The sequence below is a fragment of the Ruminococcus sp. genome (assembly GCF_017549005.1).
Taxonomy (GTDB): domain Bacteria; phylum Bacillota; class Clostridia; order Oscillospirales; family Ruminococcaceae; genus Ruminococcus.
Genome location: NZ_JAFYYT010000029.1, coordinates 1 through 57,671 on the forward strand (window position 1 = coordinate 1; position 57,671 = coordinate 57,671).

Consider the following 57,671-nt stretch of genomic DNA (forward strand, 5'->3'; position numbering starts at 1 on the left):
CGACAACAACAGAGCTGAAAATGCTATCAGACCTTTCACCGTAGGTCGTAAGAACTGGCTATTCAATAATACAGAGCGCGGTGCAAAATGCAGTGCCCTTTTGTACTCGATAATTTCAACAGCACAGGCTAACGGTATGGACGTTGAAAAGTATCTGACCGACCTGTTTTCAAATCCGGCAGGTACGATACTTCTGCCATGGAATAATTGATAAAGTTTATCCTCGCCATCGGCGAGGATATTTTTATATATTATGGGACGCGGTTTATTTGACGCTTACGGTTCATAAGCAATTTCATGGTTTTAACCGCTGAATCTGCGTATATAAAGAAGATGCGGCTTCCGGAAGTACTTTACATACTTCCAGGAAGCCGCTTTTTGTGTTTAAGTCAAATCAAGTTTCATCGCCATCATTTCCGAAGCGTTTTTGTGCTCCTGACACAGTTTTTTGATATTATGAAGACGCCGGTACATTAATCATCCTTCAAGAAATCGTGATCGACCTTTGCATTAGTATAAATCAGATAATCGTCTGCATAGCTGCCGGCAATCTCCCCCGAGCTCATGTTGCTTAGCTTCACTGAAAGGTTTACTTTATAATTAGCATATTCCGTAAAGCCTGCTCCGGTCTTGGCATTGAAACCTATGTTGATATAAATGTAGCCGTTTTCATCTACCCGGTATCCGGAAGAACCCGGTGTTTCTCCGGAAGCAACTACTTCCTTCGGAATAGTCAGGGTAAATGTATCAGCATTCGCGGGAACAGTAACAAGATCATTATAACTGCCACAAGTAATATGTAAGTTAGTCCCCGATGCTGTTATCGGTGTACTGGAATCATTTGTAGTCACTTCATAAGATCCGTTTCGTTGAACAGCTCCCCAATAATTACTAATAGGGGAAACATTCTGATAGCTTGCAGAAGTATATGGACCTCCTGCCGGCAAATCTGTCTTTTTCTGCAATGACAGCGTCAGGATAAGACTATCTGCGTCTTGAAGCGCACTTTCTATATTCTGAACATTATACTGGGCAGTTGTATCAACCGGCATATAAGTATTCATCGAATATTTACCGCTAACACCCAGTCTTGAATAGTTCTCACTTGGCGAACCGTCTTCATCATAGCAATCCAGTTCGGGTTCAGCATAATATTTCATGCTTGCCGTACTAAGTGACTGACGGTAATAAATATGCTTTATGGCAGCAGGCTCTTCCAAAGGTTCTGACATGTTCGAAAAAGCAATACTTGCCGAATCGTATGCCAGATTCGATGCTGCTCTTACGCTTACACCAGTATCACTTGCTACCTTTTGCGGAAACTCACTCACATAATCGTCAAAATCAAGTCTTATTCTCGAATAGATAGTCACTCCATCATTTTGCAGAATAGTCTGACCTCCATTAACCGTAACTACATTGATGTAGTTATCTTCAAGATTGATGTTCGCAGAACTGATACTATTAATACCGGTATCTGTCATATCCGCTTCATCACCTGGCGGAATGGCAGTTCCGATTCTGTACCAAGCCTGTATATCTGTTGCGTCATTTTCAGGATCAAGCCCGGAAATGTTATTTGTTATCAATCCGTTTTCTCCCTTTCTATCAAGGAATAGATTAAACGAATGATAAATGTTAGCATTCACAGATCTTAAAATAGTATTAACATTGGCATCTTTAGGAGTTATTATTGTCTTTGCATAAATATTCAGCGTGTGGTTACCATTATCAATTTCAAGATCATTCGGTAAAACAGTAAGTTCGGTTCTCTGATCAAACAGATTTCCAATATAGACCTGACGATTTATTGTAGTACTATTATCGCCATAATAACAGTTAACCTTTGCAGATTTCGTTACTGCATTATTCGTGCCGCTTGCATAGCTCGGAGCGTCAAAGTTTTCCGGTGTTCTGATATAGTAACCATACAAATTATTATCTTCTTCGTTTCCCGGTACAAACATACTGATATAGTAGTTCTCGTAAACATCTCCAGAAGAAAGTGTCAGATCATATTCACCTCCGCTTCCGACATATTCATAATATGTCGGAGTTCCGTTAGAAGATTTGGTATACGCATAATGAGTAGATCCGATGTTTGATGGTGTTCCTGCGTACAAGTTATATTTTCCGTTCCTACTGCCATTCGGTGTCGCAGTAATCTTCTGTGCAATGAGTTCATTAAATGTACTCACACTGAAATAATTATTGCTACTATCTTTGAACTTTCTAAGATCAAATGTAATTCGGTCATTGGCCACTGCAAAATCCGTACTGTTCAGCAATACCTGATACTTCTTGTCATGATCTCCATTAGGATCGACAAATATCATATACGTGTTATTTGGAAGCATGTTAGTTGCTTTATGCTCGGTTTTATCGATATAGAAATACTTATCATGATTCCAGTTCAGATTACCCGAATCAAGCAACGCAACAATGTCATCATGACTATAGGTATATCTTATGTATGTAGTAAACCACGTATTCAGATTATCAACATGTGTATCTCTTCCGGATGTAGCAAGCTTCGCACTGTAAGGATTTGTGCTTTCAGCTCCGGCAACATATGATACTGAATTTGTACCATTCATTACTGCCGCCGAGAAAGAAACCTCAATTTCCTTGATTGTATATACAGGGATATACAAATGATATGCAATTTTATCTGTATTAAACGGATCTTTAAACTGCACATCTACCAGCGTAAACGTATTTTCTCGTTTTGAATCAGCATTAGCACCGTTCAACGCAAAAGAACCTTTTGTATTTGCATTTGGTGGAGTCCATTCAATACCGGGAGTAATGCTGTCCGTAATGAACTTGCCGCCACTGTAACTGCAGTTTTTGACATCAATGGAATAATAATCACTTGAAGCGGTATAGTCCGTTGATGTATTAGTTACAAGCTGTATATAGCGGTTTATAAGATTTGTAGTTTCATCTGTTTCATTATTTGCGATTACAACTACAGCAAAATTCTCAACGCCGGATGGCAATTCACCACCTTTTTCAGTTTGATATGTCGAGATACGATCACCGTCATCAGCAGTAGTTCGCTTCATATAGTAATCAATTTTGTTATTACCATATATTTCGCCTGCATCATCATTGAGTGCATTAAATGTTGTATAGCGCCTTGAATAATTCTCTGCATTTTGATCTGTCAAAATCATATCTTCATATATCTTTAGTGCCATAGTGCTTTCGGCAGTCTTTCCGCTGTATTCAGCAGTACTCGATGCAGAAGCAGCTAAAGCTGCACCATCACCTGAAATGATCTCATCTGTACCCATTTTAGCCTGTGGATTGATGTTTACAAACGGATATTTTGGCATATCAACATTGTTTGCAGCATTATATCCGGAAACAGCAATTGTATAGGTCGTAGTCGTTTCAGTATCAGCCGAAGCATCAGCTACAACTTTATAAATCTTGCCTTCACTTTCAGAGATAGACCATGTTGTTGAGTTTTCCGATACGCCGTCTTCAACCGCAACGGCATCTCCCGTCACAGCGCTGCCATAACGATATTCAATTGTTTGAGTTTTAGTGTTCTTTTCATCGCCACTGATCGTTACTGTTACAATAGTACGAGTTATTATTTTATTAGTCGTATCTATTGAGTAGCTTTCAGTAACAGAGTTTGCATCACCCTCCTGTTTTTCAGCGGTCACTTCTGTTGAAGTTCCATTACAAGCACCTGTGTAGTCGGCGAAAACGAAGGAGGCATTTGAGAAATTAGTTCTGTTTCCAACGTTTTTGGTAAAGCCATTGCCATAAATTGCTATGCCTGAAAACTGGATAGATGTCGCATTATCACTTGTATCAACAAAACCTATCCATGCTCCCATTTTATCGCCGGAATTGGTTAGAATATTATCAAGTTTAATATTATATCCTAACAGCTGATTAGCGGATTTTTTTATAATCTGCCCGATGATACCTCCTGCATAATTTCCTGATGCTCCAATCGTGCAATTTTCAATTGAACTGTCATGAAGATAACAAGTTACACTGTTTGTTGCCGAACTTGCATAGCCAATAAAACCGCCAACATAACTCTGTTTATTACTTTTAGCAGTGATGTCGTAGTTTGAGATCTTGCAGTCTTTTATCAATACATTATGGGTAACCTTGTTGTTGACTATATTCGTATAAGGATAGAGTCTGCCAATGAAGCCTCCTGCGTAGCCTGAATTATTATCTTTAGTAAAAAGATTGTTAGCATAGATAGTATTGTGTTTAGATGGTGATCCAATCATTTTACAATTATCCAATGTAATTGAATATGTTGTCCAGTTTGAATCCCATTTACCACCATAGAAACCACCGGCAAAACTGCCATTAATATTAATTCTTTCGACTGTACAATTTTTAAAAAATGCAACACCGGTTGTTCCACCACTTGCCTGTGATTGCATTGCACCTACAAGCCCACCTACAAATCGAATATTATCATTTCCAATGGTGATATCACATCCTTCTGAAGGCATGACCTTCATATCATAGATCTTACAACCATTGCCTGCAAAGCCAACAAGACCTCCTGCAGCAGTATAATAATTCAATGAAGTTTCGGCAAATTTGAACGACTTAATTTTTACTGTAGAATAATCATTTAAATCATTATTATCCGCCAATGAAGAAGTGCCATAAATATGCACTGCTCCTTCTTGAATTTTACCAACAAAACAACCAATAGCATTTCTTGCTTTTTCATTGCTCTCAATATTTCTTGCAGATGTCATTTCAACAGAAACATTATTTGCATTACATTGTTTTATTGTGAAATAATTGCTTGTACTGCTCAAGCCTGAAAAGCCAATAATTCCACCTACAAAATCTGCACCGCTTACAACAAGATTATCAAGATCAATGTAGGAAAATTCACCATAAACGCCGTCTCTTATCCAGCCACAAACGCCACCAGAAGAAAGCCATAAAATTCTAGAATTATCATTCGGGGTTTCAACATAATTTTGTTCTTGATTAGAAGTTGCATATGTGTTACTGTAAATCTCTGTATTTACTGAACCGGTTAGTGTGAATTCAGTTACTTTTGTTTTTAGAATAATGCTGTTAAAGAGAGCAAGTCCATTAGTTTGTGGAACCGTATAATCACCTTTAGCTGTATTACCTAAATAAGGTATATTATTGTTAGCTGAATCACTAAGAACTTGATTTACGCCCTTATGAAGGGTATCAAAATAATTATCGGCTTTGAACTTATTCAGGTAAATATCCTCATCAATAGTGCAGTTATCTCCGGTGAAAGTATCTACTTTCATACTGTATTTGTTATTCAAAACAGTTGTTTCATAATCATAAAAGCCCACACTTCCCAGTCCTCTGAAGCTATCCGGCAGTTGATAGGTATACTCGTCAAGCGGCGTAACAGTATCGGGTTCTCCCTCGGTCTCGCTTGGCGTTACAGTCCCGTAAGTGGTTTTGCCCGTCAGATTAATATCATAGTAGCCTTTAGTGCTTGTAACACATCGTGCAGGGTAATCTCCGCTTGTATCAGGAGCAGTATACCATCTGATTATGTACGGAACAGCAGTGTTAGCGGCAGTATCGGCACTTGCATAACCGTAATCCGTGTTAGATGTATCAATATTCGCCTTTCCAATATCGGAATAATCCGCAATATGGCTCATACCATACACTGTAGTATTTGTTCCATAGGACAATGAAGTTGTATAATTACCTTTGGCTGTTTGAGCTGTTCCGGCACACGACTGTGTGATAAGCGAGAGAATGAAGAACGCCTGAGAATTGGGTATATTTATCGTTCCGTCATTCGATGCTGAAGAAGGTGGTGTAACAGACAGCTTGTTCGTCTCATTCTTATTGATGTCAGTGATTGTATAATGTTTCGTGCCGTTCTTAAGTGTATGAATCAAATCAGCATTCGCACCATCAGCCGTAGAGAAGCGCACAGTTGTATCATCATCCTGATACTTGCCATCCTCATCAACTGAGAACTTCGTTGTTTCATTTACTGCATAACCATTGATAACACGACCGACTATCGGATTGACATAGATTGCTGCTTTTGCCGCAACCGTGTTCGAAGCCAGATTATTTGAAGTATTTGTTTTGTAATAGACTTTTAGTTTTGTACTATCTATGGCAGTATTTGCAGCTGTCATATTCTTGAAAATAAGGCCACCAAATACGATAACCCCCACATAACCGCCAACCGGAATAATTGTTCCAAATTTTTGTGAGCCGTCATTATCAGTCAATGTAATCGTCGTGGCATGAGCCACATTGCTGCTATCAGTATAGGAATACTTAACATAGCTGTTGTCAATGATATTATCTCCGCCCATGATCTCGCCGATAATACCACCATAATACTTGCAATTGGAAGCATAACCAAAGTTAGCATTATTGTATCCGGCTGTTGATTGTGTAAGTGCAATATTTCCTGCATTTACTATAATATTAACATCCTTAACAACACAACCATTTGATACATTTATAAGTGGAGACTTGCTATTGTTCGTAATAGAGTAAAGCGGAGTGCCATCTTGTTTCTTTTCACCAACAATTACACCTCTGAATGCCATGTTAGCATCAGTTTTGCCAAGTCCGACAAAACCAGTTGCAGAATCACCGGATAAGGTAATATTATCATCTATTTTATAATATGCGTTTGCAAGATAATACTGAACATTAACTACATCCCAATAAATGTTGCCATTCTCATAGCCAGTTCCGGCAGTATTAGGTGAGAATTCCAGATGATAACCGCTTCCGTTCTTGTCAGTACACCAGCGAGAACCGGTTGTGTTGTCTGAAATAGATGCATAATTTGATGTTCCTTTAGGAAGTTTGACTTTTGAAAGCTCATTTGTTGTACCATTTGAAATAAACCTTGACACAGCCACAAGCTGTTTGCCGTCGGTAATAATATATGGATCATTGTAAGTACCACAACCTGACGTCAAGCCCTCAGCCGATACATTAACCTTCAGTTCTCTGTAATAAAGAGCATTAGCCTGAGAGGCAACAAACGATTCTTTAACATAAGGAAGAAAACCCGTACTGAAGATATAGGGCGAGCCGCTCTGATATGTTTCCAGATCTGTATAGTAAGAACTACCGTCATATTTGTTTTCCAGAGAAACATTGTTTTCACGATATTCTGCAGAATCTGTAATTTCTTTACCATAAGTAACCCATCTTGTACCATTCGCACCATTACCCCAGTCTTCTGTTATCGTATAATAATACTTAAGCTTAGCATTATTATCAGTGCTGATAGATGCAAGAAGCGTAGAGTCAGTAAAGATCGAGCTTGAAGTACCATATGCGGTGTCCAGAGCAGTATTACCGTTTAACGTGCCGGCTTCTCTCGAATCGAGCTTGATCTTAGTAAATTCAATAGTAAGATTTGCTCCCGAAGCAGCACCAAGAAGGCTCTTCGCAACAGTAGTTCCTAAACCATAATTGTGAGAAGTGCTGATTCCTTCAAGCTTTATCGTAATGTCATCAGCAGAATCAATACTGTTTATTCTTGTAATATTGTTTACAAGGAGATAGCCGTCATCATATGCTGCATTTGCAGTAGTTTTAGCAACTATTCCGTCAAGGACCAATGTGCTTCCGTTAGATGAAACGATGCTACCGTTAGAAGTTCCGCTTATAAGAACACCCGAAACACCACTTAATTCAAGAAAACTTCCCTTTAAAGTATTGCTGCCGCTGATAGACAGAGTTTTTGTATTGGGAAGCGATAAAAACAGACCGGAATGCATAAGATAGTGCTGATTAGCTGAAGCTGGATCACGAGTATAATTATCTGTTACATTGTATGAACCAAAAAAAGCTTCGGCAGCATATGCCCCACTGTAATCCATTGTAAGCGTAAGGTTGTTTATAGTGTAATCCTCTCTTCCTTCGATAGGATAAAAAGAGAGACCTGTCATGTCAGCAGCACCTGTCAGTGTATTGTCGGAAATTGAACTTTCAAAAAGTTCTTCTATATTTTTTGCGGCATATTTTTTTACACTCCAGAGCAGAATATTCTGACCGGCATTTGTATTATCTAAAACATCCAGATTATAATAGTATCTAGTATGCTCGTTAGCATATGTTGTATCTCCCAACGCAGTTGATGATGCACTGGTGAGCTTGTTCTGATAAGTGCCGGTAACAGAAATCTTTGCTTCTCCGTAACCATCATCCGGATTTGCTGAAGAATCGTGTCTTCCACCGTTCATGTTGATTGAAACAACACCTGCGCCATGTGTGGTAGTATTTCCGCCTGAAGTTACGCTATATGTTCCTTTGGTAACATCAGGAGCAGAATACGCTGCCAACTCATCATAAATACCCAGAGAATTCGGCAGAGTGATTCCTGTTGAACCTGTTTTATCTGTAAGTGTATAACCAGCATTAAGAACGTTAAGATAAAGACCTTTATCCTTATCGTTCTCATAAGCCTTATTTACGAGCATGCCAAGAGAAGTGCCCGCGCCATTTGACATAGACATTTTTGTAATGGTAAGATTATTGACTGTCCATCTTCCGGTCGCTTCAAAGCACATTACACCAACATTAGCGGAAGAATTTGTTATCGTGCCATCTGTAACGGTCAAACCGTCAATAGTCGTATCGGTATCATGCCATACATAACCAAGGAAACCTCCGCCGTTTGTAGAAGCTTTATTGATGATAATGCAGTTATTGAAAGAAAGATGATCTATATTGATCTTTCTGCCCGAATAAGTTCCCGATGTGATATAACCGATCAATCCACCGCCATTAGCATTACCACCGGCAGAAAAACTGTTATCAACCATCCTATGCGATACAGTAAGTGTATCACTGTTGCCTTGTGCAATGTTAATTGTGAACTTCGGTGAAGTTACTCTTCCTATAGCTGCACCAAGATAATTATCGCTGCTAAAATAGCCGCTGATGTTAAAAGTGGTGCTGATAGTATTTGTACCTGTAATATCGATCGAACCATTATCTGTGTTATTGGAAACAACACCAATTAGTCCTCCGATATTCTTTGTACCGATAGAGGATGGTTCTTTATAATTTATCGTTTGGTTAGCAGTTATTCCATTCAATATGGTTTTGCCATTGGATTTTGCTGCAATACCGCCGATATTCATTTCGCTGCTCTTATTATGGACATCAATACTGCCACTGATAGTGAGTGAATTTACTGTGCCGGCATTTCCGCTTGTACCATTACCGATAACGGCAAACAGGCCATTGTATGGATGAGCATATATCTGACCTACACCCTCTGTGTTTGGGTTCACAGCTGTGCCACTGCCGGTAAAACCATACGCCTGACCTGTAGCAAACGTAACATTATGAGAATTACCATTTAAAGTTCCCGTAAATTCGCCTACAGAATCAGAACCATCACGCATAAAACCAGTGATACCTGTATTGGCAAAAGAGAGGTCATTCGTTAAGTCCAGAGTTGTCCCAAGCAAATATGCACGGGTATTATTTCCGCCGGTAAATTTCAGGCAGTCATAATCAGAGCCCTGATTAAGCTGAATGTTGAGTGCAGTTTTCACCAAATCAGTTTGAGTCCCCATTGAAGTCTGAGCAGCCTTTATTGTAACAGTATGATTGGCAGAATCCAGAGTAAGAACTCCATTTGCGCTATCTTCAATGTCGGCGATCCTTACAACTTCTCCCCACGTACCAAGATCATCAACGCTAGAGGCACTGCTCGAACGCCTGAACGACCAACCGGTTGCAGCTGTGGTAATCGCATTATTTCCGTCTCTGACTGACGAAACGCCATTTGTTCCATCACCGATTGCATAAATAAGCACATTATTATTCTTACCAACAAGCTGGCCGCCCTTCTTTGACTTAGCCCCTGACATATTCGTTACACCACTAAGGCGCAGCACACCATTCTTAAAGTTGCCGACTATACCGCCTCCTTTGAATCCGTCTTGATCAGTTGCTGTAACGGTAATATCTCCGAGGACTAAGAATACACCTCTTGTTTCTGACGTCTTACCAACTAAACCGCCGAAATAGCCTTCGCTATCTGCTCGAGCAGTTCCCGTTGCTGTAATGTTCATATCATCAGCATTAATATATGCAGCTCCGTCGGCATAACCTATCGCTCCGCCGAAAGAACCAAAAGACGCATTCGCTGTGGCTGTGATAGCAAGATCATCAAGCACAAGACTATTTACGATATTGTCTGTAATATACTTTCCGGCGATACCGCCAAAATAGCCTCCGCTTGCAGTGCTTCCGGAACAAACATTTACATTACCTGTATTTCCTGTATTCTTTATTGTCAGTTCTGCTGCTGTTACCGACGAGCCTTTATTATTTTCAAGCACACCGAAAACACCACCGCAATTATCAGCACTTACGGTAGCTGTGATACTGTAATCTTTCAAATCAAAGGCGGATGCAGCATTGGAATAACAACCATACAGACCGCCAGCACCGAAAGTACCTGTTACAGTTCCGCCGATTGCCAGAGGTGATGAAAGACCGTTTATTGTTGCTGAAGATGAAGTCACACCTACAAGACCTCCGGCATACCCGTTTCCGGACGTTACTGAAACACTTGAGAAAACAGGATAAGAACCCAGCGTCAACGAAGCATTTCCTTCCATTGTTCCGACAAGTGAGCCCGCATTTCCATTATCAGAATAAACAGCAGGACGGGATGCCGAGGTATCATTAACTGTAAGTCTCGAGCCTGTTTTCATGATGCCGCAAAGTTCACCGACGTCCTTTATATCATTCTCGCCTGATGAAGTGTTTGAAACTGCTGCCGTTGAGTTGTTATTAAATGAAAGTACAACATCAGCATCTGTCTCAATCTGCCCGATTACACCTGCAAAAGCATTTGTATTACCACTGGCAACAGTAATTTTCCAATTTGCAGCACGTGAACCATGATGCACAAAATCTGCAAGAAGAGGTGATGATGCACTGTTGTTTTTAGTGATTTCAAGAGTAATATCATTACCACTGTTATCAGTGATTTTTGCATTAGTGCTGACGTGGGTAAATATTGCTCTCGGAAGCGTAACATTACCCATACCATTCGAAGCAATAAATCTTACCGAGCCGGCAAACGGAACTCCTGCATTTCCAAGCCCCATGAAACCTAAGTCTCCGGCGACTTCAGGGAAAGTTATTGAAAGTGTGTCTTCCTTATGAGTATTACAGAAAGTTCCGCCTTCATTAACACTATAATAATAGCAATAATCTATGAATTTTCTTATACCGTCAGCGTCATTGCTGAAATCGATTGATGTACTTGAAAAAGCACCAACAAGATTTGTAGGTTCATATGACGGAGTCTCTTCCTCAGCTTTTACCGTCATAAAGGCCGAGAAACTGAACAACCCAAATAACCCATCCGAATACATGGAATTTATGACAAGCATAAATACTGTAATAAAGCTCAGCAGTTTCCGGAACAGCTTTCTATTACTTCTGAATATCTGGGATCTTTCAGGTTTTTTATTGTTCATATATCTCATGCTATCACCACACTTATTGTTTTATAATTCATTAACCCTATCCTGAGCTTTTTATCATTGCAGTTCACAGTGAATATAATTGGCCGCATCATTAGTTCCGGTATACGGGATATTCGCCTTCTTCTTGTACAGCTGCAGCTCATATCGGCTTTTACTGTTCGTAGAATTGACCACAATGGTTACCTTCTTCCAGCTATCATATGTTCCACCGCTTATGACAACAGGAATAGTGACATTATTGTAAAATGTCACTCCGGACAGACTGCTGTTGAAGAAAAAATCATCAATATCAAAATAAACAGGATTCCACATAATGTCCAGGTTGCCGCTTCCGCTTCCTGAAATAACATAATTGTAAAAATCATAATCTGTTGTTGCTGTATTTTGCTCAGCAAGAGTTCCGGACCATGCCGCTGTGACAACGACATTCTTTGAACCATAGAGATTTGTGCGAATCGTCCTAAGTCCGTTATCAGTAGGCACAGCCTCAACATGGACATAAAACCTGGGATTCGTTTCGTTAAAATCCCTTTCCGGAATAATCACCTTATATTTGTCGGTAGACACTGAGCCGCCGGGAAGGGTTTCATAATTTGACGAATTACCAAAAGCCACTTCAAACCCGTTTGATGCAGAAAACTCTGTCATTGCCGGAGTTGATATAATGCCTGTTGTATTATTATCCTGACTCTTGCCAATATAGTATCCGGTTGCTTCTGCTACAATTGCGTTATATTCATCTGCATCATTAAGAGCCGTCGCAAGATCACTGAATGACATTATAGTACCATTGTGCTTCACATAAAGCTGCGCTGTCAGCGTATACTGAATTTCCGATGGGTTTGGAGTTCCCGGTGAATTCACATCAAAATTGTTGACATTAACATTATACTCATGTGCCGGCATTCTTCTTTCATAAAGATCCGCATACATACAGTTGGAAGAGAACAATTCCCTTGGAGCTGATTTAGTTGTAACAACACGCTTTACCGAAGATACCTCAGTATAGATAGCATAGGTCACGAAAGTTCCAAGAATAGCCAATACGGCAACAAGCCAGACCGTTATCCAGTGCTTTTTCAGTTTTCTTAAAACATCTTTCATCCCCTGCTCCGCCTCCTTTCGGTAATTTCCGGTAATAATTCAACAATAGTTCTTATTATAATAAAATATCAAAATAAACTTCTGCAAAAGCTATTTCAGTTTCCTGACCATCTGCTTGCTGTCAGGTAAATCATATCTGTTTCTTTTTTATTGTCAGCCGTATTCCATTCTGAAAAGCCTTCTTTTTCTGCTGCAGTTTCGTCAAAACTAATCTCCAGAATATAATAATCGTGATCACTGGTTGAATCATATGTTATTCTTCCGCTCTGTTCATAAATCGGAACGGCATAGATTTCAGGATCATCATCATAATCATATGTATCGTTATAATAGCTGCCGCTTCCAAGCGCTATCTGTCTTCCATAATTGGATCTTGAATTCTGATCGGAATTCTTTGATGTTAGAGGGATCTGATTCTCCAAGGTGTAATAGAAAGTATATGTGCTTTCTCCCTGTACTTTCAGCGGTTCAGATATGTATGTTACATATTGTCCTCCCTGAACACTTGTATGTTCCTTAGCTCTGTAAATCTTATAAATGAACGGAATATTCGTGGTGTGTGCAAGCTGAATTTGGTAAGGGATCTTATAATCACCTGCACTTACGCTAAACACGACCCTATGCGGAGTTCCCGATTGAATACTTTCAATATCGATATCATTCAAGCTGAAATACTGAACGGCATCATAATGTCCCGCACGAATATCCAGATTATTCGGTTCTTCGATCTTTGTAAAGGCTTCAAGCTTTCCGCCAAGTGCAAACCACGCATAAACAGGCAGTGCGATCATCAGGATCAATGTGAATACAGAAGCGATTATCGCCTGCACTTTTTTAGCTGTACTCAGTTTGGAGAACATATTTTTCAGCCTTTTTAGCACATTGGACTCTTTTATATCTTTAGTTTCATTCTGCAGCTCGTTCATTATGGACCACCTCCCACGGCAGTTCCTTCAGTAACTGAAAGCTTTATCAACAGATAGTGCACACGCATTCCTATTTCATTATCTCCCTGATCGTACATATCGCCATAGGAGATATAGTGTTCTCCTATAGTTCCAACATCAACGGTATCGTCTGGACTTATTCCCTTAAGATAGTACTGAGGGAAGTGTTCGATATTATCGGTAATTGCAGTATAAGAATCGCAACCGTATGAATCATCATCATGACAAAACGGTATAGTGGTGACCCCCGAAGCACTGGCATTCACAAAAGTGCTCAAAGTATTCGGCCAGACCCAGTAGATATTAATAGGGGTAGCTGTATTCTTGCCTGTTACAGTTCTGGTCATGATCCTGTGCATATCTTCATCTGAACAGATCGGTGTCGAGTATGTTACTGTAGTAACACCATTTTCTGTGACCTCATCTCTGTGCTCAAAAAAAAGAATATGTCCGTTAAGGAGGTTTTGTGCTGTAGTGCCGTCACCGCCGTCCAGTTGAGAGAGCGGAGTCATTGCGAGTTCATCATCCGTATGATCTGTCGGAGTATTATTCACATCATTATATAATGCCTGATATCCGATTAATTCAAAATCAAATTTAAGATCAACGCTGTCCTTTTTCGGGATCACATTAAACGAAATAACGCCTTCAGTATTGGGATGAAGTCCCTCGTCACCGGGATGATCGTCATCAACATACTCGTTATAATTAATCAGATTATTGGTCGAAGTCATTTGCCAGTACAGAGCTTCTTCTTCGTGAACCGCAATATGATACGGGTTTTTAAAAATGCCGTCCCTGCTTCCGGAAAGCATTGTCACTTCAAAGTTCTGTCCGCCGACCTTCACCCCCATACCAGATCCCCCGACGTTCTTATTCATGGTAAACCATGCAACAGAGCTAAACACCCATACAATAAAGGCGAGTATCATAACGACGCCGATCTTGAAAAGGGAGTTGCGTCGTTTTCTGATTAGCTCATTATTAGGTGGGCTTTGACCGCTATTCAATTTTTTCAAACGCCTCACCTCCGTATGGCAATTCAGCTCAAAAAGTGGAACGCGCAAAGAGACCTCTTCGGACGGAGCCCGGAACAGAGTGATGCTCCGAGCAGTCCGAAGCTATGATGACGTACCTTTAACAGAACCGACTGTCTGTGCACAGGGTGAACTGAGGGCACATTACCACAAAAAGGAAACCGAAAGATTTTTGCGCGCAAATACTCAATGTAAAAATCTCACATCTTTTCAATATATATTATAACATAAGATGAAATGAATTTCAAGCATTTTCACTGAAAATTCGCAATTTATCCACAATAAACTATTAGTATTATCCACTATAAAAATAACATATAGGTATTAAAAAGTAATCCCCTCCCGAATGGGGAGGGGAAACTTCTTAGGAGGTTAACAACCTATGATGAAACTCTATCATGAATCTCTCATGCCATCGCCTTTTTGAGTTCATTATCATTTTAAGGTTTAAACCGTCCTATATTGGAGGAAGATTTATAGAGAGGGAGTGATTTTTATTAATTATGCGCCTGTATTCAGTAATTAGCAATTAGTGAGTAGTGATTAAGCACCACCGCCGCCGCCATTGCCTTGCTGCTGAGCAGCTGTTGTAACAACATCTATCGGATTAGCAACAGCAGTCTGTGTCGGAGTCTTTGTTGCATCCCAAGCATTTGAGCTAATCTCAGTAACAGCATTCAAACCAGTTACAGGCGGATTTGCACTAGGATCATCTGCATCTGTTCCGTTCACAAGTTTAAAATCTAGGTCAAGTTTCCACTGACCACTTTCTAATGCTGCATATGTAGCTGAATTACAAGTCGTATCTTCGCCTTCAAGCCATACTCTAACAAGAACCTTATAATATCCTGTTTCTCCAGCATTAATTGTATCAATCAAGCCAGAGCCAGTTGTAATAGTGCTCTTAGTTGAAGCAGTAGCTACTGCTCCGCCGGTAAAGTAATCTGCACCATTTAATGCTAATATCGCCTTTGCAGTTTCAGTCTGAGCAGCAGGATCAAGTTGACCAACAGCAGCTCCATCGCCTGAATTTCCAATACCAGCCTGTTCAGCTGTCAATTCCTTAGCAAAGAGAGCAACTCTCCAAGCCTTATCGCCTGTGCCTAAACCGCCATATGATAATGTCTCAGCAGTATTATCTCCAGCATAGTCAAGATCACATCTTGTCATTCTGATCTGCTGTCCAGCAGCTGTTCCCGTCGCCTTTAAGTAGAATACATAATCAACATATCCATATGCAGTGCCGAAATCTTCTGAATTTGGATCAACACCATAAGCACTATTAAATTTGCTATCAAAGAAGTATTTACCAGCTGCTGAGGCTGTTGCATTTGTATTTGTTGCTTCAACATATGGAACATAAGCTTCAGTTACAGTATCATGCGCTTTGCTACCGTTTTCAGCTGCATCTAATGTGTAGAAGAACTTGCCTGTCTGCGCTGTAACAGATGATACAGGCTCCAATAAAGCCTTGCGTCCTTCTATAAGGGTATCTGCCTTGTAAGAACCTTCCGCATTGTTTGAAGAAATCAAAAGGTTTGAGCTAACCTTTGTACGCATTGCAAGTCCATTTACCTGAACTTCCTTATTCATTGTGAACCACGCATAGGTGGAGGTTCCGAGCATTGAAGCAGAAACCGCAAGCATCATAGCAGCCGGTAAAAGCTTCTTAGCTGTATTACCTTTTTTCTTGTTATTAGTTTTCATCATAAGTCATTTTCCTTTCATAATAAATTTCCCGTGGAAATCGGCTCCGCGGCTGCCTCCAGTTTGTGTGTTTGCGTTATACTTTTTGTTTACAATCATATTATAACTTGTTTTAATGGAAATGTCAATATCATGGGGAAAAGTTCATATTTTCTCAAAACATTTCAGCGTTTTACACAAAGAGCAGTACTTCCAATGTACTTTTGCACCAAGCGGATAATTACTAACTGTATACAAAATTTCCGATATTCACAACAGTAAACATCGTTAAATAATATGTCCTACCACTTTGGTACGACCTTTCTTTTCCAAATCTTAATAATTCATAAATTTTCTCATTTTCTCATTGCAATTTTATTATTAATGTGTTATACTCTTATATGTAAACAGGGTTTTTACTCGATTTTTGCGATTTGACCCGTTTTTCGGGTAGTAAAGGGGTGTGGATATGCTGCACATAGATGAACAGTTTATTGTAGACAACTTTGATGACGCGCTTGCAAACGGTGCTATCCGTGCCTATTATCAGCCCGTTATCCGGACCTTGACCGAAAAAATATGCAGTGTCGAAGCTCTTGCGCGCTGGCAGGATCCCGTTATGGGTCTCCTCTCGCCTTTCCTATTTATTAATGTACTGGAAAAGTACCGCCTTATCCACAAGCTCGACCTGTATATCCTCGAAAACATATGCATTACTTATAATGAAATGAAAGAAAATGGGCTCCCGCTCCACCCGTTTTCAATAAATCTCTCCCGTCTTGATTTCGACGAGATAGATATGCTGAAAGCCATTTCCGATATCCTCAGGAAGTACAATGTTCCCTCAAAGGCTATACATATAGAGATAACCGAGAGCGTAATGCTTGATAACACAGCTTATTTCCGACGTATATTCGACAGTTTCCACGACGCAGGCTTTGCGATATTCATGGACGACTTCGGCAGCGGCTACTCCTCTTTAAATGTATTGAAGGACTACAGCTTCGACGTGCTGAAGATCGATATGCGTTTCCTCAGCGATATCGGCTCGCGCTCGAAGAAGATACTTGCTTCCGTAGTCAACATGGCAAAGGCTATCGGAATACATACTCTCGCCGAGGGCGTTGAAACAAAGGAGCAGAAGACCTTCCTGCGTAATATCGGCTGTGAAATGCTCCAGGGCTACTACTACGCCAAGCCTATGGACGGAGCTCTCTATGTGGAGTACCTCTCCGAGACAGGTTTCCAGGTCGAGGACCCCGACGAGCACCACTACTGGAACGAAGTCGGACAGATCAACTTTCTCAGTCCCGACCCGCTCAATGAAAACGACTATACCGAAGCCGAGAACGGTGATTACGGCTTTGTCCGTGAGAACTCCGCACCTCTCGCTCTTATCGAGCAGTCGGATCATCATGTGGAAATGCTCTACCGCAATCAGGCATATGAGACAAACCTGCAAAAGCTGGGCTTTGCTTCCTCAAAGGAAATGATAAAAGCCATAAACGAGACCGAAGCCGCCTATTATCCGAACATGGACGAACAAGTGAAGTCTTCGATCATAACAGGCAACGTAGTCAAGGAGGACCACTTCCTCAACGGTATATATTTCACATATTTTACCAAGTGCATAGCCCAGACCGACAGCAAGGTAATGCTCGCCGCAAGCATACAGACCTACGGCAGCGATGTGGATATGTCCACGAACGAGATGTTCGACACCTACAGCCGCGCTCTCATTGATACCTTTGACCATATAACCATTATGGACCCCGAAAGGAACCGCGTAACGGCACGAGTCTACTCAAAGCAGGGCTACTCCCCTGATTATTCCAATATGCCCCTTATCGAGTCCATAAACCGATTTGCCGCCGATGAAGTTGCGGAAGAGGAAAGACTCGCTTTCCTTGATTTCATTGATCCGCCGACTCTGCGCGACAGAATGGCAAAGATCAGCAGCAGGTACCTGCAGGGTACTTTCAGGGTAAAATGCGCTGACGGCACTTTCAAGCCCAAGGTCATACGTATAACCAAGCTTTACCTTGACCTTGACGTTAAGGGTTCACGGGAGCTGTTCATGCTGACAATGCAGAGTATTTCGGACAGCGGCAATTAAAATTAAAGTTTTTACACACTTAAAAAATAGCATAAGCATTAGCTTGTGCTATTTTTATTATACATGATATCATATTTTAATTATATACTTTTTAGCTGAAAATCGGTTTGAACAAACACTGAATTTAAGATAAGTTTAAGATTATTTTAAGCTTTGTTCATTATTATGTAAGTATCATATAGCGACAATCTCATTATCTGTATTATAGGAGGAATGATTAAAATGAGAAAGAAGCATTTACTGGCAGGTCTTCTGTCAGCACTTGTTCTCGGAACTGCTTCGGCTGCAACAGCTGCTGCCGCTGACGGTCTCTACGGCGACGCCAACTGCGACGGAAACGTAGATATGTCAGATGCAGTGCTTGTTATGCAGGCACTCGCCAATCCGGGAAAATACGGCGTCAACGGCACTGACGCAAAGCACATCACACAGAAGGGCATCGACCTTGCTGACGTTTGCGAAAACGGCAACGGTCTCACATCAAACGACGCCCTTTCTATCCAGAATTATCTTTTAGGCAACGTCAAGAATCTTCCCGAATCCTACAAGCAGGGTTCAGTTCAGACAACGACCACAGTTAATCCGGGACAGACCACAACGACTACCACAAAGCCGGTCAATACTGTTCCTCAGGAAGATGTCAACACAGTTATCCACCTCAAGGGTTCTTCTATCACTGTGGAAGGCAAATATGCAACCGCCAACGGTTCAAAGGTAACTATCTCCCACTCGGGTACATATACTATCGACGGTACTCTCAACGACGGTCAGATCTATGTTGAGGTTCCCGATGAAAAGGCTGATCCCGACACAGTCAAGCTCGTATTCAACGGCGTTAACATTACAGGCAAGAGCGCCCCTGCAGTTCTTATCAAGAACGCAGACAAGACCTCTATCACTGTAGCTGACGGAACAGAGAACATCATTTCCGACGGCACCAACGCTTATGCCGGCGACGAGCTCGAGAGCGCAGTTCTCGAAGCTAAGGACGACCTTACTATCAAGGGCGGCGACAACGGCACCGGAAAGCTCACTATCAATGCTAATATCCAGCCTGCTGTCGTTTGCAACAACGACCTCAAGCTCACAGGCGGCGTGCTCAGCATCAACACTCTCAATGAAAACAAGGAAGCTTCACCTGACGCTGTAAAGGGCAAGGGCTCAGTAACAGTAAAGGGCGGCACTATAGATATCACCTCAAAGGGCGACGGTATCAAGTCCTCAAAGGGCGAAGTCGTTATCGAGGGCGGCACACTTGTCATCAAGGCAAGCAAGGACGCTGTACAGGCTGAGACAGATATCACTATCTCAGGCGGCGATATCGCAGCATTCGGCGACAAGGGCCTCACAGCAGTGGGCAATGTGAATATCACAGGCGGCAATGTTCTCGTTACCGCAAAGGATAATCAGTGCGAAACTATCAAGTCCACAGAACAGGCAACAATGGTTCTCGACTTCACAAAGGAGTGGGCAAAGAACAATCCTATCGCTGTTACCGATTCTTCCAACAAGGTGATCCTTGAGCAGAATCCGCCCAAGAAGTACAAGTACGCTATCGTTTCTTCACCTGACATCGCTTCCGGCGACTTTAAGGTATTCGCAGGCGGTATCAAGATGAAGCACAGCAGCGGCAGCACCTTCAAGGCAGGCAAGCCAGCCAAGTTCACAGACGTAAACAACGATATGGAGAACGAGGAGCAGCTCTATGAGAGTCTCTTCAGTCAGACAGTCGTTCACAAGATCGACGTTCAGATGAACGAGAGCACATGGCAGAACATGATGAACAATGCCAGCAAGGAAGAGTGGACTCCCTGTGACGTTACTATCGACGGCGAGACAATAAAGAACGTTGCTATCAGAACCAAGGGCAACAGCTCACTCATGATGGCTCAGAACGGCAAGTACAGTCTCCGTCTCAAGCTCGACAAGTACGACAAGACCAACAACTACCACGGACTCACTGAGTTCTGTATGAACAATATGCTCTCAGACGCTTCATGTCTCAGAGATATCCTCTGCTACAACGCTATGTATGAAGTAGACGGCGTAGCTCCTCATGCAGCTCATACCGATATGTACCTCAACGGCAAGCTTTACAGCTTCTATCTCCTTGCAGAGCAGCCGGGCGACACACTTGCAGAGCGCTATGGCATCGACGATGATACAGTTCTCTACAAGGCTACCGAGAGAAACGGCGGCGGCGGCGGATTCGGCTTCGGCGGCGACGGCTACTGCTCGTTCACAGAGAAGATGCCTCTTGACAACTTCGATGTAAAGTTCGGTGCTGACGATAACTATGCACACATTCAGGATATAAAGACTGCTATAAACAAGCTTTCTTCCACAAACTACAAGTTCATCGAGGACGTTATCGACGTACCGAGCTTCCTCAAGGGCTTCGCAGTAAACTCTATTTTCTGCAACTACGACAGCTACAACGGCTCGCTTGCACATAACTACTATCTCATCTACACAGGCGGCAAGGCATACTTCGTAGGCTGGGACTACAACCTCGCAATGGGCAACTTCATGGGCGGTGCTGATTCAGTTAACTCTGATATCACAACAAGCCTCTACCAGGCAACTATCACAGACCGTCCTCTCGCAAAGCTCCTTCAGGTGCCGGAGTACTATGATATGTACGTAGGCTATGTAAAGGATATCCTTAACCTTTACAGCAATCCCGAGCAGTACATCAGCAACTATGCTAAGAATATCCGTTCACACGTTCAGGCTGATCCGAGATTTGAATTCACTCTTGACCAGTTTGACTCCAACACCTCAAGAAGCGCTAACGGCCTCCAGACAAGCGGCGGCGGTCAGCAGCAGGGTGGCTGGAACATGGGCGGCCAGCAGCAGGGCGGTCAGCAGCAAGGCGGCTGGGACATGGGTCAGCAGGGTGGCTGGAACATGGGCGGCTTCCAGATGAACTCCGATGAGCCTCAGGACGGCTACGTAACAGTTGTCGGCGATGACTGGGCATTCCAGGGCGGCTTCGGCGGCGGCGGAATGAACTGGGGCGGCGGAGGCGGCTTCGGCGGAGGCGGCGGCTTCGGCGGCTTTGGCGGCTTCGGCGGCGGCGGCGGAATGTTCGGCGGCGGAAATATCTCCGTTGTTGACTTCCTGGAAGCAAGATTCCAGATAATCCGCAGCGCACTTCGTATGTAAAAAACACATATCTCATAAATGGTCTCCTGTGGCAATTATTTGCTGCAGGAGACTTTTTTATATTGTCATTTTGCACATTATGCTATGCTTTTTTTGTTTGACAGCACAATATTTAAAGAATTATACACAACTTCTTCGTTTTGTCCACCTTTGTTTCATAATGTGAGTTTACAGATTGAATAATTTGAGTTATTATTACATTAAATAATATCAGAGACGCCATGTCCTCTCATGGCACTCAGCAGGGGGTACTAAAATGAATGTAACCAAAAAGATCAGGACTGCCCTTTCAGCAGTCGTAGCAGGAGCTATGCTTGTTTCTTCGGCAAGCTTATTCCCTGCACCCGGGCTCGAGGCAAATGCCGCAGGAGCTTGCACCATCAACACAAACAAGGAATATCAGACTATCCGCGGCTTCGGCGGAATGAACCATCCCGAGTGGCAGAGCTACAACGTTCAGAACGGAGCTCCCGGAGACATGACCGAAGCACAGGTACAGACTGCTTTCGGAAACGGCGAGAACGAGCTTGGTCTCACTATCCTGCGTATATTCGTAAGCGACGACAAGAACGCATGGAAGAACGCTATCCCGACTGCACAGAGAGCACAGAAGCTCGGTGCTACCGTATTTGCAACTCCGTGGAATCCGCCCGCTTCAATGCGCCAGAACGGTTCAGGCGGTCCGAGAGGCGGTCAGTACGTTCTCAAGAACGGTGCAGAAGCACAGTACGCTCAGCACCTCAACGACTTCATCAAATACTGCAACAGTCAGGGAGTTGAGCTCAACTCCATCTCGGTACAGAACGAGCCTGACTGGTCGGGCGAATGGACATACTGGGCTCCCGACCGCTGTGCCAACTTCCTCGCCAACTACGGAAAGACCGTAACAGCAGGCACGAACACAAAGATGATGTCGCCCGAGAGCTTCAGCTACAGCAAGGATTACTACAACGCTATCCTGAACAACTCAAAGGCTATGGCTAACTGTGATATGTTCGGTACTCACTTCTACGGCACACAGCGCAGCCAGATGGACTTCCCTGCCCTTGAAAACTGCGGCAAGGAAATATGGATGACCGAAGTATACGTGCCCAACAGCGATAACAACTCCGCAGACAGGTGGCCCGAAGCCGTTCAGGTATCGGAAAATATCCACAACGCTCTCGTTGTCGGAAATATGAACGCATATGTATGGTGGTATATCCGCCGTCAGTACAGTCCTATGTGGGATACGGGCAAGATATCCAAGAGAGGCTATGCTATGGCACAGTTCTCCAAGTGGGTACGTCCGGGCGACGTGCGTATCGACGCTACAGAGCAGCCCAACAGCAATATCCTCGTATCAGCTTACAAGCACAGCGATACTCAGGCAACTGTAGTTGCTATAAACAAGGGCAGCGGAGCTGTTTCACAGCAGTTCACCCTCAGCAACAGAACTGTCACAAACGTTGACAGCTACAGAACATCAGGAAGCGAGAATATCGCTAAGATCGGCGGTATCTCCGCAAGCGGCTCGTCGTTCACGGCACAGCTCCCCGCAAACAGTGTTACTACATTCGTTGTGGGACTTGAAAGCGACGGCAAGGGCTTCGAGGGCGGCAAGGATCCTGTTCCACCGGAGCCTATCGAGCCCGATGAGAACGGCTACTACTATCACGATACATTTGAAGACGACAGCAACGGCTGGGAAGGCAGAGGCGGTGCTACAGTTACTACAGGCGGCACAGCTTATAAGGGAAGCAAGGCTCTCACAGTTTCAGGCAGAACAAGCGCATGGCACGGAGCTCTAAAATCCCTGGATTCACTGACCTTCAAGGCAGGCGAGACCTACAGCTTCAGCGTTGCAGCCTCGGGTTCAGGCAACCTTATGCTCTCTCTCGAGTACAAGGACTCCGCAGGCGAGACAAAGTACGACCACATTGCAAGCGGCGAATCCTCAGGCGGATACGTACAGCTGGCAAATGCAAACTATAAGCTTCCCGAGGGTTCGGGATATATCCTCTACGTTGAGACAGAGGAAGGCACAGACGATTTCTCAATTGATGAGGCTATCGTTGCAAAGGCAGGCACCTCTGTTGACGGACCCGTTGTAACCACTACAACGACTACAACAACGACAACAACTACCACCACAACTACTACGACCGCGACTACAACCACAACCACAACAGCCACTACGACTACAACTGCCGAAACAACAACTGAACCGGCAACTACCACTGTTAAGGATCCGAAGGCAGCTCTTGAAGCAAAGGTATCCAAGTGGGGCGACGCAAACTGCGACGATGCTGTAGATATGGGCGACGCAGTAATCATTATGCAGTCCCTCGCTAATCCGAATAAATACCAGCTCTCAGACTCAGGCAAATTCAACGGCGATGTATACGAGGCAGGCGGCGGTATAACAACGAACGACGCTGTAACCATACAGAAGTTCCTGCTTGGCCTGATAAAGAGTTTCCCTGAAAGCTATGCTGAAAAAATAACCACTATCGGCTGAGAGGAAAAAATTTATTAGTTCAGCTTATTCCATTTCCACCAACATTCTATACTTTTAAGAAGCATCAGCTGCCTTTCGGAAGCTGATGTTTCTTTTGGCCGAACGGAGTCAAAAGTAAAACTATTTTAACAATTTACATTGTTTTAACTTTAGGTCTTGTTAAAAACCGCAACAATTGGATTGACAATAACGCATTTTTATGATATAATAACACAAAGTGCTTTAATCAGCGGCAGTCAGTGCAGAGGCCGCTGAAAGCAAATGATCTTTACGTCTAAAGCGGCGTAAAAACTATTGAAAGGAAGTATTGCAAATGAAAAAGTTTATTTCTGCAATCACATCACTTGGAATTGCTGCTTCAATGATAAGTGCAGTAGTTCCCGCAACAGCAGGTGCTGCTGACGCTTCCAAGGGCTTCGCTGTCAAGACATACGATATTGCAAAGCCATCGGCAGCTGACGGCAAATCCTCAGTAACTATCAAGAAGAGCGACATTCCTGCAGACGGTTATGTTCTTACCTCTGCTCTCTATTACAGCGAGGCTACCAACGGTTCTACCGACTCTCTCCTCGTTGGTCTTACAACAGATTCAAAGGATATCTCCTTCAAACTCTATAACCCCGAAAAGGACGGCTATACAACCGAAGAAAAGGAGTATACTTTACACGGAACTTCTTTCAAGACATCAAGCTATATCTCATTCGGCGGCTCATATGACGACCTCGACGGCTATATGTATGCAGGCAAGCATATATTCGGCGTTGACAAGTCCCAGACAGCAGCCGGTACGGATAACTACTACATAGGCCTCTCATGGACGAACAACGGTAAGGATTACAAGTGGGCTGGCGAAAAGTCCGATTCTTATCCTTTATATGTATTCGATACCGTTATCCCGCAGAGCATCGCTCCCGGCAAGTACAGTGTAAAGTTCTGTGAGTACAACACGGATACATCCGGTGAGAACTACAATCCTTGTCCGCTCGTTGAGGGTGAAAAGAAGAGATTCATGACCAAGGACGGTACTCTCAAGCTCGAGACAATGACTATCGAGGTCCTCGGTGACGGTGAGCAGCAGGCTACAACCACCAAGGCTCCCGAAAATACTACAACAACCACAACAACGGCAAAGCCTGTATCTCAGAACGGCGATATCAGCTTCACATTCGTTGACAAGAACGGCAAGAGCTCTATCGAAGCTAAGCCCGGCGACGAGATCACAGTCAATGCAAATATCACCGCAGGCGGCAACAAGGTCTCTGCTATGGACCTCCAGTTAAAGCTCGGCAGCGGTCTCAAGCTCACAAAGATCGGCGGTAAGTCAACTGCTCTTGACGGCGCTGCTGTTTCAACAAACGAAGACGATTGCCGTGCAAACTTCACATCTGTTGACGATCAGGGCGATCCTATCGTTCCTAAGGACGGAAAGGCTGCTCTTACATTCGTAGTAAAGGTCGCAGACAATGCAAGCGGCGATTACACAATCGACTTCTCAGAGTGCAAGGTATTCCAGGACAGCACAAACTTCAACTACAAGACCTCATCCACACCTCTTACTATCAAGGTAAGCGGTAACGGAAATACTCAGCAGCCTGTCGGAAATGCTGATATCAACTTCTCATTCGCTGACAAGGACGGCAAGACAGAGATTTCTGCTAAGCCCGGCGATGAGCTCACTATCTATGCTAACATTTCTACTGACAATAAGCCCGTTTCGGCTATGGACGTTCAGTTCAAGCTCGATTCAAGCCTCAAGCTCACACAGATCGGCGGAAAGTCTGTTGCTCTCGATAATGCAGCTGTTTCAACAAACGAGACCGAGCGCCGCGCTAACTTCACATCTGTTGACGAGGACGGCGAGCCTATCGTTCCTGCTAACAGCAAGGCTGCATTCATTATCAAGGTAAAGGTTGCTGATGACGCTTCAAACGGCAAGCACACCATCGGCTTCTCAGAGTGCAAGGTCTTCAAGGACAGCACAAACTTCAACTACACAACATCAACTGCTCCTATCACTGTAACAGTTACAGGCGGTAAGGACATAACATACAAGCTCGGCGACGTTAACAACGACGGCAATGTAAACGCAGTTGACGCTTCACAGGTACTCAAGTACTATGCTAAGCTCTCTACAGGCGGCGAAGGCGGCTTCACAGAGGCACAGAAGCTTGCAGCAAACGTTAACGGCGACTCTATCATCGACGCAGTTGACGCTGCAAAGATACTCAGCTACTATGCATATGTTTCTACTGTTAAGGAAGGAACTCCCAAGACAATGGAAGAGTTCATGGGCAAGTAATTGAGCCAACACGAAAAAATCATTATCTGAAAGACGGCGGTCTGTACTTTGTACAGGCTGCCGTTTTTTATTATCTGCAATTGCAGGCTCCGACAGCTCCGCAGATAATATATACTTATTTTAACAGGATAACAATTCCTTAAAACGTCGGTATATAGTAGTATAACGGAAATATCTGCCTTTCGGACGTCCGTATGATTGACTTTTTACGGAAAATGTTATATAATATATTTTGATATAATAAGCCGCGTAAAACGGCTGATTGGGGTGAAATTTTTTGAAGAAATACCTGGGGCAGATCATTTTTAACCTTATTATCGCAGGGGTAGGAGCCTTGCTCTTCGGCGGTACAGATATCCTGGACTCCGCAGGGCTCTCCATTATAGCTATAATAGTCATTGTCGGGCTTCTCAGCGCAGGAAACTATTACTTCGTGAAGCTTGCGGCTCTCGGAAAGAAAGCCTTCCAGCGCTCCTACGTCATTGACGAGCACACATTTGAAGCTCTCAATGAGCCTGAGGACTACATAAATGTCATGAAAGACCTGAAGGACTATCCCCTTTGCCGTCAGGAGGCTGCGAGAATGATAGAGCAGTGGGAGCTTTTCCGGAAAAAGTCGGAAACTCTCGATACAATAAGCTCCAGCGGCGGCGTCTATGAGCTGGTAAATCAGGATATCCAGTCCGTAATGCTCAATAATATGACTATGTTCATGAAGCGTACCGCTATAATGCAGTCAGCTTCAAGGAATGAAGAAATAACCACTCATAAGGGCTACCTTAGAATGCTTACGGAAAGAAACGATAAGATACTTAAGGACTATACCGATCTCCTCGTGGAAGTCTCACAGATGACCGACAATGAGAGAAGCAGTACCGAAATAAGGTCGCTCAAGCTTATAATAGATTCCATACACGAATACAAAAACCAGATCGAAAGTGAGGACATGAGATGAACAAAAGCAAAACTCCCGTTATTATTGCTATTATCGGTGCTATCATAACTGCGGCGATGATAATCGCAGTTATCAACAAAACCTCTTCGAGGAACAACAATCCGCCTGTTACAAATAACAATAGTAATAAGGTATCTATCAACGAGCCCGAAGACAAGCTTCAGAAATGCCTGAAAAAAATAAACATTATCAGCACAGAGAAGATAAAGGGCACTGTTGACTATTCGGATAATAGCTCTGCCAATCTCCCGAATATCGAGACAAAGTATCCCCTCACCATTGTCGGTGACGGCGATGTGGATATCGAGATATTCTCCACCTCTGAAAAGGCAGGCAAGAACAACAACGGCTGGCTCAACGAGACTGCGGAGGAGTTCAACAATCAGAGGAACCGCCTCTCAAACGGAATGATCGCTTCCGTAAGCGTAAGAAGTATTCCCTCGGGAGCTTCATCTGACTATATATCCAATAATGTATATCTCCCCCAGGCTTATACGCCTTCAAACGAGCTCTTCGGCAAGCTTGCAATGGAAGCGGGCGCCAAGCTTAAACTTGAGGCTGAGTCTCTCGTTGCAAATACGGCAGGTATTGCTATTTCGCGCACTGCCGCTTCAACTATAAATTCAAAATACGGCTCTGTGACCTATGAGAACGTTGTTGACGCTGTTGTGAACGGCGAGCTGCAGATGGGTTATACATACCCTTATACTTCGGCTACAGGTCTCAACTTCCTGGTAAATGCCCTCCAGCACTTCGACAGTGACAATATCCTCAGTGAAACGGCTGTTTCAAAGTTCCAGCAGCTCCAGAAGAGCATTCCTTTCGTATGCTACACTACAGACCAGATGGTAAACGCTATGCAGAGCGGCACGCTCCAGGCAGGCGTTGTGGAATATCAGGCTTACACAAACAGCCCCGTACTCAAGGGCGGCTATGACTTCGTACCTTTCGGCTACAAGCACAGCAATCCCCTTTACAGCGTCGGCGACCTTACACAGGAACAGCAGGAGGCTCTTGATCTTTTCCTGAACTATGCACTCAGCAGCGGTCCTCAGCAGCACGCAAGAGATTACGGCTTCGCTCCCGACAGCAGCTACAGCTATAACACCAGGGACATCAGCGGCGGCGATATAATCAGCGCTCAGCGCCTCTGGAAAGAGGAAAAGGACTCGGGTACTCCAACTATCGCTCTGTTTATCGCAGACGTTTCGGGAAGTATGATCGGCGATCCCCTCAACCGTCTCAAGGAGTCTCTGTTAGAAGCTTCAAAGAATATCAAGTCGGATAACTATGTCGGTCTCATCTCCTATAATGACGATGTAAAGCTCAATCTTCCCATAGCTCAGTTCGACCTCGAACAGCGCTCATACTTCGCAGGAGCTGTGGAGAAAATGAAGGCAGGCGGCAATACCGCTACCTATGATGCTCTTCTCGTTGGCATCAACATGATAAACGAGTACAAGGAGAGCATTCCGGGCGCCAAGACAATGATATTCGTCCTCAGTGACGGACAGTGCAACCGCGGCGTTGAGTATAATACCTCCGCAGGTATAGTTAGTCATTACGGAATACCAATATATACTATCGGATACAACGAGGAGATCAACTCCCTCAAGGACCTCTCCTCCATAAACGAAGCAGTTTATATCGACGCTGACAGCGACGACGTTGTATACGAGCTCGCTGCTCTCTTCAATGCACAGATGTAATTGCTTAAAGTGATAATATCAGACAGGGCTGCCTTTGGCAGCCCTTCATTCTGTCAAACCACCTATATTATTTAAGGAGACGCCCTCACTTGCGGAGCGCTTTGAGGGTATATGTGGTAATTTGCCCCACTCCCCACCAGAGGCGCTGTCTCTGGACTCCGCCAAAGGGTTGTAAACCCTTTGGAATCCCTTCCATGAGTAAATTGACTTTCTCTTTACAAAAAAGCACTTTCTATAAGAGGGCTGAAATGAGGAAGTATTAAACGCTTTTCCGTTTAATAAGAAAAAAATAATTTTCAGATTCCACTTTGTGCATAAAACCGCACCCATTCTCAGTACGCCTTTTGTCGTCTGTGAACATATGCCCGTCAGCAGACCTATACTCAAAACTCAGGACGTCGGGGATCCACGTCCCTGCATTAATATCCATGTTATCAGTTCCCGAAAAGCGCCACCACAGACATTGACAAGGGCGCTTTTTTTATGATATAATTGGAATAATTAATGAATACTGTTCAAAAAGGAGCGTTATCAAAGATGAATGTTAAAAAGCGTTTCAGTATCCTTTTCCCCGATCATGAAAATGTGACCTATAAACAGCTCACGGAAACCACCTGCCACGATCTCGGTCTTGACATTCTCTGCCGTGAGCTCACACTTGACAAAAGAGAACAGAACATAATCATGAACGTTATCTCAAATATGACCTCTGACGCGAAAACGGCTTTTTACAGGCAGAAAGTGTTTGCGGATATCCTAAGGCTCCCCGATCTCAGAAAAAAACTTTCCGACATCTTTGACAGGATAGAATATATCAGGACATTCAACTCAGGCAACCTCGAAATTGACGAAAAAATCGGTTTCTGGCTGCTTATGCACAGGCTCAACGAGCTCAGCGACTATATCAAATGTTTGGAGTCAATGAGAGAGTGCCTTTCCGACGCGGATATACAGTCTGAGGGGCTTACCGCTTTCAGGGACTACCTTGATATTCTCTATGATGAGGCTCACTTCAAGGCTATGAAAAAAGATATCGCCGAGCTGAAAGCCAGTACATCGAATATACAGAGCGTTACCCTCGGCGTAAACGTAAATTCAAGGTTTGAAGCAGTAAGTCTCGGCCTTGTGTCGGTCAACAGCAAGCCCTTCAAAAAGTCCAATATAGTAAGCAACTTTGCCGACGCTATATCCGATAAGGACAGGATTCAGGACAGCACCGACTGGGACGGCGATATGCACTATCATCATGTGGATAAGGATCACAGCAATGGGCCTGCCAAATTCATCGAAAATATCAGCGGTATGCTTACTATAACAAAGACTCCTTTTATGGACGGCAGGATAAGATCAACTATCGTACAGAACATAAATAACGATGATTCGGCAGGAGCTACCTTCTACCTTGACAAGGTAATGAACAAAATGATCGGCTCCGTCATAAAGAAGCTGAGAAGCGTTCTCACTGAATACGCAGATATCGCTATTGTGGATATCTCCAACGTTATCCCCGAATTCATGTACTATATCAGGTTCGCGGAGTTTATCGAAAAGCTCACTGAAAAGGGATTCGGGTTCTGTGAGGCACAGCTCTCGTACAAGAGCAATGTCTCTATGGACGCAAAGGAGCTCTACAACCTCAGGCTCGCCCTCAGTCTTGAAAACAGCAGCGAGATAGTATATAACGACCTCGGCTTCGACAACGAGCATAATCTTTATATCCTCACAGGAGCGAACCGCGGAGGTAAAACCACAGTAACACAGGCTGTCGGACTTCTCTATATCCTCGCGCAGGGCGGTATCTCCGTGCCTGCTTCTTCCTTTGCGTACAAGCCTGTGGACTGCATATACACCCACTTCCCTGCCGACGAGGATAAAACCCTTGATCTCGGCAGGCTTGGCGAGGAATGCGTGAGGTTCAAGGAGCTTTACTCCGAAGCTACAGGAAACAGCCTTGTTCTGCTGAACGAAACATTCTCAACGACCTCATTCGAGGAGGGCTTCTATATTGCCAAGGACTCCGTGAGAGCCCTTATGAAAAAGGGCATAAGGACTATCTACAACACCCATATGCACAAGCTTGCGGCAGACATCGGCGAACTCAACAGCGAAAGCGATGTATACAAGGCGGCTTCACTCATCGTCAAGAACGAGAAAGGCAAGCGCTCTTTCAAGGTGGAGATAGCTCCCCCGGAGGGACTGTCCTATGCTAAGGATATTGCCGAAAAATACGGTGTTACTTATGAAATGCTCACAGGAGAATGAGCTTCCCTGACAGTTTTCCATACAAAATAATGGCATTCCTTATATACACAAACAGGACGGAAATATTTCCGTCCTGTCTTTTTTATTCTATTCTCAAAACGCAATCTATAATTATTATTGCAGATCGCCCAGCTGAGTTGCTGCACCGATAAATAACGGTACGTTGTTCTTGTCAACTATCATGTACACGAACGGTCTGTCAAGATATATGTATACCTCTTTCTTCGGTTCCGGCATTATTTCACATCCGGCTGCCATTCCTACAGCTGTTACGGCTGCTGCCTTTGTGCCTGATTCTGTCAGCTCTATCTTTGTCTTATGAAGTACCGTGGAAATATACAGGGGATCGGCTCCCTCAACGGAAAGATCGTTTATCTTTGAGAAATCAGCTCCGCCGCTGAAAGCTGTGGGCATTCCCATTTCCTTGAGGAAATCGTTCAGCGTCTTTCCGTAATCGTACTCGAACTTCGGTATCATAGTGTAAAGGTCAATACTATCGGGGTCCTCACATTCGCTGAGACCTGCAAGGAGCTTCTCGGCGTCAAGATTCTTCACATATTCAACTATATCATTGTCACGGGGAAGTATTCCCACAAAGCTGTAATCGCCGCCTGCATAGGGCTTCTTGAAAGCGTCTGCGTCGCCGAGGTCGAAGTACTCGCGCTCCTGGCTGATAAGCTGCTTTATCGTGCGCTTATTGCCGTTAAGGTCTGTGAACTTGCCGTCGGGAGCCCAATCATACTGATTCTGCCATTCCGCCTCGAAATACAGGGTATTTATGAGCATCATGAGCATTTCTTCATTTTCTGTGGGTTCAAGGGAGTCCTTTTCGAGGAGAGTCGGTATCATGCCCTCGGTGTTCCTGCTTACCCAGCTGTTTATATCGGCAACTGTATCGTTGTTGAATGCAGCCTTGTACAGCTCGGCGTTATAGTACTCCTTATTCTTTTCAAGGAATTCATCATAGACCTTGAATGTTTCCTTGTCCTTGAACCATATGGAGTCCGCCATATATACCTTTTCCTTGTCCTTCTTAGGAAGATTCCTTATATAGCCCGCCATGTACTCGTTGAGCTGACCGACAGTAAGTCCGTTTCCGAGGACCTTCTCCATTTCATCGAGTGTCTTGCCGTCAGCTCCGTTTGCGGTCATAGTAAGAGCTGCCGATATGGAAACAGGCGAGATAAGCATATTCTCCTCTTTCTGTTTAGTAGGGTCAAATGCCTTTTTCAGCAGCTCTATGCCAAGATTCATCTCTGCAGCTGCAAATTTTTCATCTGCTGTCCTGCCCTCGGCTGCCTGTACGCTTACCTTGTCGTCAAGGCGGACGCTGCTCATCGGGGTGGAAGTATCAGTGTTTTCCGACTTCTTGTCAAGCTCATACAGCAGACCGTCAAGGCTGAAGGCTTCCTCATATATCATCTTGTACCAGGGCTTCAGCGGATTCCTGATGAACATATTTCCCATATGCCATACAGTTACAGTATCTCCGCCCTCATATTCAAGATCGATAGTCCAGCTTGTGCCATTATAATGATCGGGATTTTCGGAGAAATTGGTTATGAGGTGCAGCCCCGAGAGATAATCGGCTACAGCCTGAGCTTTCTCACCTTCAAATGTATACTTTCTCGTGCCCATCATGCCCGTTACAACAGCGCTTTTTATCTTGCCGTCTTTCAGTCCGAGGAGATCTGCCGCAGACTGTCCCTCGCTTATATCAAAGCCGAGAAGCTGTTTCTGTATGCTCTGCGCGTCGCCAACTGTCAGTCCGTCACCGTTGAAGTCGCCGTTTTCCTTGCCCTGAGCGGTAAGGTGGTTGTCGGCAGTACCGTTTTCGCCGTATTTATTGGGATTTGCAAGAGCCTGCATAATAAGCACGGCGTCTGCCATATCTACTGTGCCGTCACAGTTTACGTCGCCCTTTAGCACATCATGATCGGGAGACGTGCTCGTTCCAATCGTTTCATCTGTATCTGCACCGAGATAATCAAAATAGAAATAACAGAAATGTTTATTGAGCTGTACATAATTCATAGCAGCCGCCAGAAGCTCCGCTTCTTCATCTTCGTCCTTAACCTTTGGAATAATCGCAAACTGAGCACATTTATTACCGTTACACGTCATTGCCTGCTTATGCCTGATATCAAATAATTTCTCTGGAAGAGCAGCCTCTTCTTTTATTTTTTCATCGTCAAGGACTTCTCCGAACTGATCGCCCTCATAAAGCACATTTACAATTTCATTCTGTATAATATCATTTACCTTTCCAATCTCTCTATTTAATCTCTCTTTTGTCCATAATGTGCATTCTACACCGCTTGTCTTTTCTTTTTCATCAAGCAAGGCTTTCACTTCATCGGCTGACAGCTTGCTAAACTCGTCAAAGGTATACTCCTTTTCCGACTTTTCATCAGCTGTAGTCAGTGAAGCAGTTATATCCGTATCACTGTCTGCGTTGTCTGCATTTGCGAACGTCAATGCAGACGATGCTGCCGTCATCACTGCTGCCATTAATGCCGCAATGATCTTTTGTGATTTTCTCATAAGAACCATCCTTTCATAAATAAATTATTGCCGCGGGGGTATTGTTTTTATTATTTCGTAAATATCCATGCCGCTTCTGCAGTACAGATAATACTCTTCATTCTCCTGAAACCTTATTGCAACAGCGTCATCACCGACATAACCGCTGACAGCGTATACGTCTGCCGAACACTTCTTTTCCTCGCCTGCGATACGCTGACCGCTGAGCATTTCCGCGCTGTCTGTCCATGCTCCCACTACATCGGGCGAGATCATGTACAGGCTGTTGTAGACATAGTCACTGCCGTAAATGTATGCATATGGATAGCGCTCGTTTATCGGAAGCTGTAACCATTGCTGCTCCTCATAGCCGCTGTCGTCTCCGCCTGAACCGCCGCCACTCATGCCGCCTGTTCCGCCTCCGAAACCGCTGCCTCCGCCGCTGTAGCCGCCTGCACCGCCGTTCTGACCGCCGTTATTGCCGTCGCCTGTAAGGCCGCCGTTTCCGCCGTCATCACCGCCCGGAACTTCGTCTGTCCTTGTGGTGGTTACTTCCCGTGTAGTCACCGTATTGGCTGCCGTAGTTGCAGATGTCACGGTAGTTTTCAATGTAGTTTCAGCTGTAGTGCGCTCAGTAGCCGCTGCTGTCGTTACACGAGTTGAAGCCTTCTGCGTGGTATCTGCCGCTGTAGCCACATCAGTTTTTGCTGTAGTGACAGTGGTCGCCGATACAGTCGTTTTTGTGCCGCTCTTTTCGGCTGTGGTCACAGCTGTTGTGCGGGCCGTGGCTGCTCTTGTTGTGGTAATGGGCATAGCTGTGCCCTGTACGGAGGTCGTTTCCGCTTCTATGATATTATCAGGGACAGGAATCGTATCGGGACGGGTATGACCCTTCCATACGCCAAAACCGATAATAACAGCACCTATCACGCCTGCCGCCGCAGGTATCACCCTTTTGGCAACAGCTTTCCTGTGCTTTCTCTTTTTCTCGGTTTCATCGCGGACTTCAAGTACATATTTTGCCATTTCTTCATATGTTTTCATATTTGAAGCCCCCCTTTTCAAGTTCTGTCCTAAGTGCCTTCCTTGCATTATACAGGAGATTTTCTATCTGTTTTCTTGACCTTCCGATGATCTTTGCAGTTTCCTCATTGCTGAACTCCTCGAAATAGGTAAGGTACAGCACCTGCTGATACTCCTCCTTTAGCCTGCATATAGCATGGCGGAGGTTTATCTTCTGCTCGCTGACAAGATAGCTCTGTTCAAGGTCGGCTTCGTCCGCAAGTATACCGCAGTCGCTGAGAGGTACTCCCCTGTTTCTGCGGAGCTTTCTCACGTTGTCTATAGCGATATTCCTGCCGATAGTGTAAAGCCAGGTCTTGAATGAGCTTTTGCCGTTGAATCTCGGCTTCTTCACGGCGAGCCTGATAAAGGTATCCTGCACGCAGTCCTCGGCTGCGCTGATATCATCGGTATAACTACGCAGATACAGCATGAGACCGTCCCTGAACTCACGGACTATCTCGACCATACCGCTGTCATCGCCTGCAAGGAAACGGCGGTAGCTACTTTCACCGTTATCCATGTATGGACTCCTTTCGCGTCTGATCCTGCGCTCTTTACATATTAGACGTAACGAGAGCGGAAAAACACTAAGCTGATTTCAGGTTAAAATAAAAAATTATGTAAGAATGGTTCGTTCGCTAATATTAATCTAACATCTATACTGCGGATTGTCAATAGTTTTACGGAAATAAAAAAAGCTCCGCTCACCGAAGCAAGCAGAGCTCATATCGTTTTATTGTGCGCTATTTTCAAGAAGAGCCTTTTTCATCGCTGTCAGGTCAAATACGTCGAGCTTGTTATCCGCGCAGAGGTCTGCGGATCTCCAGTTTACAAGCTTCGCGCCGTCAGCTCCGAGGAGCCACCTTTGCAGGGCTACGATGTCGCAGATGTCGAAGATAGCGTCACCGTTCACATCGCCTCTGAACGCTGCATAAGACGTTGCGCCCATTCCCTCAAAATGAATGCCCTCACAGCATGATCTGAGCTGCACGTAATTAAGCATTGCGGTATAAAGCGTGACCGCCGTTTCCCTGTCGTCGGCATAAGGCTTTATGACACAATTGCAGTACTTTCTGTATATTGGACCTGTCTCCTCATTTCCTGTAAGGCAGGTCATTGAAACAGACGGTTGTATATCAAAAAGCTCGGGAGAAAGCTCGAGTGCAGAGTATATCTTGCCGATATCCCATATAACGTCGCCGTCTTCGATAAGCTCATGCATATCATCTGCACTGTAGACCTCTGTCACAAGCTCTTCTCCGTTTCCGGCGGTCATAAACGGCTTCGGGTCGAGCTGTACCTGATAGAAGCCGTTGCTGAGAACGGTCTCGGGCTTATAAATGTGATATCCCTTTTCCCATGTCATGCCCTTTGCTTCGTAAAGCGCCTCTATTTCAGCCGTTGTCATACTGCGGATATCCTCGAAAGTATAGTCCTTATCGGCATTTATTACAGATGTATCTGTCTCTGACAGCTGATCATCCTTTACGCTGTCAACGGAATAGACCTTTTTCATATACACCGTGATCTCATTCTGTTCCGGGGAGGTAAAGCAGAATGGGGTCTGCGACTTTTCTTCATCAATTACATAACAATAGTTCCTGTTTTCAACATATGAAAACGCCCAATGATATACGATACTTATATAATTATTCAATATAACGTCCTCAATGACAAATGGATTGTTTTCGTTTACATTCCATTCATCAAGAGAGACACATCCGCCGAAAAACGGGTCTGAAGGCATGATCATTGAAGAAGAATAGGCGTTGAATACAACATCCTTGCCTTTGGGATCGCTGAAAAGCTCATTTGTCTCCTCGTCGATAACTGTGACTTTGATATCTCCGTATTCGACCTTATCCTCTCTCGGGAGCTTATGTACATATACCGTTATATCGTTAACTTTCTCCTTGACCTGCCATAAAAATGCACTGGAATCTTTGGCATAGTCTATTGCATAATAATAATCGTCGTCCCTCATGTAGTATGTGTCGTTCACAATACTACCTGCAGTGTTTAACGGTACATTTTTCAATGTAAGCGGATTGCAGAGAGCAGCATCCCAATTAACGCGGAGGTCGGAAATACTGAACAGACTGTGCTCTGTGAAAAGCTCATTCGTATCTTCATCAATGACAGTGATGTTGACTGTCCCACAGTTGTCGTTCTGCTTTATTGGCTCTTTCTTCATGTATATTGTAATATTATATGTTTCTTCGCTTTTGTCGTAAAAGAACTGCGAATTTGTCGTCTTGTAATCTATACTGTACTTATATCCGTCATACTCCCTCGCTGCACAGTCTGAAACGACAACATAGCTTGCTTCCTTTAAAACGTTCTTTACGGTAAAGGGATTGCTCTCCAAGGTGTTCCAGCTCTCGTCACATGGAAGTATACTGAAACAGCAGTCCAGGTCAAAAAGCTCGTCCGTCTCCTCATCGATAACGGTAACTATCATGTCTCCGTACTCTCGTTGTATCCTCTTTGCCTCCGCACTTGGAACGCACATCATCGACAAAGCAAATACCGATGACATAATAAACGCCAGTATTCTTTTCCTCATAAAAACACTCCTTTTTATTGATTTCCCGTTCCCTTTCTGTATTTATCTCATTTATCTGCTTTCAGCTCAGGTTTTACACCCTGCATATATTAGACGTATGCAAGTCGGAAAAACACTAAGCTTTTCTGGTGTTAAACAATAAAAATATCACGCATGCCGTATGTCACTTTAAATATAGCAATATTTCGAGAAATTGTCAATATCAATGAATAATTTTCTTTTTTTGACATATATTATACCGAAAGGGTGATGATTTATGAAGATCAAATGGACCGACCTTATCATATGGGTAGTTGCAACCGAACTGGTGGGAGCTCTGTCGGCTCTTATCTCGGGTGGGAACTTCTCGGAGTTCTACAGCTCCCTTGAACAGCCGCCGTTTGCTCCGCCCGGGTGGCTTTTTCCCGTGATGTGGAGCATTCTCTACGCGCTCATGGGAGTTTCGGCTTATCTTATATGGGAGAGCGGCAATACGCGCAGAAAAGGAGCGATCATACTGTACGGAGCGCAGCTTTTTGCGAATTTCCTGTGGACTCCCGTATTTTTCGGATTGAAGTCCCTGAAAGGTGCGACAGTTGTGGTTGTCATCATGCTGATACTCATAACCGCCATGATAATATCGTTCCTGAGGATAAACAAGACTGCCGCATATCTCAACCTTCCATATCTGTTTTGGACTGCCTTCGCCACTTACCTCACAATTGGCGTGACAGTGCTGCAATAACAAAAAAACTGCCAATACTGTGATACTCATACAGGAGCTTTGTACTTTCTATTCAGGGAAAACCTTTTGGAAAAGATTTTCCACGATATAAAGCATCAGTTCCTATATATGCATCACAGTATCGGCATTTTTGCTGTTTTAAACTTTTTCTTCGCTTATAAGCTTATCGCTGTCCCATTTCTGGCGCTTTTTGCTGCCGTCGGTGCAGGTGAGTATCCCCTCGCCGCAGCGCAGGTCGTTCTGCCACTCGCCCTCAAAGACGTTGCCGTTTTTGAAATAATACACTCCATGTCCCTGCTTGAGACTGTTGGAATACTCTCCCTCGAATCTGTCACCGTTTTTGTAATAGAACACGCCGTGACCATTTTTGAGGTTGTCCTTCCACTCGCCGTTGTATTTGTTTCCGTTCTGTGAGGAGAATACTCCCCTGCCGCTTCTGACGTCGTTTTCAAAGCCGCCCTCGTACAGATCGCCGTTTGCCCATGTAAAGACTCCCTGTCCGTGCTTGACGCCCTCCTTGAAACCGCCTTCGTATTTATTGCCGTTGGTGTAGGAGAATACTCCCTTGCCGTGCATTTTTCCCGTAAAACCTACTTCCCCCTCATAGGTGCCGTTCTCAAACCTAAGCACCCTTTTAGCGTCGGGTGAGGGCTTTGGAGTTCCGCTCACAAGCTTCTCGCTCACCATTTTTCCGTTCTTGTATATGCGCTTGTATACGCAGTCGTCACGGTCTGACAGGGTAGCCTCTCCCTCGAGAAGTCCGTCTATCCACTCTCCCTCGATAACGCTGCCGTTTTCGCAAGTATACACGCCTTTCCCGTGATATCTGCCCCTGTTCCATGTACCCTTGAACTTTACTCTGCCGTTTTCGTAGTATTCCGTACCTGCGCCGCTTTTCCAGCCGTCTTTCCACTCGCCGTCGTATAATGTCTTTCCTGTCTGGCTGAACTCCTGTCCTTTTCCGTGAAATCTGTCGTCCTTGAAGTCGCCTGCATACGTAAGGGACTTGCTTGTATCGTCGCCGCCCTGCAGCATATCATAGTAGCCCTTAGCGTATTTTTTTCCAAAGCCGCAAAGCTTTCCATTCTGCCATTCGCCGTCATATTCGATCTCAAGACTGTTTATGAAAACTCCGTGACCGTGGGGTTTCCTGGACGAGTCAACGTGCCCCGAATAAAAACCAGTACCCAGCGTTTTGCTCTCAAAATGAATATTGTTCGCGATCCCTTTGCTGACCTTTAAGAAATCCATCATGCTCATAAATATTTCTCCTTATCGTAGCTTTAAGGTTTAAGTGGAGAATCTGACGAGATAAATTATCAAAAACATTATGCAATTAATACATATTTCATCTGTTATATTGTACCATATTAATTCAACAAAGTCAATAATCCATTTATGCATTCAGGTGTAATTCCGCTTTGTCAGTCCGAGTTTTCGCGGAAAAAACTTTTACAGCTGATATATATTTTACAGTTTTGACAAAAATGACCCCCGAACAAATCGAGGGTCTCAGCGTAAAATCATTATTCACTTATTTAATGGCATTCAATTACAACGACCGCAGGCTGTGTTGCAACAGGTTCACCGTCAGTCGTTACAGGTGAAGTTTTCGTGTCATAGCTTGATATATTATCAAGCGACAACGCCTTGAGTTCAGCCTCAGTTACATTAATTACAAGTTCATCTGCCGCCTCATCATACTCATAGCTGATGTTCTGCTCCTTCAGCTTCTGAACGGAGATCTGCTTCATATCATGATAGTACGCTTTTATCGCTTCTGACAGGTTCTCCTGCGGAGCATAATCGAACTTTGCGATATCTTCTTCAACTTTTTTACGAAGGAACTTACCGTCCACGATATACTTTGCAAGGAAATCCCCGCCGTAAAACGCAACTCTCTCCTCATACAGCGACTTAGCCCATATCTCGCCGTTTCCGTCGCCTGTTGTGTAAAGAGCTTCACCGTATTTCAGCTTCTCGCCCTCCTTGTCCAGCTGTATAAGCTTGTCAAAGAGGTGAGAGTTCTCGTCTCTCTCGTCTGCATATTTCTGTATGGTCATGCCCTTGTATTCATAATCGTAATCAAGCTTAAAGCCAGGAACAACACTGAAAACCGTATTCGGATCAGTATTATTCTTCAAAAGCTCGTACAGCTCATAGGTCACAGCGACTCCGTCCACACTTGATAACCCAGCCACCTGAGACTGCAATTCCTGACGGAGTTTCTCCTCATCAAAGGGAACATACTTCTTATTCCAGTTGACTGTCTGTCCCTTGTATTCGGACTTTGGAACAGCTATCTGCGCGAAGCATACCGAGAACATATCGTCCTCTCCGTGTTTTCTTACATAGTCCTCTATGCAGATATCTATCGTACTGTCAGAAAAAGTGATATCTCCTATTCCGTAAAGCGGTCTGTCTGAGCCTGCTCCTTGCGGAATGGTATTGAGAAGAAGAATGTTTTCGCCGAAATAGCTTTCATCATATTTGGAAAGATATTTTGATACAATGTGCTCATAGTACAGCGGTTCGAGGTATGCTTTAAGCTCGGCGGTATTTGTAACTACGGCTTTTAATATCTCAGCATTCCATGTTACATTCCTATAATCATCAGACGCAGGATACCATACAAGCTCTTTGCCGTACTTGGCATCAACGGTCTCTTTTATGCCGAGGAGCTTTTTCTGTATAGCCTGCGCGTCGCCAACGGTAAGTCCGTCGCCGTCCGTGTCGGCATTTGCCCTGCCCTGAGCTGTAAGATGAAGCTGCTCTGTGCCGTTTTCACCGAATCTGTTCGGGCTTGCAAGAGCCTGCATTATAAGCACTGCATCCGCCATATTTACCGTTCCGTCGCAGTTTGCGTCGCCTTTAACTGTTGAAGCAGCCGTGGCTGAAACATCATTTGCCATAGCTGCACCCGGAATACAAGCAGCTCCCATACAGCAAGTTACAGCCGTTAGCATTGCGATAAACCTCTTGTTTTTCATAAGATCACTCCTTTACTTTTTTGATTCTTTAAAAGGCAGTTTCCTTGTAAACGGTATCTGTTCTCCTTTTTTTATTGCGACAACTATATCATCGGATTCAAGTATTGTATAGAACTTTACTGTCGGATTGTCATGGAAAATGCCTTCAAAATCTGTACCATAACCGAGAAATTCATCAAGAGTATATTCATTTTTCCCGTCATCCCCACTGTCATCAGTTCCAATATAGTAGTAAGTAACTCCGTCAATGTAAACTTTTGAGAAAACCCCACCCATGTTATTACCGCCTGAAGTAGTTATCACAGAAGTTGTAATATGTGCATCATCATGTGTAGTTAAAGTTGTATTGGCACTGCTTTGAGTTGTCATTGTAACGTTCACTGATGTTTCAATAACAGAAGTCTGCTGAGTGGGCGGTTCTGTCACGGGAGCAGCAGTGGTTTCGGTCGTATTTGCCTCTGTTGTTTCGGTATTTGTGCTTGTTTTCACAGCGGAAGTCGTTTCTTTTTCCGTCTTAGATGTCCCAGTCACGGTAGTTTTTGCGGTCTTTGTGGCTGAGACAGTGGTTTTAGAGGAAGTCCTTACCGTCGGCACCTGCGAAGTCGATTCAGCAGCAGTTGTCGGAACTTCTATAATAATATCAGGTGACGATGGTATAGACGGGATATTCCTCGAGTAGTTCCAGTACCCCAGTCCCAGCCCTACAGTCAGGCACAGACAGGCAATAACAGGAACAGTATGCATGATTATACGCTTCTGCCGTTCTTTTTTCTTTATGTGTTCGGTTCGTCTGGAAAGGACACTCTGATACATTTCAAAATCATTCTTCATATTCAAAGCCGCCCCTTTCCAGTTCAGTTTTCAGAGCCTTTCTGGCGTTGTACAGCAAGGTCTCAATCTGCCTTTTCGATTTTTTCATGATAATAGCAGTTTCCTCGTTGCTGAATCCCTCAAAATATGACAGATACAATACCTGTCGGTATTCTGTTTTCAGGCTGTGCAAAGCCTTATGAACAGCTCTCTTTTGTTCGCTTTTTATGTAATTGCCTTCGATGCTTTTCTCGTCGGCAAGATTTTCCTGCGATTCCAGCGGAACGATGATGAATTTGGCGCGTTTTCGCAGATGTTTTGCGGTAATATTGCGCCCAATGGCGTAAAGCCACGTCTTAAAGGAGCTTTTTTCCGAAAACTTCGGACAGCGTATGGCGAGCTCCGCAAATGTGTCCTCGGTCATCTCCTCAGCTGTGCGGATATTCTGCACGAAGCTGTTGATGTACAGTATCAGACCCTGTCGGTATTCGCGGATTATCTCGTGGAGCCCTTCATCATCACCTGCAAGGAAACGGCGGTAGCTACTTGCACCGTTATCCATGGGGAGATTCCTCCTCTCAGGGGTATTGATTTATCCCTTTCATTTATTAGTACCTTTTTTTCGTCAGAACTCAAAGTTTTTTCAAATATTATTTATTTTTAACTATTATATCACAGTCAAATTCACATTGCAATGTATTTTGTGTTAATAATAGCTCTAAATAGCCAGTTCGCTGATAAAGCACTTAAATATACAGAACCTGCACATAATATATAATGTATACCACCGCCGTTAAGCAGAGCAGCTATTTTGGTTTTTCCATTGACTTTAGACGAAAATTGTGATAATATAAGAACAATGTCTTAATAAGTTTTCAATAATAAAAATTATTTAAGTAAATAGACGGAAAAGCAGGTTTTTTTCATTGAAAAAATTTAAGGACATGAAAAGAGGTATAAGTATATGAATCGAAAAAAGATATTTGCTTCTTTTATGGCATTCGTAATGTCATTTGGAGCAATACAGTCACCCAATTTTTCCTCCGACATTTTTACGGCTGCTACAGAAGAACATAACGGGGAAACTGTTTCATTCGACATTGAAACAGGTACGCTGACTTTACAGGGGAAAGTCGACAGGGACGATGTATCAGAATACAACAGAAATGAAAACGTAAAAAACATTATCGCAGCAAAGGGTACTATCCTCCCCGAAAACTGCGGGGAGCTTTTTATGGGCTCAAAAGCTGAAAAAATAGACCTAAGCAACGCTGAGTCGGCAAATGTAACAAATATGCACTCTATGTTTGAGGAGTGTGATCTGCTGACATATATCGACCTTTCAGGCTTCAATACAAAAAATGTTACAGATATGAACAGTATGTTCCTCAGCTGCCGCTCTCTGATATCTGTTGATGTTTCGGACTTTGATACTTCCAACGTTACGGGAATGTCCCGAATGTTCAAGAACTGCTCGTCGCTTACAGCTCTTGATGTATCGGGATTTGATACTTCAAAGGCAGCCCCTCTGTTCAGTATGTTCGAAGGCTGCTCGTCACTCAAAGCTCTCGATGTATCGGGCTTTGATACTTCAAATGCAACATATATGTTCAATATGTTCAAGGGATGTTCATCACTGAAAGTTCTTGATCTTTCAGGTTTCAATACTAAAAATACAGTAAGTATGGTCGGAATGTTCATGGACTGTTCAGCACTGACAATTCTTGATATATCAGGATTCAGTACGGAAAGTCTCATGAATATGTACGAATCCGCCGGCGGCTGCTCGTCCATGTTTGAAAACTGCTCTGCTTTGAAAACGATCTACGCTGGCAATGCCCTGACCTTCAGTGACGGCGACGGTACAGATCTGTTTGCAGGCTGTAACAAGCTTGTCGGCGGAAATGGGACTAAATTCGACGAAAACAATACAGGAATATCATATGCACGCATAGATAGTAACGAAAAGCACGGATATTTCACGGAAAGACCTGACTACACCCTCGGTGATGTCAACAACGACGGATTTATAGACGCAGTAGACTCTTCGCAGGTACTCGTCTACTATGCAAAGGTTTCCACGGATTCCGACGGTGGTTTCACAGACGGGCAGAAGCTTGCCGCTGATATGAACCGTGACGGTCTTATCGACGCTGTGGATGCTTCTCTTATTCTTGCGTACTACGCGCATATTTCCACTAATAATGAAACAACTACAACCACTACAGGCACTACTACTTCTTCTACTACAAGCACAACGACAACTACAACGACAAGTACTACATCATCTACTACAAGTACGACTACCACTACAACAAGTACAACTACTTCAACGACAAAACCAACTACTACCACTACAAGTACAACATCAACCACAACAACCACGACAACTACTACCACAAGGACGTCTACTACTACAACAAGGACAACAACTACTACGACAAAACCAACTACTACCACTACAAGTACAACATCAACCACGACAACTACTACCACAAGAACATCTACTACTACAGCAAGGACAACAACTACTACGACAAAAACAACTACCACTACTACGAGTACATCTACCACTACAACAAGTACAACTACTACGACAAAACCAACTACTACCACTACAAGTACAACATCAACCACGACAACTACTACCACAAGAACATCTACTACTACAACAAGGACAACAACTACTACGACAAAAACAACTACCACTACTACGAGTACAACTACTACAACAAGCACAACCACCACAACAACGACTACTACAAGTTCAACAACCACTACGACGAGTACGACCACAACTACTACAAGTACAACTTCCACCACAACAAGCACAACAACAACAACAACTACTACTACGACAACTGTTCCTCAGTCAAGTACTACTACAACCGTCCTGACAACAAGCTTTGCGGACTATATGATACCACCTGAACTTGAACTTGAAATAAACAGCTCAATTGTTGTCGGAGATCCATCACAGTATCTGACTCCACAGCAGTTCGGCGCAAAGGGCGACGGCTCAACTGATGATACACAGGCTTTCCGTAAGCTTTTCAAGGCTGCATATGATGATTCTTCCATTTCAGTCGGCTGGCGGCACGCAAAGAGCATTTTCATCCCGAGCGGATTATATATAATCAATGGTACAGTCATAGATGAAAACTCAGACATTCGTTTCGCAATGTTTGATGTCAGCGGTGCAGGCAGGGAAAGTACAACTATACAGTTCAACGGCGATGTACTGTTCGATAATCAAACACATGACGACCCTGATGATCCTAATAAGGACCGGCGTCCTATCTTCGGCTTCACTACCTTCCGCAACATAGGCTTTAACGGCACCGACAAGAATACTTTTATGAACATCAGAGACAGCGTTAAAATGGTTGACGGAGTTAATGTTGGAGTCAACGACGGTGTACAAAGATTACAGTTCATTTCATGTACATTCGGACATTGCAATAAGATCCTGAATACTATCGATTCAACTATAATGCTTTCGGAGATCACTTTTGCATATTGTAAAATTGCATCATGCGGCACAGTAAACAACCCGTGCAAGCTGTTCGTATTAAACTGTCCGCAGTCTGTAAACTGGAGATTTATTTATACGGATATGGAATCCTTCCACGGCGACGCATTCTATTACATGAAAGGTACGAGTATAAGCCTTTTAGGCGGCTCTATTATCCCGCTTTCAGGCAGCGTTTTCAATTTTGACTTGTATACTGCTGAAAAAACTGATACCGCAGGTCCTTCCAATTCTCCACATGTACTATGTATCAATTCACGTTTTGAGATCAGAGACGAAAGCTCACTAATAAAATCAGCTTCCTATTACGGAAATACAACTAAAGCTTTATTTAAAGCCTGTGGTTTTGGTACAGCTTCAAATAATTCTCCCAATTTCCTTTCAATAAACGGCGGACTGAACGTTAACTTTGAAGAATGTTACGGCTGCGACCGCATCAGACTCAGCGGAAACGTTACCAAAAACGGCTGGCTGGTGCCTAAACTCACCTTTACAAAATGCCCTGATCTCAATCTGGAATACCTCATAAAAAACGCAAACATCAAAAACGAGCAGCCGGGACTTACCAAGAACAACCTCCATGTCAAGGTCGACAATTCATATGATTTCTTCATTGTAGACAATGATTACTTTCATACTATATCTGAGCTTGAGGAATGCAGACAGACCGTAAAGCTCAGTGAATATGATACTGTTGGTCTTTCAAATGGCAAAACTTTCAAGACCAAACCATACGGATATGTAAAATACGTAGAACTGACTGTTATCCATAACGATAATTATGGAGATGATTATCCTGTAACCATAACTCTTTATGATAACGGCAAAAAGATAAGCGAACCCACCAAGCTCACATTTGAAGCAAACAGGACCTACAAGATCGAAGTAAATGACTATGTGGATGAACTTCAGGCTGTATTTACACATTCAAATTCAAAAAATCCCAACATAGACATGAATATGGAAATCATCAAATACTAAGCCAAAAGGGCAGTAGTTCAATCTACTGCCCTTTTTTCATCTGTATTCTTTATTTCACTGATCTATTTCCAAATAGATAAATCGCTTTGCATCAAAGCTCACGCATGATATCCAGTGTGTGGCGTATTCCCTCTTCCACAGTAAACTGCCCTTTCCAGCCCAGGCTCTCAAGCTTTCTGCTGCTGAGAACCTGTTTTGCGATAGGTGTCATTTCTGCCTTTGCGACTTCATCAGGATCTGCAAATATGACTTTTGTTCCCGTCTGTGCGGCAACTTCCTTTGCAAAGCCTGCGATAGTCGTTCTTGAAGCGGAATTTGCAATATTATAGGCATTTCCGCTGATTCCGCTTGTGAGTACCGAGATTATAGCTGACGCTGAATCTGCAAGATAGGTGTACGACCGGAACTGATTTCCGGCGCTGTTGAGGACAATATCCTCCCCTGCAAGTCCCTTGTTCACAAACTGTGCGTTTGCACGATTATCAGCCTTTGTAACTGTAGGACCGTAGGTGTGGCTCGGTCTTACTATAACAGTATCAAGTCCGAACTGCTTTGTATATGACACGCACAGAGTCTCAGCCGCTCTCTTTCCGTTAGGATAGCATGAACGCGCCGATGTAGGGTCGACATAGCCTGCATAGGTCTCCTCAAAGGCTTCAAGGCTGAGGTCGCCCTGTCCGTATACTTCGCCCGACGAGATATAGAGCAAACGCTTTGTGCCGTGCTCCCTGCCGTAGTCAAGAAGGTACTTCGTACCGAGGATATTGCTCATTACAGTTCCAACGGGGTCGCTGTTGAAAGCCGCAGGAAATGCAGGACTTGCTGCGTGAATGATATAGTCAGCTGTAAAGTCAAAATCAGGAAGTTCATTGACATTATGCTCCACAAAATGCAGCTTGTCCGTGTTGATCCCCTCATATCTTGCAGCAAGCCGCTCCGCACTCAGATCCATTGCGTAAACTGTGATGTCTGCGTTCATGTACTTGTTTGCATAAAGCAGCATATCCGCCATGAACGAACCGATAAGTCCCGAACCGCCTGCTATAAGAACAGATGAACCATACAGCTTTTCAAGTCCGACTACAGCATTTACAGCTATTCCGACGTCCTTTTTGTAATTTTCACTTTTATAGAAATTCATAACAATTAGTCCTTTAACCAGTCTGATCTTTTTGCCTTGAGAAGAGCCTTGAATATGTCGATATCCTCAACTGTCGTAAGTTTGATGTTCTTTTCCGAACCTGACGAGAAATGTACCTGCTCGCCCATTTCTATCATAAGTGTACACGAAGCAATAGAATTGGTGATGCCTGCCTCAAGAGCGCATCTGTGAAGATCACAGATATCTCCTATCTTAAATCCCTGGGGAGTTTGCGTTCTTTTGAGGTTATCACGGGGATAGCTGCCAGTGGACACTTTACCGTCCTCTGTCTGCATCATAGCTTCTGCACATGGGATAACGGTTATAGCATTTCCGTACTTCTTAGTCTTGCTGATACAGTCCGAAATTATCTCTGCCGACACCATCGGACGTATCGCGTCGTGTATGAGAACTATATCGTCTTTGCCGAAGTGCTTTTCCAGTTCATAAACGCCGTTGCGTATGGAATCCTGACCGTTTTTGCCTCCGGGAACAACGTACTTGAGTTTTGTGATGCCGAACTGCTTTGCATAAGCCCAGAGGACCTGATCCCAGCCCTCGATACAAACTACTGCAATTGCGTCGATTTCGGGATGATTCTGAAAAGCCTCCAGTGTGTACACGATAACAGGTCTTTCATAAACAGTTATGAACTGCTTCGGAATATCCTGATGCATTCTGCTTCCGCAGCCGCCTGCTATCAATAATCCAATATTTGCCATAAATGCCACCTCTTGATAATATATAAATGCTCCAGCCTGTTTAAAGCTGTCACTTCTTTTTCTTTTTTCTGAGCTTTCGTTTCAGATCAGACCAGAACAGCATCGAGAGCTTGAATGAGAACTTGTCTATAGTCCTGTAATCACTGGATCTCAGACTGTACCTGTATCTAAGGTAATCGGCGTCAGTCTTGACAGGCTCCGCACTTTCCGACGTATCGTAAAGCTTAATGGTGTGACCGGCGTAATCCTGCAAGATGTTCAGCTCCACAGGCCGCAGGCTCATTCCGTATTCACGTACCACCTTGTAAGGAAGCGGATCAACAGTGAGAATGTATCTTTTGAAGAGAACGGGTTTCTTTGTTCCCCATATGCATACGGTGAGCTCATCATCGGGAACTCCCAGTGCATTTCCGAGCCCTTCACGTTCCATATACTCGTCATATATCACAGCCGAGGGAGAAAACTCAGGGAAAGAATACTTCTTTTTCCCGTACTGCAGCTCAACCTGATGATCGTCCACAGTGTACTTTGCGTGCTCGCCTGCGTCGCTGCAATTGGTGGAAAGACTGCAATACGGATATACGAAATAGCGCCCCTCTTCTATACAGTATCTGTCATGAAACTTGAGCCACGATGATTCGGGCCACTCATTGAGCGCATATGGTATCCTGTCGGACTTTGTGAACTTCTCATTGCGGCTGAGCCATTCCTTGAAGGGCTTCCATTTGGAATAAGTCCAGACCTGTCCCCATGACATTGCAATCTTCATGAAAAAAGCGTCATGCTCCGATTTCTGAGGTTCAAAACGGGCCAGCCATTTCAGCCAGTTCTTCTGAAATGTGTACAGCGAGATACCTGCAATATTCTCATCTTCGCCGTAGAATCCGACTGCCTGATAAGCATAGTGATACATACTGTCGCTAACATATATATCGTCCTCGAGAACTATGACCATGTCATATTTTTCCGTAAAATCTCCGCACTGAAGGATATGTTTTTTAAGTCCCTGACGCTGCGGGAATGTACGTATGACCTTCTCACCGTGCTTCCACTCATATTTCTTCGCGAAGTCCTCGACCAAAGAAGTCCCGCTGTTATCTATGCTGAAAATCAATGAAATATCATTTCTTCCGTCATAATCGACCTTTTCCAGTGAAGAAAGCAGGCGCTTCAAGCCGCCAAGACGATTATAACATACTAAAACAATGGCAACAGATCTCATTTTTTATCTCCTAAACGTTATTCCTTTGAGCATAAGTATCGAATTCTCCCTTATCGGCTTTATAAACAGAGGAAGCACTATACTTGTTCCTATCTGAGTAATCAGAGAAGCTACGGCAGCGCCTGTAGCTCCGAATTTCGGTATCAGCAGCCAGTTGATAAGGATATTCAGTACTACCGCAGAGCCGTACAGGTATTTCAGGTACTTCTGCTTGCCCTCGCACACGAGCCACGCGTTTCTTGCAACTCCGAGGTATGAGAACGCCGTGTACCAGGTTATCACCTTCAAGGGCTCAACAGCGCCGATATACTTTTCTTTGTATAAGAACAGAACAGCAGGCTTCGCTATAACGGTGATACCGACCGAAGCGACCAGCGCTACGTAAAATACAATACTGTAGAGCTGGATATTACGTTTTCTATATTTTTCGTAATCCTGCTTATGAAGCTCCATGATGGACGGATAAAACGAGTCGATTATCGCCTGCAATACGAATACCCATGCCAGACTGAGCTGTACAGCAGCACCGTAGTCTCCTACCGACGATGTATTGTGCAGCATATGCTTCAGCATGAATTTATCTGTGTTTCCGTATATCGAGACCATAAGAGTGGAAATTATGAAATGATAGCTCTGCGACAGCAGCCTTTTTCCGGTAGGCCATGAAAACGAGAACGCAGGTCCGTTTTTCTTTTTGTAGAAGATGTACACGACTACAACAACTGCGATATAATCTATCGACATTGCCACCGCGAACCAGCCTACGCTTTTGCCAAGCAACAAAAGCACTGCTTTATATGCCGACATTGCCAGATATGCTATGATAGTCGCTATGGCACATACCTTTGACTCAAGCCTTGCCTGGAACCAGTACTCGAGTATGGTGAAGGACTGAAATACCATTCCGATACAGCAAAGTCCGACTATTTTTGTAGTCTGAGGCTCTCCCTTGTCGATAATGCATGACAGACAGATTATAGAGATCCACGAAAGTACAGAAGCTGCAAGCCTCATGGCTATTGATGTACCCAGCAGCTCTCCCTGCTTGTCCTTATGCTCGAGCATTTCCTTAACAATGACCGAATTAAGTCCCAGAGAGCATAAAGACGAGAAAAATCCCGTATATACAGCAGCATAGCTGATAAGTCCGAAATTACTGTTTCCGAGATATCGGGTAGTAAGAATGTTTATCACAAATGCGATTATCATCTGCACTACCTTGCCGCCCACGAGCCATGAGATATTCTTGAATACCCTGGAGGTTTTAGCTTTATTTACAATACTACTAATCATATTATCCTTTGATCCTTACTTTTGCTGTTGAATGTCAGTTACCGTCGGCTGCAGCGTTCTCTGCGTCCTTTTCTTCATTTGCCGTAAGCTTTTCGGCGTATTTGTTCACGTTCATTATAAATCCTGCATAGAACCAGAAATCTATGGAGATAACAAAGCTTGCCGATATGAAATGCTTTATCATTATTACGGAAAAAGCGCAGAACGTAAGCATTACGATAACGCTGTTATTACTGCTCCTTGCAACTGCTATCGTCTTTACAAGACCGAATATCACGACAAAAACCAGTGCAGCTCCTACGATCACACCGTAGGAAAGCAGCATTTCAAGTATCCAGTTATGAGCGTATACCATCGGATTAAGCGGCTCGTAGAGAACTGTCCTGTCTCCGAAAAGTCCGTATCCGAACAGGTTAAGCTTCTGTACAGCCATTTCCCATATTCCGTTTCTTCCGTCCTTTTCGAGCCAGCCCGAAGCCGAGCCCGACATAAACTGCTCAATGAATGACAAGGCTCTGCTGGATACACCTGCTTTCGTCAGGAGCCCGCCTATCTTTTCCAGGATATACGGCAGCGAAAACAGGCCTGCTATAGTCAGGAAAAGCCACTTTAACCTGTTGAATGCACTGTTTTCCGCGTCCGAAAAAAGGTGCATCATTATAAGCAGGACGATATATACCGATACTGTCAGAAACGCTCCGCGGCAGCCGCCTATAAGAAGCATTACACAGCCTGCGATCCCCAGTATTTTCGAGATGCGCGTGGAGCTTTTTGAGGGAAACAGGCAGAAAAAGACCGAATTAAGGCTCATATATGCAAAGGACATATAGTCGCTGGTCTTTTTTTTCAGTATGAACTGTATAACTACAAAAACTCCTATCGCACCTATCAGCGTTATCTTCGCAAACGTAAAAAGAGCTTTAAAAAGCTCGTCATAATCTATCTCTTCCGTCATTCTGAGAAATATCGGGAAATACACCGTAAGCAGCATCACAAAGCCGCTTGACCAGAATGAACCGTAAAACATATATGTGGCAGTTGCGGGATTGAGAAGATAGCTGAAAGCCAGCGAAAGCAGCAGAAATGCTGTCGAAAACGCAGCCGCCCTGAATTTTATCACTCTTGAATAGGAGAATAGTCCTATCACGCCGAGAAACAAATAAATGAACATCGTGAAGCTGCCAAGGCCGAAAACAGCCATTATTTCCACCAGAAAGTAATTCATCTGAGGCAGGAAAAACAATAACGCGATCAGGAGTTCATTTTTGGGAGTATTGATCTCTTTTGTCATTTTTTATCCTTTCATCAGGAAATCCAGATCTTTCACATCTGTTATTTCCCTTTGGAAATGCTCAGCATTCTGCCTGAGCCATTCAGCGTCCTTCTCCCACCATTTCAATGAGACAAGCTTTTCAATAATGCTGTCGTCAAAGCGCTTACTTATGACCTTTGCAGGAACTCCGCCGACGATAGTATAAGGAGCGACGTCCTTTGTCACTACAGCTCCCATTGCTATTATAGCTCCGTCGCCGATCCTTATGCCGCCCTTGAGCATGACATTTTCGCCGATCCAAACGTCGTTTCCTATCTTAACGACGCTCCTCATTCCGTCTTCCTTTATGTAAAGCCCCTCGTCATATACGTCCTTTGCAGCAAAGCTTGCACCGCACTGCTTCTGAGTGGAATAGAAAACAGGAGCTGTCGACAGGAAACTCTTCGGGTGTACTGCTCCGATAGTCCTCACATTGCGGGATATGGAGCAGAACGAGCCGATATTCGCGTCGATCTCGCAGTTTTCACCAATATATGTATAGGAGCCGATCTTTCCTTTTATCCATGTTTTTCTTCCGATCTTCACATTATCCGCAATTACAGTTCCCGGCTTTACCTTAGTTGAAAGGCTGAGCCTGACCTTGCGTCTTCTGACCGAAAGATATGCCGAATACATAAGATAAAAAATATTCCTATGTAATACCATAAACCAATTCCTCACATTTTTTATTTATTACTCTGTAAAGAACTCAAATCCGAATTTTCTGAGCACTTTCTTTAATGCCCTCTTAGGCTTTCCTGGAGTATATCTTCCGATAATGGTCTTTATTCCCAGCTTCACCTCATACCATACCGTATTTACATCGCGGTCGCCGTTGTATATGCCGGGGTGACGCTTGAAGTAATAATACGGCTTGTGGAGGAGCTTTCCCTTCCTTACGACGTCAAGTATCTCAAATTCCTTCCTTTTGCTCATTACACACTTCGCGCCGTATTCATTCGCTCTTTTGGACAGTGAAACCTCAAACTGCCATGCGTTCTGAGGCTCTTTTATCATAGCAAGGATAAATTCCTTTTTCCAGAGTCCGGAATAAAGATTTACGCTGTAATTGCACTTTGTATTGAGATTATGGATACCCTTGTAGCCCTCAAGTTCGTCAAGGATAGACTTCTTTGAGTGTATGAAAAGACGGACATAGTCGATATTTTCTTTCTCCATCATCTTCAGAAGACTTGCGATCGACTTGTCCCGGACCTTTTTTATAAGGTAATAGTCGTCAAGCGTGATAAAAACATAATCGGTTTTTACCTGTTCAATGGCGTATTTCAGACGCTCGGACCACTCTATCCCCTCGCCTGCCGATAATATCTTCACATTGGGATAGCTCTTGTCGCAGGGCTTATCCGTAACTATGTATGTATCCATGTTCCTGTCAGGCCAGTTCTGCTCAAGGAGCTTTACATGGCCGTCCCACAGGTCTGAAAATTTATCGCATGACAATATAAGCATTGTCATATTTCTTTTGCTGTTCACTTCTTTTTTGATACCTTCTTCATATTTTTTATAGCTTTTTCGACAACTTTTTCAGATGTCGAGCAGCTTGCACGTCTGTTATGATGCTTTTCGGTCATGACTATCGCCTGATCGTAATACTGTTTCTGAAGCTCCTTATCCCCGAAAAGCTTCCTGATGCAAGTTTCAAGGGATTCCTTTTCAGTGCATACCATCGCAGCCTGCGTGGACTGCATATAATCGATGATACCGCTTTCAAGCGAGCCGTAAACAAGTATACCTGCTCCGCTTGAAAGGGCGTCCGCTGCCTTTGTGGAAAGGGAATAACGCGAAAGATTGATGTCCTTGTCTGCAAAGCCTTCCACAACAACGGTAACATCGCTCTCGGTCATGCGCTTCTGGACCTGTGCATAAGGAACAGAACCCATGAACTTCACATTGGGATTATCCTTGAAAACATCGTAGTAAACCGCGTCCTGCTCGTTGGAGTAGACCTCCAGTATGTAACTCGGATTGATCTTCCCGAGAGCATAGCCTATATCATTGAGGGAGTTGTTTCTGCCCATTCTGATATTGCCGAAATAGGTTATAACAGGAGCTTCCGTATTTATGGTCTGAAACGGCTTTCGCTCAATGGTGGAGGCAAGATACACCGTCTCTCCGTCAAGACCGAACTCGGAATTGTACTTGTCCCTGATCTTGTCGCTGATATATATGGCACTTCCGCGCCATGCAAGCACTTTTCTTATAAGTCTGCGGTAAGTCCGCTTATACAGATGATACAGCGGATTCGCAGTCTTTTCGAGGTTGAAGTAATAATCATCGCCTATGCACGAAACTATAGGGATATTGTACCTTTTGGCAGCATACATCGCTATTTTCGGAATGAAATAATCGTCCGAAAACGCTAAAAATATGCATTCGGGCTTGAAATCGTCCATCCATTTGTTCAGCTTTTCCGTACACCAGAATTTCTTTCTCCACAGCAAGCCCCTGAGAAGATGCGTCAGAGGAGAGTGCTTACGTCCGAATTTATAGGCTGCCTTTGCAGTATCGCCCTTTACCTCTAAATCAGTATCAGTCCATTCATCTTCCAGCTCGTCGTAATTATATATCACGCCCGTTTCCAGCTTTTTTCCCTGCCATCTCTGAAGCATACGATGATCGGTTATCTGATAAAGGGTGCCGCAGTGTCCCTTGCAGGGGCGTTTGGTATTTGAAAATATCTGCGCGATGTTCTCTTTCTCCCAATAATGAAAATATGCATCAAACGCCCGTGATGTAGATTTTGTATTATATGGAACAGTTCCGATAATTAAAAGCCTTGGATGCATATTATCTATCCTTTCAAATTCACCTTTTTATTTTTTCCTGCCGTACAGCCCCAGCTTGAAAAACGAGTTCTTTTCAGTAAGAAGTATCAGCGCCGATACTCCCGCAATTGCTATCAGCCAGTTTGCCGCAGTCAGTGAGACTCCAGATACAGAGCTGAATGCAGGAGTTGTTTTCATTTTCAGAAGGTCAAGGAAAATATAGTGCGCAAGGTATATCTCCAAAGAGTGAGTACCGATCCACACTGCTGCCTTTGCTATTCCTGAATCATGAGGTCTGCCGCTGAGCAGAGCACTGCACAAGCCGCATACGGCTATACAGCCCGTCATCGACGCAGCTGCACGGATAATTACCGATATCCCGCCGTCGTCAAGCTCGAATATATGATATCTCATAAGAAGATACATCCATACGACGCCGCATACCGCAACGGTAACATCAACAGCTTTCTTTCCGCAGCTTTTTTCAAAAATACGGTCGCTGTATGCTCCGAACAGATAGCCTGCGTAATAAAACGGCATATAATAAAGTGTAAGCTTTATCGCAAGGAACGAAAGTCCTGCAAGTCTGCCCGTTACGGCAAGTACAGCCATTCCGGCTGCATAAAGCAGAAAGAAAACAGCCTGACGCTTAATGCCGTCGCGCTTTGCAGCTTTGACCGCCGCAAATCTTGCACAACCGAATATCATGCTGATAGTCCATATCGTGGCTAAGAACCAATAACCCGAGTCCATATGCCACAGCAGCCACCTGATATTCAGGTAATCATGCTGCCCCAACACCAGGCCACGGATAAGGAAGCTCCATACTGCCCATGGCAGAAGATATGCGACAGTACGCCTTTTAACATAGCTCCAAAAGCTTGAAGCACTGTCGATCTCTCTGCTGTATTTCGTAACATAGCCGCTTATCAGTATGAACAGCGGCATCTGCAGTGACCATACTACATTATACAGGAAGCTTTTTTCTGCTCCCTGCGTACATCCTGTCATGGTATGACCGAGAACTACCATAAGTATGGCAATTCCGCGCATGATATCAACGATACGGTTCCTTTCCCCAGACATAGCTGTCTTATTCACCTCATTTTTGCTTCTTTAAGTAGTCTTTATACGGAATATCTGCACTGAAGTGCAGAGCTGAATGATTTGCTGCGTTTTTTACTATTTTTTTCCAGTCACCGTACTGAACTGTAAGGCGTTCCTCATATTTATAAGGAGCAGAAATAGTTCTGTCCTCGAACGGAAGATCAACAGTCTTTTCAAACAACGCCCTGTCCCAAGTGTATTTAGCATACCCGGGAGTATATGAAGTCACTCCGACCTTTTTTGTCCTTCCTTTTTCACATTTTGCAACAGATAAGTATCTTCTGCATATTTTGTCAGAAGATGTGAACAAAGAAATGAGCTTCCACAGACCGCTTGCAGCCCTTCTTGTGGCTGTTGCCTTTACAGAGCTGTTTTTAAGAGCGCGGTCAGTCTCGAAGCACTTGAACATATATTGCAGAGCTTTGAGTCTTATGGTCTGCCATTTGTACTTTGCGGCACTGTCGGGAATATTGTAAAGCGGAAATATATCAATGAAGATACCGTGATTTCCGCCGGGGCTCATTTCCAGCTCCCACTGTGAAAAACACGTGGTATCACTTCTTCTCAGCTTGGCGTGCCAGGGATAAAAACCCTTTTCCGTATTCCAGTACTGCAAAAAATACGGCGGCTCAAGCTCCTCCTTCGCGAATCTGCAAAACGCTTCAAAATCATCCACAAACATCTGAACGTCTATATCATCGTCCCATGGGATAAAACCTTTATGTCTTACAGCTCCGAGCAGGGTTCCGCCGTCCGCATAGTATTTAAGTCCGTGTTTTTTACATATTTTTTCAAGGCGATCGAGCAGATCAAGCTGGACCGCCCAAAGCTTTTTTGTTTCTGCTGTAACTAAATGTCCATCTCTTACTTCTTCGTTAAGTTCCATTTTTTCCTCACATTCTTACTGCTTCACATTATTTTTCAGATTTAAAAGCTATATCGCATATAAAGTGTCGTTCTCTTTTTTCAACAGGAGGCACCTGCATATAATCTCCGTAAAGATTTTCAAGGTATTTCTTGTAATTGTGCGGCATCAGAGCTTCTTTGCCCTCAAATTCTCCCTTAACTACAGGAAAAAAGAAGTCTGTCCTTATTATTTCACCGAAATAGTGACCTCTTCCGGTAGGGATGCTTGATAATTTTGTTTTTTTCCTGTAACGAACAGCCTTATCCACTAAATCGAACCACTTATTGCTGTTCATAAACGAAAATATCCTTCCCACAAAAAGCCTTTTGCGGTAGACATTCTCGCCGTCCTCCGCCTGAGAAAGGTACTTTCTGAGTGTCTCGTTCCTGCCCTCATACGTCTGAACCTGTCCCGCTATATACATAAGACCTGTTGCCAGAAAGCCCTTGAACTTGCGGTACATGAAGTTATCGGGGACATTTTCGATTATAAAGAGGTCAACGGCGATATTATGAGGAATATCAACGCCGTCGTCCTCAACTGTGACCAGCTTCGTACCCTTGATAAGTATCTGAGGGAATCGCTGTCTTGCCCTGCCCTTACAGTTCGGAGCGCTGAGTATGTATTTTTCACCCAGTTCTTTATCAAATACCTTTCTGAACTTATCAAAGTGTTCCCTGCTGATGGCAAGGTC

General features: G+C 43.9%; 34 protein-coding genes (1 of these 34 running past the window's edge). 10 read left to right on the top strand and 24 right to left on the bottom strand.

What is annotated here, in order from left to right:
* On the top strand, positions 1-211 hold a 211-nt coding region (locus IKW96_RS07405), incomplete at its 5' end, for a transposase (RefSeq protein WP_296572544.1).
* 262 nt (positions 212-473) lie between these two features.
* Here IKW96_RS07405 and IKW96_RS07410 read toward each other — a convergent pair.
* The 5 genes from IKW96_RS07410 to IKW96_RS07430 all read right to left on the bottom strand — a co-directional run bounded on the left by IKW96_RS07410 (position 474) and on the right by IKW96_RS07430 (position 16,311).
* Positions 474-11,504, bottom strand: coding sequence for a hypothetical protein (locus tag IKW96_RS07410; protein ID WP_296572549.1), 11,031 nt, complete (start codon positions 11,502-11,504; stop codon positions 474-476).
* A 63-nt stretch (positions 11,505-11,567) separates the two neighbouring features.
* Positions 11,568-12,617, bottom strand: coding sequence for a hypothetical protein (locus tag IKW96_RS07415; RefSeq protein WP_296572551.1), 1,050 nt, complete (start codon positions 12,615-12,617; stop codon positions 11,568-11,570).
* A 95-nt stretch (positions 12,618-12,712) separates the two neighbouring features.
* Complete coding sequence (locus tag IKW96_RS07420; protein ID WP_296572556.1) at positions 12,713-13,543, bottom strand: hypothetical protein; 831 nt, start codon at positions 13,541-13,543, stop codon at positions 12,713-12,715.
* The gene (locus IKW96_RS07425) at positions 13,543-14,583 is read right to left on the bottom strand and encodes a hypothetical protein (RefSeq protein ID WP_296572561.1); all 1,041 of its coding nucleotides are present in this window, start codon (positions 14,581-14,583) and stop codon (positions 13,543-13,545) included. The genes IKW96_RS07420 and IKW96_RS07425 overlap by 1 nt, the downstream gene beginning before the upstream one ends.
* A gap of 561 nt (positions 14,584-15,144) precedes the next feature.
* Complete coding sequence (locus IKW96_RS07430; protein WP_296572564.1) at positions 15,145-16,311, bottom strand: hypothetical protein; 1,167 nt, start codon at positions 16,309-16,311, stop codon at positions 15,145-15,147.
* A gap of 445 nt (positions 16,312-16,756) precedes the next feature.
* Between IKW96_RS07430 and IKW96_RS07435 the strand changes: the two genes are divergently transcribed.
* The 7 genes from IKW96_RS07435 (at position 16,757) to IKW96_RS07465 (ending at position 31,296) form a co-directional block, all read left to right on the top strand.
* Positions 16,757-18,403, top strand: coding sequence for an EAL domain-containing protein (locus tag IKW96_RS07435; RefSeq protein ID WP_296572568.1), 1,647 nt, complete (start codon positions 16,757-16,759; stop codon positions 18,401-18,403).
* Positions 18,404-18,625: 222 nt separating this feature from the next.
* On the top strand, positions 18,626-21,571 hold the full coding sequence (locus IKW96_RS07440; RefSeq protein ID WP_296572570.1) for a carbohydrate-binding domain-containing protein: 2,946 nt from the start codon (positions 18,626-18,628) through the stop codon (positions 21,569-21,571).
* A gap of 256 nt (positions 21,572-21,827) precedes the next feature.
* Positions 21,828-24,071: a carbohydrate binding domain-containing protein gene (locus IKW96_RS07445; RefSeq protein ID WP_296572572.1), complete on the top strand. Its 2,244-nt coding sequence runs from the start codon at positions 21,828-21,830 to the stop codon at positions 24,069-24,071.
* Between the two features lie 313 nt (positions 24,072-24,384).
* Complete coding sequence (locus IKW96_RS07450) at positions 24,385-26,370, top strand: dockerin type I domain-containing protein (protein WP_296572575.1); 1,986 nt, start codon at positions 24,385-24,387, stop codon at positions 26,368-26,370.
* A 277-nt stretch (positions 26,371-26,647) separates the two neighbouring features.
* The gene (locus tag IKW96_RS07455; RefSeq protein WP_296572579.1) at positions 26,648-27,325 is read left to right on the top strand and encodes a hypothetical protein; all 678 of its coding nucleotides are present in this window, start codon (positions 26,648-26,650) and stop codon (positions 27,323-27,325) included.
* On the top strand, positions 27,322-29,034 hold the full coding sequence (locus tag IKW96_RS07460) for a VWA domain-containing protein (RefSeq protein ID WP_296572582.1): 1,713 nt from the start codon (positions 27,322-27,324) through the stop codon (positions 29,032-29,034). Before IKW96_RS07455 ends, IKW96_RS07460 begins: the two co-directional genes overlap by 4 nt.
* Before the next feature lie 537 nt (positions 29,035-29,571).
* On the top strand, positions 29,572-31,296 hold the full coding sequence (locus tag IKW96_RS07465) for a DNA mismatch repair protein (RefSeq protein ID WP_296572585.1): 1,725 nt from the start codon (positions 29,572-29,574) through the stop codon (positions 31,294-31,296).
* Between the two features lie 114 nt (positions 31,297-31,410).
* On the opposite strand, the gene IKW96_RS07470 is transcribed toward IKW96_RS07465, so the two are convergent.
* The 4 genes from IKW96_RS07470 to IKW96_RS07485 all read right to left on the bottom strand — a co-directional run bounded on the left by IKW96_RS07470 (position 31,411) and on the right by IKW96_RS07485 (position 37,450).
* The gene (locus IKW96_RS07470) at positions 31,411-33,840 is read right to left on the bottom strand and encodes a serpin family protein (protein ID WP_296572587.1); all 2,430 of its coding nucleotides are present in this window, start codon (positions 33,838-33,840) and stop codon (positions 31,411-31,413) included.
* A gap of 24 nt (positions 33,841-33,864) precedes the next feature.
* The gene (locus IKW96_RS07475; protein WP_296572589.1) at positions 33,865-34,863 is read right to left on the bottom strand and encodes a hypothetical protein; all 999 of its coding nucleotides are present in this window, start codon (positions 34,861-34,863) and stop codon (positions 33,865-33,867) included.
* Positions 34,850-35,404, bottom strand: coding sequence for an RNA polymerase sigma factor (locus IKW96_RS07480; RefSeq protein WP_296572594.1), 555 nt, complete (start codon positions 35,402-35,404; stop codon positions 34,850-34,852). Before IKW96_RS07480 ends, IKW96_RS07475 begins: the two co-directional genes overlap by 14 nt.
* Before the next feature lie 213 nt (positions 35,405-35,617).
* Positions 35,618-37,450, bottom strand: a complete 1,833-nt coding sequence (locus IKW96_RS07485) for a dockerin type I repeat-containing protein (RefSeq protein ID WP_296572597.1) — start codon at positions 37,448-37,450, stop codon at positions 35,618-35,620.
* A 256-nt stretch (positions 37,451-37,706) separates the two neighbouring features.
* On the opposite strand from IKW96_RS07485, the gene IKW96_RS07490 reads away from it, so the two are divergent.
* On the top strand, positions 37,707-38,174 hold the full coding sequence (locus IKW96_RS07490) for a TspO/MBR family protein (protein ID WP_296572599.1): 468 nt from the start codon (positions 37,707-37,709) through the stop codon (positions 38,172-38,174).
* Positions 38,175-38,312: 138 nt separating this feature from the next.
* Here the strand turns inward: IKW96_RS07490 and IKW96_RS07495 are convergent, their stop codons facing one another.
* From IKW96_RS07495 to IKW96_RS07510, 4 genes are all read right to left on the bottom strand, one after another.
* Positions 38,313-39,434, bottom strand: a complete 1,122-nt coding sequence (locus IKW96_RS07495) for a hypothetical protein (RefSeq protein ID WP_296572602.1) — start codon at positions 39,432-39,434, stop codon at positions 38,313-38,315.
* A gap of 278 nt (positions 39,435-39,712) precedes the next feature.
* Positions 39,713-41,164, bottom strand: a complete 1,452-nt coding sequence (locus tag IKW96_RS07500; RefSeq protein ID WP_296572605.1) for a dockerin type I repeat-containing protein — start codon at positions 41,162-41,164, stop codon at positions 39,713-39,715.
* A 12-nt stretch (positions 41,165-41,176) separates the two neighbouring features.
* Entirely contained in the window at positions 41,177-41,995 is an 819-nt protein-coding gene (locus IKW96_RS07505; protein ID WP_296572608.1) for a tyrosinase family protein, read from the bottom strand.
* Entirely contained in the window at positions 41,985-42,536 is a 552-nt protein-coding gene (locus tag IKW96_RS07510; RefSeq protein WP_296572611.1) for an RNA polymerase sigma factor, read from the bottom strand. The genes IKW96_RS07505 and IKW96_RS07510 overlap by 11 nt, the downstream gene beginning before the upstream one ends.
* Positions 42,537-42,938: 402 nt before the next feature.
* Here IKW96_RS07510 and IKW96_RS07515 point away from each other — a divergent pair, with 402 nt between their 5' ends.
* Entirely contained in the window at positions 42,939-46,487 is a 3,549-nt protein-coding gene (locus IKW96_RS07515) for a BspA family leucine-rich repeat surface protein (RefSeq protein ID WP_296572613.1), read from the top strand.
* A 91-nt stretch (positions 46,488-46,578) separates the two neighbouring features.
* On the opposite strand, the gene IKW96_RS07520 is transcribed toward IKW96_RS07515, so the two are convergent.
* The 11 genes in view from IKW96_RS07520 to IKW96_RS07570 are tightly spaced (at most 49 nt apart) and all read right to left on the bottom strand, a layout consistent with a single transcriptional unit that may run on beyond the window.
* Positions 46,579-47,628: an NAD(P)-dependent oxidoreductase gene (locus IKW96_RS07520; protein WP_296572616.1), complete on the bottom strand. Its 1,050-nt coding sequence runs from the start codon at positions 47,626-47,628 to the stop codon at positions 46,579-46,581.
* A 5-nt stretch (positions 47,629-47,633) separates the two neighbouring features.
* The gene (locus tag IKW96_RS07525; protein ID WP_296572619.1) at positions 47,634-48,350 is read right to left on the bottom strand and encodes a 2-C-methyl-D-erythritol 4-phosphate cytidylyltransferase; all 717 of its coding nucleotides are present in this window, start codon (positions 48,348-48,350) and stop codon (positions 47,634-47,636) included.
* 49 nt (positions 48,351-48,399) lie between these two features.
* Positions 48,400-49,572, bottom strand: a complete 1,173-nt coding sequence (locus tag IKW96_RS07530; protein WP_296572622.1) for a hypothetical protein — start codon at positions 49,570-49,572, stop codon at positions 48,400-48,402.
* Between the two features lie 3 nt (positions 49,573-49,575).
* Entirely contained in the window at positions 49,576-50,865 is a 1,290-nt protein-coding gene (locus IKW96_RS07535) for a flippase (protein WP_296572625.1), read from the bottom strand.
* Between the two features lie 34 nt (positions 50,866-50,899).
* Positions 50,900-52,156: a hypothetical protein gene (locus IKW96_RS07540; protein ID WP_296572628.1), complete on the bottom strand. Its 1,257-nt coding sequence runs from the start codon at positions 52,154-52,156 to the stop codon at positions 50,900-50,902.
* Between the two features lie 3 nt (positions 52,157-52,159).
* Entirely contained in the window at positions 52,160-52,843 is a 684-nt protein-coding gene (locus tag IKW96_RS07545) for a CatB-related O-acetyltransferase (RefSeq protein WP_296572631.1), read from the bottom strand.
* Positions 52,844-52,870: 27 nt separating this feature from the next.
* Positions 52,871-53,647, bottom strand: a complete 777-nt coding sequence (locus tag IKW96_RS07550; RefSeq protein WP_296572634.1) for a hypothetical protein — start codon at positions 53,645-53,647, stop codon at positions 52,871-52,873.
* Between the two features lie 20 nt (positions 53,648-53,667).
* Entirely contained in the window at positions 53,668-54,984 is a 1,317-nt protein-coding gene (locus IKW96_RS07555) for a glycosyltransferase (RefSeq protein WP_296572636.1), read from the bottom strand.
* 27 nt (positions 54,985-55,011) lie between these two features.
* A complete protein-coding gene (locus tag IKW96_RS07560; RefSeq protein WP_296572639.1) occupies positions 55,012-56,049 on the bottom strand; it encodes an acyltransferase in 1,038 nt (345 codons plus the stop codon).
* A 16-nt stretch (positions 56,050-56,065) separates the two neighbouring features.
* Complete coding sequence (locus IKW96_RS07565; RefSeq protein WP_296572642.1) at positions 56,066-56,956, bottom strand: phosphorylcholine transferase LicD; 891 nt, start codon at positions 56,954-56,956, stop codon at positions 56,066-56,068.
* A 28-nt stretch (positions 56,957-56,984) separates the two neighbouring features.
* Positions 56,985-57,671, bottom strand: the 3' portion of a protein-coding gene (locus IKW96_RS07570; RefSeq protein ID WP_296572645.1) for a LicD family protein. The gene runs 219 nt beyond the window's last position; 687 of the gene's 906 nt are visible here — the last part of the coding sequence; its start codon lies off the right edge, out of view — the gene reads right to left on this strand; its stop codon occupies positions 56,985-56,987.

What these genes read in the sequence shown, in the direction of transcription:
- IKW96_RS07410 (WP_296572549.1), bottom strand. Translation starts at nt 11,504, where the DNA reads ATGAACAATAAAAAACCTGAAAGATCCCAGATATTCAGAAGTAATAGA.
- IKW96_RS07415 (WP_296572551.1), bottom strand. Translation starts at nt 12,617, where the DNA reads ATGAAAGATGTTTTAAGAAAACTGAAAAAGCACTGGATAACGGTCTGG.
- IKW96_RS07420 (WP_296572556.1), bottom strand. Translation starts at nt 13,543, where the DNA reads ATGAACGAGCTGCAGAATGAAACTAAAGATATAAAAGAGTCCAATGTG.
- IKW96_RS07430 (WP_296572564.1), bottom strand. Translation starts at nt 16,311, where the DNA reads ATGATGAAAACTAATAACAAGAAAAAAGGTAATACAGCTAAGAAGCTT.
- IKW96_RS07435 (WP_296572568.1), top strand. Translation starts at nt 16,757, where the DNA reads ATGCTGCACATAGATGAACAGTTTATTGTAGACAACTTTGATGACGCG.
- IKW96_RS07440 (WP_296572570.1), top strand. Translation starts at nt 18,626, where the DNA reads ATGAGAAAGAAGCATTTACTGGCAGGTCTTCTGTCAGCACTTGTTCTC.
- IKW96_RS07445 (WP_296572572.1), top strand. Translation starts at nt 21,828, where the DNA reads ATGAATGTAACCAAAAAGATCAGGACTGCCCTTTCAGCAGTCGTAGCA.
- IKW96_RS07450 (WP_296572575.1), top strand. Translation starts at nt 24,385, where the DNA reads ATGAAAAAGTTTATTTCTGCAATCACATCACTTGGAATTGCTGCTTCA.
- IKW96_RS07460 (WP_296572582.1), top strand. Translation starts at nt 27,322, where the DNA reads ATGAACAAAAGCAAAACTCCCGTTATTATTGCTATTATCGGTGCTATC.
- IKW96_RS07465 (WP_296572585.1), top strand. Translation starts at nt 29,572, where the DNA reads ATGAATGTTAAAAAGCGTTTCAGTATCCTTTTCCCCGATCATGAAAAT.
- IKW96_RS07470 (WP_296572587.1), bottom strand. Translation starts at nt 33,840, where the DNA reads ATGAGAAAATCACAAAAGATCATTGCGGCATTAATGGCAGCAGTGATG.
- IKW96_RS07475 (WP_296572589.1), bottom strand. Translation starts at nt 34,863, where the DNA reads ATGAAAACATATGAAGAAATGGCAAAATATGTACTTGAAGTCCGCGAT.
- IKW96_RS07480 (WP_296572594.1), bottom strand. Translation starts at nt 35,404, where the DNA reads ATGGATAACGGTGAAAGTAGCTACCGCCGTTTCCTTGCAGGCGATGAC.
- IKW96_RS07485 (WP_296572597.1), bottom strand. Translation starts at nt 37,450, where the DNA reads ATGAGGAAAAGAATACTGGCGTTTATTATGTCATCGGTATTTGCTTTG.
- IKW96_RS07490 (WP_296572599.1), top strand. Translation starts at nt 37,707, where the DNA reads ATGAAGATCAAATGGACCGACCTTATCATATGGGTAGTTGCAACCGAA.
- IKW96_RS07495 (WP_296572602.1), bottom strand. Translation starts at nt 39,434, where the DNA reads ATGAGCATGATGGATTTCTTAAAGGTCAGCAAAGGGATCGCGAACAAT.
- IKW96_RS07500 (WP_296572605.1), bottom strand. Translation starts at nt 41,164, where the DNA reads ATGAAAAACAAGAGGTTTATCGCAATGCTAACGGCTGTAACTTGCTGT.
- IKW96_RS07505 (WP_296572608.1), bottom strand. Translation starts at nt 41,995, where the DNA reads ATGAAGAATGATTTTGAAATGTATCAGAGTGTCCTTTCCAGACGAACC.
- IKW96_RS07510 (WP_296572611.1), bottom strand. Translation starts at nt 42,536, where the DNA reads ATGGATAACGGTGCAAGTAGCTACCGCCGTTTCCTTGCAGGTGATGAT.
- IKW96_RS07515 (WP_296572613.1), top strand. Translation starts at nt 42,939, where the DNA reads ATGAATCGAAAAAAGATATTTGCTTCTTTTATGGCATTCGTAATGTCA.
- IKW96_RS07520 (WP_296572616.1), bottom strand. Translation starts at nt 47,628, where the DNA reads ATGAATTTCTATAAAAGTGAAAATTACAAAAAGGACGTCGGAATAGCT.
- IKW96_RS07525 (WP_296572619.1), bottom strand. Translation starts at nt 48,350, where the DNA reads ATGGCAAATATTGGATTATTGATAGCAGGCGGCTGCGGAAGCAGAATG.
- IKW96_RS07530 (WP_296572622.1), bottom strand. Translation starts at nt 49,572, where the DNA reads ATGAGATCTGTTGCCATTGTTTTAGTATGTTATAATCGTCTTGGCGGC.
- IKW96_RS07535 (WP_296572625.1), bottom strand. Translation starts at nt 50,865, where the DNA reads ATGATTAGTAGTATTGTAAATAAAGCTAAAACCTCCAGGGTATTCAAG.
- IKW96_RS07540 (WP_296572628.1), bottom strand. Translation starts at nt 52,156, where the DNA reads ATGACAAAAGAGATCAATACTCCCAAAAATGAACTCCTGATCGCGTTA.
- IKW96_RS07545 (WP_296572631.1), bottom strand. Translation starts at nt 52,843, where the DNA reads ATGGTATTACATAGGAATATTTTTTATCTTATGTATTCGGCATATCTT.
- IKW96_RS07550 (WP_296572634.1), bottom strand. Translation starts at nt 53,647, where the DNA reads ATGCTTATATTGTCATGCGATAAATTTTCAGACCTGTGGGACGGCCAT.
- IKW96_RS07555 (WP_296572636.1), bottom strand. Translation starts at nt 54,984, where the DNA reads ATGCATCCAAGGCTTTTAATTATCGGAACTGTTCCATATAATACAAAA.
- IKW96_RS07560 (WP_296572639.1), bottom strand. Translation starts at nt 56,049, where the DNA reads ATGTCTGGGGAAAGGAACCGTATCGTTGATATCATGCGCGGAATTGCC.
- IKW96_RS07565 (WP_296572642.1), bottom strand. Translation starts at nt 56,956, where the DNA reads ATGGAACTTAACGAAGAAGTAAGAGATGGACATTTAGTTACAGCAGAA.